This is a genomic window from Nocardiopsis ganjiahuensis DSM 45031, assembly GCF_000341085.1.
Taxonomy (GTDB): domain Bacteria; phylum Actinomycetota; class Actinomycetes; order Streptosporangiales; family Streptosporangiaceae; genus Nocardiopsis; species Nocardiopsis ganjiahuensis.
In genome coordinates this window covers 230,686-288,185 of record NZ_ANBA01000009.1, presented here as the reverse complement: position 1 = coordinate 288,185, position 57,500 = coordinate 230,686, and the positions used below count along the sequence as shown (strand labels likewise).

The 57,500-nt window shown below is 71.3% G+C and carries 49 protein-coding genes and 1 CRISPR repeat array (1 of these 50 running past the window's edge); of the genes, 33 read left to right on the top strand and 16 right to left on the bottom strand.

Annotation, left to right across the window (positions count from 1 at the left end; genetic code table 11):
- The 8 genes from D458_RS0112445 to cas2e all read left to right on the top strand — a co-directional run.
- Positions 1–1,791: the 3' portion of a CRISPR-associated helicase/endonuclease Cas3 gene (locus D458_RS0112445; protein ID WP_017587082.1), read on the top strand. 1,128 nt of this gene lie to the left of the window's left edge; only the last 1,791 of its 2,919 coding nucleotides appear in the window; its start codon lies beyond the left edge, outside the window; it ends in the stop codon at positions 1,789–1,791.
- Positions 1,792–1,879: 88 nt separating this feature from the next.
- Positions 1,880–3,595, top strand: a complete 1,716-nt coding sequence (gene casA / locus D458_RS0112440) for a type I-E CRISPR-associated protein Cse1/CasA (RefSeq protein WP_017587081.1) — start codon at positions 1,880–1,882, stop codon at positions 3,593–3,595.
- On the top strand, positions 3,592–4,251 hold the full coding sequence (casB, locus tag D458_RS0112435) for a type I-E CRISPR-associated protein Cse2/CasB (protein WP_017587080.1): 660 nt from the start codon (positions 3,592–3,594) through the stop codon (positions 4,249–4,251). Before casA ends, casB begins: the two co-directional genes overlap by 4 nt.
- A 191-nt stretch (positions 4,252–4,442) precedes the next feature.
- Entirely contained in the window at positions 4,443–5,630 is a 1,188-nt protein-coding gene (cas7e, locus tag D458_RS0112430) for a type I-E CRISPR-associated protein Cas7/Cse4/CasC (RefSeq protein ID WP_017587079.1), read from the top strand.
- Positions 5,627–6,364: a type I-E CRISPR-associated protein Cas5/CasD gene (gene cas5e / locus D458_RS0112425; protein ID WP_017587078.1), complete on the top strand. Its 738-nt coding sequence runs from the start codon at positions 5,627–5,629 to the stop codon at positions 6,362–6,364. The genes cas7e and cas5e overlap by 4 nt, the downstream gene beginning before the upstream one ends.
- Entirely contained in the window at positions 6,364–7,101 is a 738-nt protein-coding gene (gene cas6e, locus D458_RS0112420) for a type I-E CRISPR-associated protein Cas6/Cse3/CasE (RefSeq protein WP_017587077.1), read from the top strand. The genes cas5e and cas6e overlap by 1 nt, the downstream gene beginning before the upstream one ends.
- Entirely contained in the window at positions 7,101–8,045 is a 945-nt protein-coding gene (cas1e, locus tag D458_RS0112415) for a type I-E CRISPR-associated endonuclease Cas1e (RefSeq protein WP_017587076.1), read from the top strand. Before cas6e ends, cas1e begins: the two co-directional genes overlap by 1 nt.
- A complete protein-coding gene (cas2e, locus tag D458_RS0112410; RefSeq protein ID WP_026119235.1) occupies positions 8,042–8,392 on the top strand; it encodes a type I-E CRISPR-associated endoribonuclease Cas2e in 351 nt (116 codons plus the stop codon). Before cas1e ends, cas2e begins: the two co-directional genes overlap by 4 nt.
- Before the next feature lie 98 nt (positions 8,393–8,490).
- Positions 8,491–12,365: direct repeats of the CRISPR family, unit length 29 nt; unit sequence CTGCTCCCCGCGCACGCGGGGATGGACCC.
- Between the two features lie 298 nt (positions 12,366–12,663).
- Here the strand turns inward: cas2e and D458_RS36355 are convergent.
- Together D458_RS36355 and D458_RS0112400 are read right to left on the bottom strand one after the other, a co-directional pair.
- Complete coding sequence (locus tag D458_RS36355) at positions 12,664–13,308, bottom strand: hypothetical protein (protein ID WP_152521122.1); 645 nt, start codon at positions 13,306–13,308, stop codon at positions 12,664–12,666.
- A gap of 211 nt (positions 13,309–13,519) precedes the next feature.
- The gene (locus D458_RS0112400; protein ID WP_026119234.1) at positions 13,520–14,272 is read right to left on the bottom strand and encodes a potassium channel family protein; all 753 of its coding nucleotides are present in this window, start codon (positions 14,270–14,272) and stop codon (positions 13,520–13,522) included.
- Positions 14,273–14,661: 389 nt separating this feature from the next.
- Between D458_RS0112400 and D458_RS0112395 the strand changes: the two genes are divergently transcribed.
- Together D458_RS0112395 and D458_RS0112390 are read left to right on the top strand one after the other, a co-directional pair.
- Positions 14,662–15,498: an endo alpha-1,4 polygalactosaminidase gene (locus D458_RS0112395; RefSeq protein ID WP_026119233.1), complete on the top strand. Its 837-nt coding sequence runs from the start codon at positions 14,662–14,664 to the stop codon at positions 15,496–15,498.
- Between the two features lie 95 nt (positions 15,499–15,593).
- Entirely contained in the window at positions 15,594–16,055 is a 462-nt protein-coding gene (locus tag D458_RS0112390; RefSeq protein WP_017587071.1) for a PPOX class F420-dependent oxidoreductase, read from the top strand.
- On the opposite strand, the gene D458_RS0112385 is transcribed toward D458_RS0112390, so the two are convergent.
- The 3 genes from D458_RS0112385 to D458_RS33430 are packed head-to-tail and all read right to left on the bottom strand — an operon-like array spanning position 16,056 to position 19,287.
- The gene (locus D458_RS0112385) at positions 16,056–16,364 is read right to left on the bottom strand and encodes a DUF6506 family protein (protein ID WP_017587070.1); all 309 of its coding nucleotides are present in this window, start codon (positions 16,362–16,364) and stop codon (positions 16,056–16,058) included. It abuts the gene before it with no gap.
- A gap of 57 nt (positions 16,365–16,421) precedes the next feature.
- Complete coding sequence (locus tag D458_RS0112380) at positions 16,422–17,921, bottom strand: pyridoxal phosphate-dependent decarboxylase family protein (protein WP_017587069.1); 1,500 nt, start codon at positions 17,919–17,921, stop codon at positions 16,422–16,424.
- Positions 17,911–19,287: an MFS transporter gene (locus D458_RS33430; RefSeq protein WP_017587068.1), complete on the bottom strand. Its 1,377-nt coding sequence runs from the start codon at positions 19,285–19,287 to the stop codon at positions 17,911–17,913. The genes D458_RS0112380 and D458_RS33430 overlap by 11 nt, the downstream gene beginning before the upstream one ends.
- Before the next feature lie 322 nt (positions 19,288–19,609).
- On the opposite strand from D458_RS33430, the gene D458_RS36965 reads away from it, so the two are divergent.
- The 7 genes from D458_RS36965 (at position 19,610) to D458_RS0112345 (ending at position 26,829) form a co-directional block, all read left to right on the top strand.
- Entirely contained in the window at positions 19,610–19,780 is a 171-nt protein-coding gene (locus D458_RS36965) for a hypothetical protein (protein ID WP_017587067.1), read from the top strand.
- A gap of 268 nt (positions 19,781–20,048) precedes the next feature.
- Complete coding sequence (locus tag D458_RS0112365; protein ID WP_017587066.1) at positions 20,049–20,696, top strand: VOC family protein; 648 nt, start codon at positions 20,049–20,051, stop codon at positions 20,694–20,696.
- 149 nt (positions 20,697–20,845) lie between these two features.
- Positions 20,846–22,672 (top strand): PQQ-binding-like beta-propeller repeat protein, encoded by a 1,827-nt coding sequence (locus D458_RS0112360; protein WP_017587065.1) that lies wholly within the window; start codon positions 20,846–20,848, stop codon positions 22,670–22,672.
- Between the two features lie 243 nt (positions 22,673–22,915).
- Positions 22,916–24,091: an SDR family NAD(P)-dependent oxidoreductase gene (locus D458_RS0112355; RefSeq protein WP_017587064.1), complete on the top strand. Its 1,176-nt coding sequence runs from the start codon at positions 22,916–22,918 to the stop codon at positions 24,089–24,091.
- 87 nt (positions 24,092–24,178) lie between these two features.
- Positions 24,179–25,141: a TIGR03557 family F420-dependent LLM class oxidoreductase gene (locus D458_RS0112350; protein ID WP_017587063.1), complete on the top strand. Its 963-nt coding sequence runs from the start codon at positions 24,179–24,181 to the stop codon at positions 25,139–25,141.
- A gap of 146 nt (positions 25,142–25,287) precedes the next feature.
- Positions 25,288–25,473 (top strand): hypothetical protein, encoded by a 186-nt coding sequence (locus tag D458_RS35475; RefSeq protein ID WP_083936293.1) that lies wholly within the window; start codon positions 25,288–25,290, stop codon positions 25,471–25,473.
- Between the two features lie 234 nt (positions 25,474–25,707).
- The gene (locus D458_RS0112345) at positions 25,708–26,829 is read left to right on the top strand and encodes a glycoside hydrolase family 5 protein (protein ID WP_017587062.1); all 1,122 of its coding nucleotides are present in this window, start codon (positions 25,708–25,710) and stop codon (positions 26,827–26,829) included.
- A 96-nt stretch (positions 26,830–26,925) separates the two neighbouring features.
- Here D458_RS0112345 and D458_RS0112340 read toward each other — a convergent pair whose 3' ends face one another.
- Both D458_RS0112340 and D458_RS0112335 read right to left on the bottom strand, forming a co-directional pair.
- Entirely contained in the window at positions 26,926–29,424 is a 2,499-nt protein-coding gene (locus D458_RS0112340) for an ATP-dependent Clp protease ATP-binding subunit (protein WP_017587061.1), read from the bottom strand.
- A 175-nt stretch (positions 29,425–29,599) separates the two neighbouring features.
- The gene (locus D458_RS0112335; protein ID WP_017587060.1) at positions 29,600–30,547 is read right to left on the bottom strand and encodes an aldo/keto reductase; all 948 of its coding nucleotides are present in this window, start codon (positions 30,545–30,547) and stop codon (positions 29,600–29,602) included.
- Between the two features lie 170 nt (positions 30,548–30,717).
- Between D458_RS0112335 and D458_RS0112330 the strand changes: the two genes are divergently transcribed.
- Complete coding sequence (locus D458_RS0112330; RefSeq protein ID WP_017587059.1) at positions 30,718–31,122, top strand: DnaJ family domain-containing protein; 405 nt, start codon at positions 30,718–30,720, stop codon at positions 31,120–31,122.
- A 109-nt stretch (positions 31,123–31,231) separates the two neighbouring features.
- Here the strand turns inward: D458_RS0112330 and xylB are convergent, their stop codons facing one another.
- Positions 31,232–32,623: a xylulokinase gene (xylB, locus tag D458_RS0112325; protein ID WP_026119232.1), complete on the bottom strand. Its 1,392-nt coding sequence runs from the start codon at positions 32,621–32,623 to the stop codon at positions 31,232–31,234.
- Positions 32,624–32,848: 225 nt separating this feature from the next.
- Between xylB and D458_RS0112320 the strand changes: the two genes are divergently transcribed.
- From D458_RS0112320 to D458_RS0112275, 10 genes are all read left to right on the top strand, one after another.
- Positions 32,849–33,583: a FadR/GntR family transcriptional regulator gene (locus tag D458_RS0112320; RefSeq protein ID WP_017587057.1), complete on the top strand. Its 735-nt coding sequence runs from the start codon at positions 32,849–32,851 to the stop codon at positions 33,581–33,583.
- Positions 33,580–34,725, top strand: coding sequence for a galactonate dehydratase (gene dgoD / locus D458_RS0112315; RefSeq protein WP_017587056.1), 1,146 nt, complete (start codon positions 33,580–33,582; stop codon positions 34,723–34,725). Before D458_RS0112320 ends, dgoD begins: the two co-directional genes overlap by 4 nt.
- Before the next feature lie 47 nt (positions 34,726–34,772).
- Positions 34,773–35,633 (top strand): SMP-30/gluconolactonase/LRE family protein, encoded by an 861-nt coding sequence (locus D458_RS0112310; protein ID WP_017587055.1) that lies wholly within the window; start codon positions 34,773–34,775, stop codon positions 35,631–35,633.
- Positions 35,630–36,604 carry a sugar kinase gene (locus D458_RS0112305; RefSeq protein WP_017587054.1) on the top strand — a complete coding sequence of 325 codons (975 nt, stop codon included), beginning with the start codon at positions 35,630–35,632 and terminating at the stop codon, positions 36,602–36,604. The genes D458_RS0112310 and D458_RS0112305 overlap by 4 nt, the downstream gene beginning before the upstream one ends.
- Positions 36,605–36,684: 80 nt before the next feature.
- Positions 36,685–37,236 carry a bifunctional 4-hydroxy-2-oxoglutarate aldolase/2-dehydro-3-deoxy-phosphogluconate aldolase gene (locus D458_RS0112300; protein ID WP_083936316.1) on the top strand — a complete coding sequence of 184 codons (552 nt, stop codon included), beginning with the start codon at positions 36,685–36,687 and terminating at the stop codon, positions 37,234–37,236.
- A gap of 109 nt (positions 37,237–37,345) precedes the next feature.
- A complete protein-coding gene (locus tag D458_RS0112295) occupies positions 37,346–37,771 on the top strand; it encodes a hypothetical protein (RefSeq protein WP_017587052.1) in 426 nt (141 codons plus the stop codon).
- A gap of 340 nt (positions 37,772–38,111) precedes the next feature.
- A complete protein-coding gene (locus tag D458_RS0112290) occupies positions 38,112–38,972 on the top strand; it encodes a MetQ/NlpA family ABC transporter substrate-binding protein (protein ID WP_017587051.1) in 861 nt (286 codons plus the stop codon).
- 445 nt (positions 38,973–39,417) lie between these two features.
- A complete protein-coding gene (locus D458_RS0112285; protein ID WP_017587050.1) occupies positions 39,418–40,464 on the top strand; it encodes an ABC transporter substrate-binding protein in 1,047 nt (348 codons plus the stop codon).
- A 7-nt stretch (positions 40,465–40,471) separates the two neighbouring features.
- Complete coding sequence (locus D458_RS0112280; protein ID WP_017587049.1) at positions 40,472–41,248, top strand: ABC transporter ATP-binding protein; 777 nt, start codon at positions 40,472–40,474, stop codon at positions 41,246–41,248.
- Positions 41,241–42,113: an ABC transporter permease gene (locus D458_RS0112275; protein WP_017587048.1), complete on the top strand. Its 873-nt coding sequence runs from the start codon at positions 41,241–41,243 to the stop codon at positions 42,111–42,113. Before D458_RS0112280 ends, D458_RS0112275 begins: the two co-directional genes overlap by 8 nt.
- A 91-nt stretch (positions 42,114–42,204) precedes the next feature.
- Here D458_RS0112275 and D458_RS0112270 read toward each other — a convergent pair whose 3' ends face one another.
- From D458_RS0112270 to D458_RS0112255, 4 genes are all read right to left on the bottom strand, one after another.
- Positions 42,205–43,365 (bottom strand): iron-containing alcohol dehydrogenase, encoded by a 1,161-nt coding sequence (locus tag D458_RS0112270; RefSeq protein WP_017587047.1) that lies wholly within the window; start codon positions 43,363–43,365, stop codon positions 42,205–42,207.
- Positions 43,366–43,556: 191 nt separating this feature from the next.
- Positions 43,557–44,153 carry a Dps family protein gene (locus D458_RS0112265; RefSeq protein ID WP_017587046.1) on the bottom strand — a complete coding sequence of 199 codons (597 nt, stop codon included), beginning with the start codon at positions 44,151–44,153 and terminating at the stop codon, positions 43,557–43,559.
- Between the two features lie 114 nt (positions 44,154–44,267).
- Positions 44,268–45,482 (bottom strand): cytochrome P450 family protein, encoded by a 1,215-nt coding sequence (locus D458_RS0112260; RefSeq protein WP_017587045.1) that lies wholly within the window; start codon positions 45,480–45,482, stop codon positions 44,268–44,270.
- An 86-nt stretch (positions 45,483–45,568) separates the two neighbouring features.
- On the bottom strand, positions 45,569–46,759 hold the full coding sequence (locus D458_RS0112255) for a PucR family transcriptional regulator (RefSeq protein WP_017587044.1): 1,191 nt from the start codon (positions 46,757–46,759) through the stop codon (positions 45,569–45,571).
- 194 nt (positions 46,760–46,953) lie between these two features.
- Between D458_RS0112255 and D458_RS0112250 the strand changes: the two genes are divergently transcribed.
- Positions 46,954–47,781, top strand: a complete 828-nt coding sequence (locus D458_RS0112250; RefSeq protein ID WP_017587043.1) for an aldo/keto reductase — start codon at positions 46,954–46,956, stop codon at positions 47,779–47,781.
- A 10-nt stretch (positions 47,782–47,791) separates the two neighbouring features.
- Here the strand turns inward: D458_RS0112250 and D458_RS36960 are convergent, their stop codons facing one another.
- Positions 47,792–47,947, bottom strand: a complete 156-nt coding sequence (locus tag D458_RS36960; protein WP_017587042.1) for a hypothetical protein — start codon at positions 47,945–47,947, stop codon at positions 47,792–47,794.
- Between the two features lie 80 nt (positions 47,948–48,027).
- Here D458_RS36960 and D458_RS0112240 point away from each other — a divergent pair, with 80 nt between their 5' ends.
- Positions 48,028–48,561: a RidA family protein gene (locus D458_RS0112240; protein ID WP_017587041.1), complete on the top strand. Its 534-nt coding sequence runs from the start codon at positions 48,028–48,030 to the stop codon at positions 48,559–48,561.
- Between the two features lie 4 nt (positions 48,562–48,565).
- Here D458_RS0112240 and D458_RS0112235 read toward each other — a convergent pair whose 3' ends face one another.
- Positions 48,566–49,477 (bottom strand): DMT family transporter, encoded by a 912-nt coding sequence (locus D458_RS0112235; RefSeq protein WP_017587040.1) that lies wholly within the window; start codon positions 49,475–49,477, stop codon positions 48,566–48,568.
- Positions 49,478–49,542: 65 nt separating this feature from the next.
- Here D458_RS0112235 and D458_RS0112230 point away from each other — a divergent pair, with 65 nt between their 5' ends.
- A complete protein-coding gene (locus tag D458_RS0112230) occupies positions 49,543–50,133 on the top strand; it encodes a TetR/AcrR family transcriptional regulator (protein WP_017587039.1) in 591 nt (196 codons plus the stop codon).
- A gap of 4 nt (positions 50,134–50,137) precedes the next feature.
- Here D458_RS0112230 and D458_RS0112225 read toward each other — a convergent pair whose 3' ends face one another.
- Positions 50,138–51,028, bottom strand: coding sequence for a sulfotransferase family protein (locus D458_RS0112225; protein ID WP_017587038.1), 891 nt, complete (start codon positions 51,026–51,028; stop codon positions 50,138–50,140).
- 165 nt (positions 51,029–51,193) lie between these two features.
- Between D458_RS0112225 and D458_RS0112220 the strand changes: the two genes are divergently transcribed.
- Positions 51,194–51,991 carry an SIR2 family NAD-dependent protein deacylase gene (locus tag D458_RS0112220; protein ID WP_017587037.1) on the top strand — a complete coding sequence of 266 codons (798 nt, stop codon included), beginning with the start codon at positions 51,194–51,196 and terminating at the stop codon, positions 51,989–51,991.
- On the opposite strand, the gene D458_RS0112215 is transcribed toward D458_RS0112220, so the two are convergent.
- Positions 51,969–55,280, bottom strand: a complete 3,312-nt coding sequence (locus tag D458_RS0112215) for an NACHT domain-containing protein (RefSeq protein WP_152521121.1) — start codon at positions 55,278–55,280, stop codon at positions 51,969–51,971. The two genes, D458_RS0112220 and D458_RS0112215, sit on opposite strands and share 23 nt — an antisense overlap.
- Before the next feature lie 346 nt (positions 55,281–55,626).
- Between D458_RS0112215 and D458_RS33425 the strand changes: the two genes are divergently transcribed.
- Positions 55,627–57,108 (top strand): HNH endonuclease signature motif containing protein, encoded by a 1,482-nt coding sequence (locus D458_RS33425; protein WP_017587035.1) that lies wholly within the window; start codon positions 55,627–55,629, stop codon positions 57,106–57,108.
- The last annotated feature ends 392 nt before the right edge of the window (positions 57,109–57,500 follow it).

Sequence of the window (57,500 nt, the reverse complement as noted above, 5' to 3'; positions counted from 1 at the left end):
GCAGCCTCCATCTTCCTCGCGCACTCCAAGGCCCACCTGAACAAGGAGTTCTCCCGCTACCTCGGGGGCGGCCCCCGCCTGGCCACGGACACCGACCGGGACTCCGAGGGCACACCCGGCGCCGCGGCACTGGTCGCCCACCGCTGGCTGCGCGGCCGCAAGAAGGGCATGCTCTCCTCCTTCTCCGTCGGCACCGTCGACCAGCTCCTCTTCACCGGCCTCAAGAGCAAACACCTGACCCTGCGCCACCTCGCCCTAGCGGGAAAGGTCGTCGTGATCGACGAGGCGCACGCCTACGACACCTACATGAACACCTACCTCGACCGCGCCCTGGCCTGGCTCGGCAGGTACGGCGTGCCCGTCATCGTGCTCTCCGCGACACTTCCGGCCCGGCGCAGGCGCGAACTCGCCCAGGCGTACACGGGGGCCTCACCCCGCACGGGCGACGAGCAGGGGTACGCGGAGGTCGGCCGGGCCGACGCCTACCCGCTGATCACCACCGCCGAACCCGGCACCGTACCGCGCCTGTACACCCCCGCCGCTTCCGGTCGGGCCACGGACGTTCTGGTGGAACCCCTGGACGACGACCCCGGAACCCTCACCGACCGCCTGGAGCGGGAACTGGCAGATGGCGGCTGTGCCCTCGTCATCCGCAACACCGTCGCCCGGGTCCACGAGACCGCCGCGCACCTGCGCGACCACTTCGGCGACGCCTCGGTGACCGTCGCCCACTCACGCTTCCTGGACCTGGACCGCGCTGCCCGGGACGAACAGCTCCTGCGCGAGTACGGCCCGCCGGCCAAGGTCGCCGAATCCGGCGGGACCCGCCCCGCCCGGCACATCGTGGTGGCCAGCCAGGTCGTGGAGCAGTCCCTGGACGTGGACTTCGACCTGCTCGTCACCGACCTCGCCCCGCTCGACCTGGTCCTGCAGCGCATGGGCCGACTGCACCGCCACCCCAGGGGAGAGGGGCAGGGTCAGCGCCCGCCGCGCCTGCGCACGGCTCGCTGCCTGATCACCGGAGTGGACTGGACCGAGACCCCGCCCCGGCCGGTGCGCGGCTCGCGCACCGTCTACGGCGAGTACCCGCTCCTGCGGGCCCTCGCCGTGCTCCGCCCGCACCTCGAAGCGCAGACCGACAGTGCCCGCACCCTTCGGCTGCCCGAACACATCAGTCCGCTCGTCCAGGCCGCCTACCGCGACGCCGGAGACCACGCCGGCACCGCACCGGCCGGTTGGACCCAGGCCCTGGACAGGGCCCGCATCACCCAGGAGGCCGAACAGGCCGACAAGGCCACCCGCGCCCGCACCTTCCTCCTCGACCCGGCGGCCCGCGACGGCAGGGCGATCATCGGCTGGGTGGATGCAGGGATCGGTGAGGCCGACGACAGCCAGAGCGGAAAGGCACAGGTCCGCGACACCGGCGAGAGCCTGGAGGTGCTGGTCGCCCGCCGCTGCGCCGACGGCACCGCCACCACCGTCCCGTGGCTGAGCGGGCAGCGCGGCGGGTTGCCGCTGCCCACTGAGTCCGTTCCCGCGCCCGAGGCCGCCCGCGCCCTCGCGGCCAGCGGGCTCCGCCTGCCCTACCAGTTCACCCTCACCGGCCAGATGATCGAACGCACCATCGCCGAGCTGGAATCCGACCTGGTCGATGCCTGGCAGACCAAGGAGGCCCACTGGATCGCCGGGGAACTGGTCCTGTTCCTGGACGAGGACGACCGGGCCGAGCTGGCCGGACACCGGCTCCACTACACCGAATCCGACGGCCTGGAGGTCACCCGTGCCGAGTGAGACACCCCCATCCGGATCTGCGTCCACCACCGCACCCCCGACCGAGCACACACCCGGGCCCGCGGCCCCCGGACCCGCATCCGAACCCGTGCCCGGGTCCGACCACACGGCCACGCCCACCTTCGACCTCACCCGCAGTCCCTGGGTCCCGGTGCTGCGCAATGACGGCACCGAAGCCGAACTGTCCCTGACCGAGGTCTTCGAGCAGGCCGCGGACGTGCGCCGCCTGGTCGGCGACGTGCCCACCCAGGACTTCGCGCTCCTGCGCCTGCTCCTGGCCGTCCTGCACGACGCGCTCGACGGCCCCCAGGAGATCGAGGACTGGGGAGACCTGTGGGAAGAGGGCCTGCCCCTGGAAGAGCTGCGCGCCTACCTGGACACCCACCGCGAGCGCTTCGACCTCCTGCATCCGCGCATTCCCTTCCTCCAGGTCGCGGACCTGCACACCGGCAAGGGCGAGTACTCGGCGCTGGACAGGATGGTCGCCGACGTGCCCAACGGGGCCCGGTTCTTCACCATGCGCGCCCACGGAGCGCGGCGCCTCGGACACGCCGAGGCCGCCCGCTGGGTGGTGCACGCTCACGCCTACGACCCCTCGGGCATCAAGTCCGGGGCCGAGGGCGACCCCCGGGTGAAGGGCGGTAAGGGCTACCCCCAGGGCGTCGGCTGGGCGGGCAACCTCGGCGGGGTGTACGCGGAGGGCGACGACCTGTGCCAGACCCTCCTGCTCAACCTCATCGCCTTCGACACCCCCAACCTCGAGACCGCCACCGAACCCGGCCGGGACCGCCCCGCCTGGGCCCACCCGCCCACCACCGCCGCACCCCTGGAACCCGTAGAGGCGGCCTCCCGGCCCCACGGGCTGCGTGACCTCTACACCTGGCAGAGCCGCCGCCTGCGCCTGCACCACGACACCGAGGGGGTGCACGGCGTCCTGCTCGCCTACGGCGACCCGCTCACCCCCCGCAACATGCATCCGCGCGAACCCATGTCCGCCTGGCGGCGCAGCCCCGCCCAGGAGAAGAAGCTCCGCGAGACCACCGTCTACCTGCCCCGGGAGCACGACCCGACCCGCGCCGCCTGGCGCGGCCTGGGCGCCCTCGTCACCGGGAAGGTGCGGGGCGCCGACCAGCGCCAGGAAGCGGCCGAGAAGGTGCGCCCCCGCGTCCTGGAATGGATCGCCCGTCTCACCGTGGACGGCTACCTGCCCCGCGGGTACCTCCTGCGGGCCCGGCTGGTCGGAGCGGTCTACGGCACCCAGCAGTCCGTCATCGACGAGATCGTCGACGACGCGGTCGCCATGCCCGTGGTCCTGCTGCACGAACGCAACCGCGAACTGGCCCGGGAGGCCGTCGACGCGGTCACCGACGCCGAGGACGCCGTCACCGCCCTGGGCGACCTGGCCACCGGCCTGGCCCAGGCCGCCGGGGCCGAGAGCGACGGGCCGCGCGCCACCGCCCGCGACCGCGCCTTCGGCGACCTCGACGCCCCCTTCCGCAATTGGCTGAGCGAACTGGTGCCCGCCGCCGGGACCGCCGACGGAGCGGAGGACCCCCTGGACGATCCCCGCTACCCGACCGAACAGCGCCGGGAATGGCAGCTCACCGTGCGTGCCACCGTCGCGCGGCTGGGCGACGAACTCATCGAGTCCGCCAGCGAGGCCTCCTGGGAGGGGCGCGTCCTGCAGACGAAGAGCGGCGCGTTCTGGCTCAACACCTCCAGCGCCGACCTGCGCTTCCGCAGAGCTCTGCGCGCGAGCCTCCCCCTGACCGTCTCCGACCACACCACGGAGGAATCCACGTGACCACAACGAGCCCCACCCGGTTCATCCACGAGCTCGGGGACGTCGGGACGGCGGTGGACGAGCGGGTCCGCCAGCTCCAGACCGGATACCTCAAGGACCTCTCGGAGTCCGTGGCCACCCTGGCCAAACTGCGCCGGGGCGCGGGCAAGACCATCGAAGAGGCGCCGGAGCTGGTCGGCCTCACCACCCACCCCGACTTCTACGAGCACTTCCCCCTCGACCACCCCCGGATCGGCGACGCCGAGGCCGCCGTGCACGAGGCCCTCACCCTCTACGCGCTCCACCAGCAGTCCAAACGTGAGAAGGGCATGCACCGGCGCGGACACGAACTCGGCGCGGCGGTCCGCCGCCTCATGCCCTCCGGCGACATCGACGAACCCCTGCGCAAACGCTTCGTGCAGGCCCAGACGGCGAACAGCCCTGCCACCCGCATCGACCGTCTGCGCGCCATCGTCACCCTCCTGCGCGCCGACGACATCCCGCTGGACTACGGGCTCCTCGCCGACCAGCTCTACGACGCCAGGACCCGGGCCGGCGCCGAGCGGGTGCGCCGCTCCTGGGGGCGCGGCTTCCAGGCGTACCGGCCCAGCAGAACCGAACGGGAACAGGACCCGGACAAGGGCCGGGAGGAGGACGGCACCGAGCCCGTCGAGTAGGCCCTCGGGTCCGAACGCGTCCCAGGCCAACGCGCGTCCCGAGTGAACACGCGCCCCGGACGGACGCGCCCCACCGCTGCGCATCCCGCCGTCACCGGGCGCATCCGGGGCCCTTGGGCCCGCCGAACCACCCCGCACCCGCAGCACCGCATCGAACACTGAACCGCACCGACCAGACGAGGACACTCCCCATGAGCCGCACCATTCTCGACGTGCACGTGCTGCAGACCGTGCCGCCCAGCAACCTCAACCGCGACGACACCGGCGCCCCCAAGACCGCCGTCTACGGCGGCGCCCGTCGCTCCCGGGTCTCCAGCCAGGCCTGGAAGCGCGCCACCCGCCTGGCCTTCGACGCCCTGGTCGACCCCCAGGACCTGGGCACCCGTACCAAGCGCGTCGCCGAGCTCATCGCGGCGAGCATCCGGAAGCTGGACGCCTCCATCGAGGAGGCCGAGGCGCTCGCCCTCGCCGCCGAGACGGTGCAGACGGCGACCGGCTCCAAGATCGAGCCGCCCAAGCGCAAGGCCGACGCCGCCAAGAAGAACGGCGATCCCGCTCCCGCGCCCGAGTCCGCCTACCTCATGTTCCTCAGTGCCCGCCAGCGCGACGGGCTCGCCGAGCTCGCCGTGGAGGGCCGCGAGGACATCAAGGCCTTCCTCAAGGACAAGGACAACAAGGCGCGCGCCAAGTCCATCGCGGACACCCGCCACTCCGTCGACATCGCCCTGTTCGGCCGCATGGTCGCCGACGGGGCCGACATCAACGTCGACGCCGCCGCGCAGGTGGCACACGCCCTCAGCGTGCACGCGGTGGAGAACGAGTCGGACTACTACACGGCGGTCGACGACCGCAATCCCGAGGACGAGACCGGGGCGGGCATGATCGGCACCGTCGAGTTCAACAGCGCCACCCTCTACCGTTACGCGGCCGTGGACGTGGACCTGCTGCGCAAGAACCTGGGGGAGGGGCTGCGCGAGGACGAGCCCGTCACCGAACCGCTGCGTCGTGCCGTGGAGGCGTTCGTGCGCGGGTTCGTGGAGTCGCTGCCCACCGGCAAGATCAACACCTTCGGCAACCACACCCTGCCCGACGCGGTCATCGTCAAGCTGCGGAACTCGCGCCCGATCAGTTTCGTCGGGGCCTTCGAGGAGCCGGTCGAGGCCGAGGCCGGGCACGTCGCCCAGGCCAGCGCACGGCTCGCCGAGTACGTGCCGCAGGTGGAGCGGGCCTTCGGGGCCGCCGACGACGTCGACACCTGGGTGGTCCGGGTGGGGGAGCGCACCGCCAAGCTCTCCGGGCTCGGCGCCGACGTCACCCTGCCCGAACTGGTCGAGCAGGTCGGCGCGGCCGTCGCCCGGCGTCAGGCGCCGCAGGCATGAGCGGGTCCGCCACACTCGCCCTGCCCCTGGTTCTGGCGGGCCCCCTCCAGGCGTGGGGTTCGGCCTCCCGGTTCGCCCGCCGGGGCACCGAGAACGCCCCCACCAAGAGCGGAGTGGTCGGGTTGCTCGCCGCGGCCCTGGGCCGGGACCGCACCGCCGACCTGTCCGACCTGGCGGCGCTCCGCTACGGGGTGCGCGCGGATCAGCCGGGAACACGGGTGCGCGACTACCAGACCGCCCACCACCTGGTCACCGGTACTTCCATGCCGGTCTCCGAGCGCTTCTACCTGTCCGACGCGGTGTTCGTCGCCGCGGTGGAGGGTGACCCCGAGCTGGTCCGGGAGCTGTACGAGGCGGTGCGCGGCCCCGTCTACCTGCCTTACCTGGGCAGGCGTTCCTGCCCGCCGTCCCGCCCCCTCGACCTGGGTGAGCCGGTCGCGAGCCCGGTCGAGGACGTCCTGCGCGACCAGCCGTGGCAGGCCTCGGCCTGGTACCAGCGTCGTGTCGGGCGCCGCCAGGGGCCGGAGATCGAACTGGGCACGCTGGTGGACGCCGACCCCGGGGACGGCAGGGCCGACTCCCTGCGCGATCTCCCGATCAGCTTCGATCCGCGTCACCGCCGCTACGGCCTGCGCGCGGTGCGGTCCGGTTCGGTCACCGTGCCCAACCCCTTCCCGCGCCGCGTGAAGACGGCGCCCGACCACGAGCCCCTGTCCGCGCTGGGAGGCCACTGATGCACCTCACCCGATTCCGTTTCAACACCCACCGGCCCGGAGCCCGGAAGCTGCTGTCCTCCCCGCAGGCCATGCACGCGGCCGTGATGGGCGGGTTCCCCGACCTGTTGCCCGCAGACCCCGGCGGCGGCCCGGGACAGGCCCGGGTGCTGTGGCGGGTGGACCGCAACGCCAGGGCGGAAGTGTTCCTGTACGTCGTCAGTCCCGACCGGCCCGAACTGACCCACCTGGTCGAGCAGGCGGGTTGGCCCCACGCCGAAGCGGGTTCGGGATGGCAGACCCACGAGTACGGCGGTTTCCTTTCCAGGCTCGAGGCGGGGCAGACCTGGGCGTTCCGGCTGACGGCTAACCCCGTGCACAGCATCCGGCACAAGGACGGTGAGGACACCAAACCGACCGCGCACGTCACCCCGCGCCACCAGGCGGGGTGGCTGTTGAAGAAGCAGGAGCAGTGCGGGTTCGAGGTGGTGCGTGCCAAGGATCCGGACCCGGCCCTGCCGGAGGTCGACGGCTACGAGCTGCTGGTGCACGACCGCAACAGCGCCGGCTTCGACAAGCCCGATCCCCGACCCGAGCGGAAGGGAAAACGGATGCGGGTTCCGGTGGTCACCGCGACCTTCGACGGGAGGTTGACCGTCACTGACCCCGAGGCGCTGCGCCGGGCCCTGAGCGCGGGGATCGGCCGGGCGAAGGCGTACGGCTGCGGGCTGATGACCCTGGCTCCGGTGAGCGGGTGATGACGACGGTCGGTAGGAGACGGACCCTGTCGCCGCGGGAGCTGACCCGGATGAAGGATCGGGTGTCGTTCGTCTACCTGGAACGGTGCGTGGTGCACCGGGAGGACAACGCCATCACTGCCGAGGACGGTGACGGGACCCGGTACATCCCCGGAGCGACCATCGGCACGCTTCTCCTGGGCCCGGGGACGACCGTGACCCAGGCCGCGATGAAAGTCCTGGGGGAGTGTGGTGCCAGCGTCGTCTGGGTGGGCGAGCACGGGGTCCGCTTCTACGCAGCGGGGCGGGGCCTGACGAGCTCCTCCCGGATGGTGGAGGCGCAGGCGACGGCATGGGCCAACCGGCAACGGAGGCTGGACGTGGCCCGGACCATGTACAAGCTGCGTTTCCCGGACCTGGACGTCGAGCGGTTCAGCCGACAGCAGCTTCTGGGCAAGGAGAGCGCCCGGGTCAAAGCTAGTTACCGGGACGAGTCCGAACGGACCGGGGTGCCCTGGCACGGGCGGAAATACATACCCGGCCAGCACGACATGTCTGACGCGCCGAACAAGGGCATCACCTCCGCGGCGCAGTGCCTTTACGGGGTGGCGCACACGGTGACGGTCGCCCTGGGGTGCAGTCCGGGGTTGGGCTTCGTGCACTCGGGACATGACCGGGGGTTTGTCATGGACATCGCGGATCTGTACAAAGTGGAGATCGGCATCCCGGTGGCCTTCGACGCGGCCGCTCAGGGCGACGAGGATGTCGACGGTGTGACCCGCAGATTGCTCCGGGACCGGATCAACACCGAGGGTCTGCTCGAGCGGTGTGTGGGGGACGTCCGGAAACTGCTTCTCGGCGAGGGGGCCGAAGAGGGAACGGAAGAGGACAAGGTCGGCCTGGTCGGTGACGGAGACCAGTTGCTGGAGGCTGGACGGCACCACCCGGACGAGGTGGTGTGGTGACCGTCATCGTGCTTGCCAAGTGCCCCAAGGGGCTGAGGGGATTTCTCAGCCGCTGGCTGATGGAGATCTCGACGGGGGTTTTCATCGGGAACCCCTCCCGAAGGGTCAGGGAGGCGTTGTGGGCCGAGGTCCAGGAGTACGCGAACAACGGTCGCGCCCTGCTGGTGTACGGAAACGATTCAGAGCAGGGATTCGCCTTCGAGACCTTCGAGCACGACTGGGAACCGAAGGACCACGAAGGATTGGTTCTGATGCATCGTCCCAAGAAGCCCGCCAGCAGGCGCTCGAGTGTTGCCAAGACCGGTTGGAGCAAGGCTTCCAAACGGCGCAGGTTTGGAAAGCGGTGAGCGATATGGTGCCTATGGGTTGCATGTGTCTAATGTCCAACTTTCGAGAAGTTGGAAAAATCGCTGCTTGCCACTGGTAAGTTGCCAGGTCAAAAAGTCTGCTCCCCGCGCACGCGGGGATGGACCCAGCGCCAGCCCGCGCGCGACCTCCGCCCATGCCTGCTCCCCGCGCACGCGGGGATGGACCCGTCATGGCGGTCACTGGGCGCCCTCGGTGGGGCTGCTCCCCGCGCACGCGGGGATGGACCCATCCCCGACGACGCCACGACGTGCCCCGACTGCTGCTCCCCGCGCACGCGGGGATGGACCCGGCCGGATGGGGTCAGCGCTGACCCAGAGCTGCTGCTCCCCGCGCACGCGGGGATGGACCCGTCCAGGGCGACGCTCTGGCTCGACTCAGGGCCTGCTCCCCGCGCACGCGGGGATGGACCCCTGGCCGTGGTCTGGTCGAAGCCGCTGTTCTCCTGCTCCCCGCGCACGCGGGGATGGACCCGCGAAGGTCTACCGTCGCCTGTGCGAGGAGCTCTGCTCCCCGCGCACGCGGGGATGGACCCGTTGGTGTGGAGCGGAAGGCGGGGGGTGTTGGCTGCTCCCCGCGCACGCGGGGATGGACCATGGCGTTGTACAGGTCGTCGATGCCGCGGAAGCTGCTCCCCGCGCACGCGGGGATGGACCCCTCGCCTACGACTTCACCGTCCTTGACCGCAACTGCTCCCCGCGCACGCGGGGATGGACCCATCCGCCCGGCATAGGGGTTGATGACGTTGGACTGCTCCCCGCGCACGCGGGGATGGACCCCTTGGCCGTTTTCGACCGGTCGGTCTGACCTGCTGCTCCCCGCGCACGCGGGGATGGACCCCATCGCTTGTACTTCGCGAAGCTTCGCGAAGACTGCTCCCCGCGCACGCGGGGATGGACCCACGGCCGAGAAGGACCGGCACGGCATGACACCCTGCTCCCCGCGCACGCGGGGATGGACCCGCCTACATCTGGCAGGCCGCCCTCATCTCCGGCTGCTCCCCGCGCACGCGGGGATGGACCCTCGACGGCCAGGACCTCGGTGCCGAGCAGGCACTGCTCCCCGCGCACGCGGGGATGGACCTCGCGGGGACGGCCGCTGTCCTAGCCGCCCTCGCTGCTCCCCGCGCACGCGGGGATGGACCCCGACGCGCCGTCCAACTCCGGCATAGGGGCCTCTGCTCCCCGCGCACGCGGGGATGGACCCCGCGTAAATCACCCGCGTCCCCCTGCACTGCTCTGCTCCCCGCGCACGCGGGGATGGACCCGAGGTTGTCCGCGTGCTGGATCACCAACCACTCTGCTCCCCGCGCACGCGGGGATGGACCCAGAGCAACCGAGCGGGCCGAGTCATCACACAGCTGCTCCCCGCGCACGCGGGGATGGACCCCGGGCGTCGGCGTAGACGTAGAACTCGTCTTCCTGCTCCCCGCGCACGCGGGGATGGACCCCGGGCCACACACCGGTCTCCATGCAGCGCTTGCTGCTCCCCGCGCACGCGGGGATGGACCCCTGCGGGACGCCCTGCTGGTCCTGGACGGCCGCTGCTCCCCGCGCACGCGGGGATGGACCCCGCTCAGCGCTGAGAGTCCCCAGCTTGCGGGCACTGCTCCCCGCGCACGCGGGGATGGACCCTCCCAGGCGATCTCTCCACCGGGGGTGGTGGTCTGCTCCCCGCGCACGCGGGGATGGACCCAAGCCCAAAAGCAGCAGCGAGAAGAGCAGCAGCTGCTCCCCGCGCACGCGGGGATGGACCCGGGTCTCTGAGCCAGCCGTGGGTGGACGTCTGCTGCTCCCCGCGCACGCGGGGATGGACCCGTGTACCTGGTCGTGGGGCTGGTGGCGGCTGCCTGCTCCCCGCGCACGCGGGGATGGACCCTCGGCGAAAAGCACCGTATCCAACGTAGTCAACTGCTCCCCGCGCACGCGGGGATGGACCCGTGGGCGAGTTGGTCGCGACGTTGGATGTCGACTGCTCCCCGCGCACGCGGGGATGGACCCCGGACCGGTGGGAGCTGATCCGGGACCGGTTGCTGCTCCCCGCGCACGCGGGGATGGACCCAGTCCCGGAACCTGGCCCGGGACGCCCGTGTGCTGCTCCCCGCGCACGCGGGGATGGACCCCCGAACGGCGCGTGCACGTGCCGTTGGCCGGCCTGCTCCCCGCGCACGCGGGGATGGACCCAGGCCCGGCTCGACGGGTGGCGCGCCCCGAACCTGCTCCCCGCGCACGCGGGGATGGACCCAGGCCCGGCTCGACGGGTGGCGCGCCCCGAACCTGCTCCCCGCGCACGCGGGGATGGACCCGTCGCCCGGGTCCGGTCTTCGGGAGATCGTCACTGCTCCCCGCGCACGCGGGGATGGACCCGGGATGGCAGGCCAGTACGCCGACAGGAACGCCTGCTCCCCGCGCACGCGGGGATGGACCCCGGGCTGAGGAAGTCTCGGCCGCGCTGGTCCGCTGCTCCCCGCGCACGCGGGGATGGACCCCCGGAGGCGGGCCCCGACGCTGCACGCGGAGTCTGCTCCCCGCGCACGCGGGGATGGACCCGCACCCGAAGCAGCCAGTCCTGGACGGTGGCCCTGCTCCCCGCGCACGCGGGGATGGACCCGAGGCGCGGGCGCAGGCCCGCAAGGACTCCCACTGCTCCCCGCGCACGCGGGGATGGACCCCTCACAGACACGCTGGTCGGTGACGTAGGCGACTGCTCCCCGCGCACGCGGGGATGGACCCGCGCTCCTCGCGTCTCTGCGGGCGGCCGGGTACCTGCTCCCCGCGCACGCGGGGACGGACCCTACCCGCAGGTCGCCATGTGGCTCGCCGAGCACTGCTCCCCGCGCACGCGGGGATGGACCCACCAGCCGGTAGCTGGCGACCTCGTGATCCTCCTGCTCCCCGCGCACGCGGGGATGGACCCACCACCCATGGCGGGCCGGGGCACCGGGTCACCTGCTCCCCGCGCACGCGGGGATGGACCCTGCTGAAACGCCGTGTCCGCGCGGGTGATGTCCTGCTCCCCGCGCACGCGGGGATGGACCCAGCGCCATGGGAGCGAAGGCGGCCGCGATGATCTGCTCCCCGCGCACGCGGGGATGGACCCCTCGACGCCGAGTGCAGCGGCTTCCCTTTCGTCTGCTCCCCGCGCACGCGGGGATGGACCCCACCAGTGGCTCCAGGCGGTGAACCCCAGCGCCTGCTCCCCGCGCACGCGGGGATGGACCCCAGCAATTGACCGACTCCCCCGGAGGACTCATCTGCTCCCCGCGCACGCGGGGTTGGACCCTCACGGCCGCCGTCCTGCCACCGCTTGAGGGCCTGCTCCCCGCGCACGCGGGGTTGGACCCGGTCTCGGCCTGGACGACCTGGCCGCCGTGGTCTGCTCCCCGCGCACGCGGGGTTGGACCCAGGCAGAGGGGATCTCGGGTCGTGATCTGCGGCTGCTCCCCGCGCACGCGGGGTTGGACCCACGGAACCGGTCTGGGACGCGTTCGTGTTCCGCTGCTCCCCGCGCACGCGGGGTTGGACCCGCCTATGTCCCGTGTGGACCAGGGTAAACGGGCTGCTCCCCGCGCACGCGGGGTTGGACCCAGCTGGCGCCGCTGGGCGCCCCTGTCCACGGACTGCTCCCCGCGCACGCGGGGTTGGACCCCGCACGTCCACGCTCCGGCCGGACTGGTCGGACTGCTCCCCGCGCACGCGGGGTTGGACCCCGGACGTCCACCTCCTGGGGCAAGGGCCCGACCTGCTCCCCGCGCACGCGGGGTTGGACCCGCCACGACGAAGCCATCCGCCCCACCCGACACCTGACTCCCCGCGCACGCGGGGATGGACCCAGGCCACCGAACACTTCCAGGCCGAGCGCACCCTGTTCCCCGCGCACGCGGGGATGGACCCGGCCGAATCAAGAGCGACGAGGAAAGCCCCGACTACTCCCCGCGCACGCGGGGATGGACCGGATCCCTGCCCGAGGCGAGGCTGGTCGGGCTGCCTCTTCCCCGGCCGTTCCCTGCACCCCCGCAGCCTCGCTCGCAGGCTCACCGCGTTGGGTATCGAGGTTCGGTCGGCGCGTAACAGTGCTCTGCTGGATTACGTACGCCAGCTCCCACCCACGGTGATCGGCCAACTACTCGGATTCTCCCCAACAACGATGGAGCGATGGGCGACGCTGTCCGGGGGTAAGTGGGCACGCTACAGCCCTTCCCTTCCCGCCCCCTTGGCCCACCGTTCTCCATCCTGAAGCAGGTTCATGCTCGTCAGTAGGTCACGGTGAGCGGTTCGGGCTCCCCCTGATGGATCTCCCAAGAGTCTCGGGTCATCTCGATGATCAGACCGGATCCGGTCGGGTCTGCCTCGGGTACCCCAGCTAGGTATCCCGGCATGACCGCCTGTTCGCCCGGCTGCCATGCCAGCGAGACATACGACTCCATGTCGGGCTGGTCGGTGCATGTGGTGCCCGCTTTGGGCGCCCACCGCACCGGGCCTGCCTCTCCAACCGCCTCGACCTTCATGTGTCGGGGGGTGTACACCCGAATCGGCTCCCCGTCGGGCCCGGTCTCCTCAACGGTCAGCGCCGCGTGAGCGGTCTCGTGGGTGTGCACCAAGGTCATGGTGAACGGCACGATGACCTCGTCCTCGAATGTGGCCAGATCACACCCGAACACTCCCGGCGCCAGAGGTTCACCCATCTCAACCCGCACCTCATAGTCGAGAGCATTGGGCCCACTTCCGAAAGCCGAGTAGACCACGCCGACTTGCTGAGAGGCCGACGGTGGTCCCGCCTCTTCAGGTTCAGTCACTACTTCTGGCTCGGCCACGTCTTCGGCCTCCGAAGCAGAACATCCGACCACGCTGACTACGACAAGCGATCCCACGACCCACTGCCACACCAAGTTCCTCATGGCGACACAACGTAGCGGAGGTGGTCGCTCTCAGTTCATAGAGGTAACCAGATCTGCGAGCATTGGCGTACTTTGAAAAAGAACCTCCACCACTATGCTCCCCGCGCACGCGGGGATGGACCCGAGGTAGACGCGATCATCCGCGCCGCCGAGCACTGCTCCCCGCGCACGCGGGGATGGTCTTCCGTCAGCGGTGATGTACGCGGTCGGGCTATTCAGCCCTCGGGGCACTGCCGCTGCGCGGGGCGGCGCCTTCACCCTCGTCTTCCGTTTGGCCGGGCTCCGGAGCGGCCTGCGCTTCTGCGTCGGCGCTCTCACTCAGGTTCGCGTTCCTGATGAACCAGGAGGCCACGGCTGCCGTGAGCACCCCCACGAGGGCGATGCCGATGACCATCAGGCCCACCGCCACCAGTCTGCCCTCGAACGTGACGGGGTAGTAGTCGCCGTAACCGACCGTCGTCACCGTCACCACGGCCCACCACAGGGCGTCCCCGAACTCGGTGATGTTGGCCCCGGGCGCGTTCTGTTCCGCGTCCAGCACGGTGATGGCGCTCACGAAGACGGTCAGTGCCGAGGTGATGGCCACGTAGAGGGAGATGCGTCCGGCCAGTGCCCCGGCCATCGAACGGTTCAGCATGCGGATGAGGGCGAGCATGCGCAGCAGCCGGAGCGTACGGAACATGGGGAGGAGCACCAGCACGACGTCGTACCACCGGCGTAGCGCGTAGAGGGGGCGGTTCTCGGCCAGCCAGAGCCGGATCCCGAAGTCGACCGCGAACGCGGCCCACACCGTCCACGACAGGATCTGCAGACGGGTCTCCATGCTGTGTCCCATGTCCGATTCGATGACCGGCCAGGCGTAGGCGACCAGGAACGCGCTCGCGAGGAGCAGCATGGGCACCTCCAGGCGTCGTTCCCAACGGGCGACGCGCTCCCCGTGCTCGGATTCTTCGGGCGTTGCCATGAGCGGGCGGGCTCCAATCCTCAGTGCGGCCACAGGGCCCGGGTGACGCCATTTCCTGGTGTGAGGGGTGAACAGGGTGACTTCGGCCTGCGGTGATACGTACTGGTCAAAGGTTTTTACAGGTCACGGGCACTCTACGGAACCCGGTGAGCCGAACTGTCACCGGCTCGTGCCGGAACAGGAACAGCCGGTTCCGGTGGGCCTTCCGGGTCGCGGCTCCGATGGTTCGGCGTCGCCCGCCGACCGGCTCCCGCGGTCGCCCTCCGTGGCACGGGGACGCCCGGGTGGTGCTTGACTGGGCTCCGGTGCGGTGGCCGGGGCGCGTCGCGGGCCCGGTTCTCCTCCGTGCCGCGGAATCTGTCCTGTCGCCGGGAAACTGGGAGGCCGTCGTGGGTCCTCGAACCGTAGGTCTCGCCGGGGGCGCGCTCGTGTTGGCCGCGCTTCTCGCCGGCTGCGCGGTCGGCACGACAGCCACCGGGGACCCGGAGGGGCTTCTGCCCGAGGGCGGGTTCGACTACCAGTTGGGCGCTTCGTATCCGCCGCCGGAGGGGGTCACCACCGTGGTGCGGGACTCGTCCGCCGAGCCCGAGCCGGGGACCTACTCGGTCTGTTACGTCAATGGGTTCCAGACCCAGCCCGGGGAGCTCGAACGCTGGCTGGACGAGGCCCCTGGCCTGCTGCTGCGGGACGAAGCGGGGGAGTTGGTCGAGGACCCCGGGTGGCCCGGTGAAATGCTGCTCGACACCTCCACGCGGGAGGGGCGGGAGCGGATCGCCGAGGTTCTCACCGCAACCCTCGACCGGTGCGCCGACGCGGGGTTCGACGCGGTGGAGTTCGACAACCTCGACTCCCACCTGCGCTCCGGTGGGTTGCTGAGCATCGACGACAACCTGGATCTGGCCGAGGAACTCGTCGCCTCGGCCCATGACCGGGGGCTGGCCGCCGCCCAGAAGAACGCGGCGGAGGAGGCTGAACGCGGCAGGGACGGGGCCGGGTTCGATTTCGCCGTCACCGAGTCCTGCGCGGCCTGGGCGGAGTGCGACCTGTACACCGAGGCCTACGGCGCTGGGAACGTGCTGGCCGTGGAGTACCCGGAGGACCTGGAGGGCGCCGGTCTCACCTTCGACGAGGTGTGCGCCGACGCCTCCGTGCCGGACGGGGTCGTCCTGCGGGACCTCGAACTGGTGGCCCCCGACGACCCCGGATACGTGTACGACACGTGTTGACGCGGCTCGGCCGCGCCCGGGGCGAGTGGCTTCCTCGGCGGCCCGGGTCTGGATAGCCTGGCGCCGCAGCGAAACCTCTTCTGGGAAGCGGACACATGGCACCGAACATCGCCACCAACACCGAGGTCGACCTCGAGGGACTCCTGGAGTTCGCGCGGCCCCGGCACAAGGCGCTCCTTCTGACCAGGCGGGCCGACGGTTCCCCGCAGGCCTCGCCGGTCACCTGCGGCGTCGACACCCGGGGCCGGATCGTGGTCTCCACCTACCCCGAGCGGGCCAAGGCGCGCAACGCCCGCAAGGACGCGCGGGTCAGCGTCGTCATCCTCTCCGAGGACTTCGACGGGCCCTGGGTGCAGGTGGACGGCTCCGCGGAGGTCATCGACGGCGAGGACGCGGTCGAGCCCCTGGTGGAGTACTTCCGGGTGATCGCGGGCGAGCACCCGGACTGGGACGAGTACCGCGAGGCGATGCGCCGCCAGGGCAAGGCCCTGGTGCGCGTCACCCCCGAGAGGTGGGGGCCGGTCGCCACGGGAGGGTTCCCCGCGGACCGGGTCTGATCAGGACGACGCCGCCTCACTGTAGGCCGCCGCTGCCCGGACCGACTCCGCGGAGAAGACCACGTGTCCGATCGCGACGTGGGCGGGTGCCGCCGCGCGCACCGCGGCGGCGGCCTCCAGGCTGAAACCTCCGCACAGCTCGATGAGGGCGGCCCCCTCCTCGGCCAGGCCGGCGGCGATCCCGGGCGCGGCAGCGGAGTCCGCGACCGGGACCAGGATCGTCCGCTGTCCGGCGCGGTCGATCTCGGTCCGGTCGGCCACGGGGTCGGTGTCGGGGTGCTCGTACAGGTAGGCCCAGGTGACGCTCATGTGTTCCCCTCTCGGGCTGGTGGTGCCGCAAGAGTAGGAACTCGACCGGGGTTCAGGTCAACCTGTGGCGTGCGGGGAGTTGAGGGCGGACAGGAAGCGCACGAGCAGGGCCTCGCGGGTCGCGGGGGCCAGGCCGTCGAGGACCGTGTTGACCACGGACATCCCCGAACCCGCGGGGCCGCCGAGCTCCACACCCACGGATCCCAGCAGTTCCACGAAGGTCCGGTCGTCGAGGGCGGACAGGTCCAGGCCCTCGATCACCTCGGCCAGGCCTTCGGGGACGTCGGGGCGGATGCCCTCCGCTTCCTCTGCGGCCTTCGCCAGCACGTCCAGGAGCGCGTCCACACCGGCGAGGGACACGCCGGTCAGGGTCAGGTGCAGGTTAGGCGGGATGCCCGCGTACGACAGCTGCGGTTGGAGGAACCAGCCGTGCGCGGCCACCTTGTCGGCGAGGACGAAGACGTCCAGGTCGTCGGTGGCGGAGGCCAGCGCCACCAGGGGAGCGTCCGGTTCACCCAGGACCCGCAGCTGAGGGATGTGCCGGACACCCTCGCGCAGGCGCCGGGAGGCGGCCATCGCGTCGGCGGCGAGCTCCCGGTAACCGGACGCGCCGAGGGCCATCAGGGTCGCCCAGGCCCCGGCCAGGGGACCGGCGCCCTTGCTGCTCTGCACGGTCGAGTTGATGACGGTGTACCCGGGCCAGTCCGCGCTCGCGTAGTACGCGCCGCGGCGCAGCTCCTCGTCGGCGAACAGCACCACGGAGGCGCCCTTGGGCGCGTACCCGTACTTGTGCAGGTCGCAGGAGATGGACGTGACCCCGGGGACGGACAGGTCGAACGGCGGCACCCCCTCCAGCCAGGGCAGCACCCAGCCACCGACACAGGCGTCCACGTGGCAGAGCACCCCGTGTTCGGCGGCCAGCGCCGCGATCTCCTCGACCGGGTCCATCACCCCGTGCGGGTACGACGGCGCCGAGGCCACCACCAGGACGGTGTCCGGGCCGATCGCCTCGGCCACGGCCGAGGGTTCGGCGCGCAGTGTCCGGGGGTGCACGGGCACGCTCACCGTGTCCAGGCCGAGGTAGTGCGCGGCCTTGTGGAAGGCGGGGTGCGCGGTCACGGGGAGGACGATCCGTCCGCGCCCGGAGCCGGGGGCCGTTGCCGCCGGCCCTCGGGTGTCCCGGGCGGCCTTGACGGCGAGCATGATCGACTCGGTCCCGCCGCTGGTGAAGATCCCGGGGGTCGACGCGTCCCCGCCCAGCGCACCGGCGACCGCCCCCACCACCTGCCGCTCCAGAGCGACGGTGCTGGGGAAGGCGGTCGGGTCCAGCCCGTTGACCTCCAGCATCTCCATGTAGGCGCGGTGCCCGGCCTCGCGGACCTCGGGCCGGCCCGGATCGTAGACGTAGGCGGCCACCTTGCCCTCGCGGACGGGGAGGTCGCCCTCCTTGAGCCGGGAGAGCTCGGCGAGCAGGTCGTCGGTGGACCGGCCCGCCTCGGGGAGCCCGCCGCTCGGCGGAACGGGGTTCGGCGGGCCCGGGTTCGGCTCAGGCGACATGGTGGTTCTCCTCCTCTGTGGCGGCCCCGGGCCGCGGGTTCACCCGGCGGCGGAAGGCCAGCAGGAACGGCAGGCTCAGCAGGAACAACACCGCCGGGAGCAGGGTGAACCCGGCGGACATCCCGGTCAGGGCGCCGGCCGGCTGGGTCACCGCGGTCTCGGCGTCCGAGGCGCGGAAGGCGACCGCGGTCAGCACCACGGAGAACACCCCCGGCCCCAGGGCCATCGCGGTGGTCTCCGCGGACGACCACAGCCCGGTGAACGTGGCGGGCTGGGCCTGGCCGCTGCGTTCGGCGTCGTCGCGCACGGTCTCGGGCAGCAGGGACAGCGGCAGCAGCTGCAGCGCGGTGTAGAAGACCCCCACCATGCCGGTCACCGCCAGCACGAGCGGTACGGACTCGGTGTCGACCACGGGGAACAGGACCACGGCGGTGGCGGCCATGCCGATCGTGGCGATCAGGAAGCACCGCACCGTGCCGAACCTCCGTGCGGCCGCGGCCCAGGCCGGGACCGCGATCAGGCTGGGGCCGACCATGCACACGAACATCACCGAGGTGAGCGCGTAGTCGTCCAGCCGGTAGGCGGCGATGTAGGGGGCGCCCGCGAGCATCACGGCGATGCCCAGTGACTGGACCGAGAAGGTCAGGGCCAGCAGGAAGAAGACCCGGTTGCCGCGTGCGGCGCGGAAGGCCGCGCGCAGCCCGAGCGGGTCGGGCCCCGGTCTGCTGGGGATCCAGCGGGTGCTCAGGGTGGCCCCGCCCATGGCCAGGAGCAGGACCGCGCCGATGGTCGCACCCATGAGCAGGTGTCCGGTGCGTCCGTCGCCGCCCGCCTCGACCACAGCGGGGGCGAGCCCGCCCGCGGCGAGGATGCCCAGGGTCAGGCAGACCACCCGCCAGGACATGGCGCGCGAACGCTGGTCCCGCAGGGGCGAGATCTCGGCGGGCAGCGCGATGTAGGGCACCTGGAACAGGGAGAAGGCGGTGGTGGCCAGGACGAACGCCAGCAGCACCCACAGCGCGGAGGCGGCCGGTTCAGCGGTGGGGGCCGCGAACATCGCGGCGAACAGCGCGGGCAGCAGGAGCGCCCCGGCGAACATCAGCCGTGAACGCCCTCCGGTGCGCACCGCCTCGCGGTCACTGGCGGCGCCGATGACGGGGCTGATCACCACGTCCCAGAACTTGGGCAGGACCAGCACGAGCCCGGCGAGCCAGGCGACCACCCCGAGGACGTCGGTGAGGTAGTAGAGGAGCAGCAGGCCGGGCAGGGCGGAGAAGACACCCGTGCCGACCGAACCCACGCCGAAGCCGAGGAGGCGCGGCCGGCTCAGCGGCGCGCTCGGCGGCGTACCGGGCGGCGCGTTCACCGCGGGTCCCCGGGGTGAAGGAAGGGCGGCCGACGGACGAGCGGTCGGCAGGAGGGCGGGAGGGTCCGCCGGGGGCAGGGGGCGCCGTGGCTGCGCACCGGGGTGCGGACGGCTGACTGGGGGGTCGTCACCCGGTGAACGCTACTCCCGGGTACACGGACGTATCAACCGTTGTTCCCGGCGGCCGTCCGCCGCTGTCAGGGCGTCTGTCCGGACCGAACGGGAATCCTGCCGGGCTCCGGGCGCCATGGCGTGTGGCCGCGGGTGCCCCCGGGTAGGGGAGGAACTCCGGAATCAGCTGTCTACTAGGGGGAGACCGCAGATGAGTGTCCCGGAAGAGTCCAGGCCCAAGACGCACGACACCGACCAGGTCGTACAGGAAGACCACAGCGACGATCCCCGCAAGCCGGACACGCGGCGGGAGATGGAAGCCGAGCTCCAGGACAGCATGGACGAGGAGTCCGTCAGCCGCGAGGATTTCAAGGAGAGCTGACGTGTGAGGGCGCCGGGGGCCGTGACGGCCTCCGGCGCACCCGTTCCCGGGCCGGTGCCGGTCCGGGGTGCCCCGGCAGGCCGCCTCCCGGTACAGGCCCTCTCCCGGGACCGGGTGCGGAACCGCGGGCCGGAGCGGCCCGGTGCCCCTGGCGGCTTTCCTTCGGGGAAGCGGTCCTGTGAGTCCTCGGCACGGAGGCCGCTGTTCCTGAGCAGAGCGCCCGGGAACAGTGAGAGGCTCGGGAACCGATCGACAAGGAGAGGGTTCGATGAGTTTCCCGAGCACGCTCGACCACCTGGTGTACGCCGTACCCGACCTCGAGGCCGGTGCGGCCGCCTTCGCCGAACGCACCGGGGTGGCTCCCGTACGGGGCGGCGCGCACCCGGTGGGCTCGGCCAACTTCCTGGTGGCGCTGACCGTGGGCGGCCGACGCGCGCCCTACTACCTGGAGATCGTCGGCCCCGACCCCGACCGGGAGGACCCGGGCCCGGTGCGGGTGTTCGGCCTCGCCGACCTGGACCGGCCCCGCCTGGCGACCTTCGCGGTGCGGGTCGAGGACGACCTCTCCACCGTCGTCGAGCGGGCCCGGGCGGTGGGCCACGACCCCGGCGACGTCGACCCGTGGTCCCGGACCACCCCCGACGGCACCGTGTTGCGCTGGCTGCTGGCCAAACGCGAACCGGACGTCTACCCGGCGCCGGTCCCGTTCCTCATCGACTGGGGCCGGACGCCGCAGCCCGGCCTGGGCGACCTGCCCGCGCTCGAACTCCTCGCCGTGCGCGCCGAGCACCCCGACCCCGACTCCCTGGCCCCGGCCCTGGCAGCGCTCGGTGTGGACCTGGACCTGCGCAAGGGCCCCGAACCGCTGCTGGAGGCCGACCTGCGCGGCCCCGGGGGTGAGTTCGTCCTGCGCTGACCGACGGGCCCGAGCCCTCGCCCTCTTGAACCCCGCACCCTCCGAGCCCCCCACCCGCAGTGAACCCCGTACCCGCGGTGAACTCCGGCCCGACACACCTCTAGGATGCGGCGCGACAACAGGGGCGCGACAGGACAAGAGGTGCGGGTGTGGGCGGGCGGCTCGGAGGGGTGTTCGGTTGGGCCGGGCTGGCCGTGCTGGTCGGCGGCGGGGTCCTGGCGCTGGAACCGCTGGCGGGGCTCAGCTCGCACAGTCCCCGTTCCACGGAACTCACCTGGCCGCTGGGCGCGGCCGTGCTGATCGCCCTGCTGACCGTGTTCGCCCTGCTGCTGAGTGCGGCCAACCCCGAGGCCCGTCCCGAGGAGCGCCCCCAACGCGGGCAGTTCCTGTTCCGGGTGTGCGTGGCCGCTGTGGGACTGTTCCTGGCCTGGATCGTCCTTCCCACCCGGCACCTGGACTCCGAGGCCCGGCATGCTGCCGGCGGAGCCCCTCCCGCAGCGGCCGTGGAGCTGTCGGTCGCGGTCTGCCTGGTCGCCCTGGGCCTGGTCCTCCTGCTCGGTGCTTCCTCGGCTCTGCAGATCAGACGGTGGCCGGGAGCGCTGCTCGGAGTGGGTGCCGGGGCACTCGTGGTGGTGCTGGTCATGGCCCTGACCCCGGCTCTGTCCCGGCTGCTGCTGGTCGAGCACACCGTGACGAACGCGGGCCGTGAACCCGCGCCGGTGCCCGCCGACGTCACCCGGGTGGGATGGATCTGGCAGCCCGAGCACCCGGTCGTCGACATGGGGCGCGGGCCGCAGGGGCCGATCGTGCGCTATGAGGACGGGTTCGTCGGCCTGGACGGGGAGACCGGAGAGGAGCTCTGGAGCTACCGGCTGCCGTACGCCCGCAACGGTGAGACCGGGTTCTTCGCCGGTGACGAGGGATACGTCCACCTCTTCCACCAGGCACGGCCTGACGAGGACCAGACCCTGGTCGTGTTGGACGCCGCCACCGGCGAGGTCGTGCGGGACGCCGTCATGCCCGGCCTCGGAGAGGACGGGCCCGAGCATGGCAGCCACCTGACCCCGGAGGGGCGCTTCTTTCTCGAACACGGCACCGGCGGGGCCGTGGTGACCGCCTACGCCACCGACTCCACCGAACGGCTGTGGGAGTTCCCGCTGGAGGATTCCCCGGAGGGGCGGGTCTGCCTCACAGCCGGTGGTGATGGGATCCGCGGACACGGCGACCGGTTGCTGGTGGCCCGCATCTGTCTGGACGAGGGCCACATCTCCGACGGGGAGCCGGCTTTCGGAGCCGGTGACAGCGACGTTCCCGACGACGCCCTGGAAACACTGATCGTGCTGGACACCGCCACCGGCGAGGAGCTGTGGCGGCAGGAGTGGGCGCCGAGGCAGCCGATGACGGTCAACGCCCCCGGGGTCCGGCAGGGGAGGGAGTGGCTGGGTTGCGAAGCCGTGGTCGTGACAGGGCACGGACTCCACGGCCTGGAGACCGGGGAACCGGTGGAGGCTCGTGGAGAGGGGGCCGAGGACGCCGCGTCGCGGTCGGGCGAGGTCCTCGCAGCCGACACCGGTGGAACCGTGGTCCTCAGGGACGCTGACGAAGAGGAACGGACCGCGCTCGTGCTGGAGACCGATGCCGGCGGCGAGGTCACCAGGGAGACCGGGGTCGCGGCGCCCGGGTCCTACTTCCAACTGAGTGGGGCCCTCCCGCTCGCCGAGGCCCTGGTCTCCACCCGTGCGGTGCGCCACCTGACTGCTGAGGCCAGGAGCGAACGTGCCCTGCTGGTCGTGCCTCTGGGAGGTGAGGCCGAAGAGGAGGACCTCCGGTGGATCCGGTTCGACGGTGAGGAGGTCCCGGAGGCCGACGGTGTCGAACACCGTGTCCTCGCCGTACCGGGTGCCGTCGTCTCCTATGTCCACGCTCCCGACAACACCGCCGACCGACCCCACGCCGTCCACGGGCTGGTTCCCTGACCTGGTCGGGGCCCGCTCCAGGGCTCGCTCCGGAATGCCGGCCCGGGCCTTCGTGACACCGGGGCCATTCCAACACCGACACCCGGGTTTCCCCATCTCTTCCCAGTTGCTGTTTTCGGCCGATCCGTGCCGGGTACCGGAGCACCCACATCCCCCAGCCGCTCGCATCCGACGAACAGGGGAGCACATGCAGCAGGTCCAGCGCACACCCTCGGCCCGCACCGCCGCGGAACGGGGTGACCGGTGATCAGCTGGAAGGCGCCGCTCGCACTGGCCGGGGCCCGCTGGGCGTGGTCCCGCGCCCGCCGCAGGTACGGGTCCGCGCCGACACCCGAACCCGCTCGCGGACGCAACCTCGAACTCCTCGCCTGGGGCGCGGCCGGAGCCGTCATCGGCGTCGGCGCCTCCGCACTGTCCGAACGCCGCCGCTCGGGGCTCATGTCCGGCAAGGTCGTGTTGATCACCGGTGGCTCCCGCGGGCTCGGCCTCCAGCTGGCCCGCGAGTTCGGGGCCTCGGGTGCCTCCGTGGTCATCTGCGCCCGCGGGCAGGAGAACCTGGACCGGGCGGTCGCCGAACTCACCGGCCGCGGCGTGGACGCCCACGGCGTGGTCTGCGACGTCACCGACCCGGAGCAGGTGGAGACGCTGCTCGACGAGGCCGAACAGCGCTTCGGCCGTCTCGACGTGCTGGTCAACTCCGCAGGGACCATGCTGGTCGGTCCGCAGGATGCACTCACCGACGAGCACTTCCGGCAGGCCATGGACATCATGTTCTGGGGCCCCTTCCACCTGTCCCGGGCCGCCGTCGACCGGCTGCGCGCCACCCGGGGGAGCATCGTCAACATCACCTCGATCGGCGCCTACCTGTCGGTGCCGCACATGCTGCCCTACTCCACGGCCAAACACGCCTGGGCGGCGCTGTCCGAGGGCATGGCCGCCGAGACCGCGGGCACCGGGGTGCGCGTCACCACCGTCGTGCCCGGGCTGATGCGCACCGGCTCGCACCGGGGCGTGCTCTTCCGGGGCGACCCCGAACGCGAGTACGCGTGGTTCGCGCTGGCCGCCGGGCTGCCGCTGCTCAGTGTGAGCGTCGAACGCGCCGCCCGCCACATCGTGCACGCCACGGCCAGACGCAAGGGGTTCCTCGTGATCACCCCGACCGCCCGGCTCGGCCTGGTCGCACGCGGAATCGCGCCGGGGCTCACCCAGGAGGCGATGCGGCTGGTCGGGTGGCTGTTGCCGGACACCCCGGGGCAGGTGGAGGAACGCCTCGGCTCGGAGGCGGGTGACAGCAGGCTGGGCCGTGTGGTCAACACCGTCGCCGTCCTCAACGAACGGGCGGGCCGTCAGATGAACCAGCGCTCGCGCGCCGAGGAACAACGCGAGGACCGGCGCACCGGGGAACGGAGCTCCGAGTGACCCGGTGACCCGCGCATCGGACAGGCCCGTGCACCGAACGGCCCAGGCGCCGCGCACCGCGCGCCACGGCAGAGAGGATTCGGGGGAATGACGCGTTTCGGATACTTCCTCGCCAGCGAGGAGCACGGTCCGCGGGAACTGGTCCGCCAGGCCCGTGCGGCGGAGGAGGCCTCCTTCGACGCCCTGTGGATCTCCGACCACTACCACCCCTGGCTGGGCGCCCAGGGAGAGGCGTCGTTCGTGTGGTCGGTGGTCGGGGCGATCGGGCAGGTCACCTCCCTGCCCGTCACCACCGCGGTGACCTGCCCGACCACGCGGATCCATCCGGCGATCATCGCCCAGGCCGCCGCCACCGCCGCGATCATGACCAACGGCGGCTTCACCCTCGGGGTGGGCACCGGGGAGGCGCTCAACGAACACATCCTCGGCGACGCCTGGCCGCCCGCGGCACGGCGCATCGCGCAGCTGGAGGAAGCCGTCGAGGTGATGCGCAAGCTCTGGGGCGGCAAGCTGGTCAGCCACCGGGGCGAGTTCTTCACGGTCGACACCGCGCGCCTGTACACGCTGCCCGAGGAACCGCCGCAGGTGTACATGTCGGCCTTCGGGCCCAAGGCCACCGAGTTGGCCGCGCGCGCGACCGACGGTCTCATCCAGGTGGCGCCCAGCACCGAGACCATCGAGAACTTCCGCGCCTGGGGAGGCGAGGGCAAACCGGTTCAGGGCGGTCTGAAGGTCTGCTGGGCCGCCACCGAGGAGGAAGCGGTGCGGACGGCGCACGAGCGCTGGCCCACCGACGCGCTGCCGGGGGAGTCCGTGCAGCTGCTGCCGCTGCCGCGCCACTTCGAGCAGCTCACCGGCTCCCTGATTACCCCGGACATGGTGGCGGAGGAGATCACCTGCGGACCGGACCCGCAGACCCACGTCGACGCGATCACGCCCTACCTGGAGGCGGGTGTGGACGAGGTGTACGTCTGCCAGGTCGGTGACGACCAGGACGGTTTCTTCGAGTTCTACGCCACCGAGGTCCTGCCCCGGCTCCGCAAGCTCTAGCGCCGGACAGGTCGCCCGGCCGGAACGGGGAACCCGGAACCAACACGGAACTTAGGTCGACCGGAAAGGACACGTACTCCCACCGAGGGGCGAGTTGCCGATCAACCCCTTCAGCAGGGACACAGCGCCGAGAGGAGGAAGCCCTCATGAGCGTACGCAGCACGTCGGGCCGGACGCTGCGCCAGCCCGACCCGATGCCGCCGGATCCGTTCCCGCCGGCACCGATGCCGCCCGATCCGATTCCGCCGGAGCCGAGCCCGGTCCCCGAACCGCCGGAGCCCGTCCCGCACCCCGAACCGCCGGGGCCCAAGCCCCAGCCCGAGCCCGCCTGAACCGGGGCGCCCGGTTCAGGGCGTCCGAGTCAGGGGCCGACGGGGAACCTGTCCTGGGGCACACCGGTACGGCTGTGCCCCACGGGGAGGTTCGGGAACGTGTGATCACCTTGGGTAGCCGCCCTTGACGTTTGAGCAACCGGAACCTAGCTTCTTCAGGAAACACTCCTTCCGGATCAGGGCCGCGCGAACCCCTTCGCGCAGGCCGGTCCGCACCCCGCTGGAGGTTCCTCCTTGGCGCACCACCGCACCACCCCCGCCCCCGACCCCACCCCCGGTTCCTCCTTCGCCCCCGCCCGCGGAAGACTCCTGCGCACCCTCGGCCCCGCCGTTGTGGGAGCGCTCCTCCTGGGAGCCGCCCTGTTCACCGGTGAGCCCGCCGACCGCGGCGAAGCCGTCCCCGTCTCCGACGAGACCGCTCTGAGCGCCGTCGACGCACACGGGCAGCTCCAGGTGTGCGGGCTCAAACTCTGCGACGAGAACGGCCAGCCGGTCCAACTCACCGGGATGAGTTCGCACGGCCTCCAGTGGTTCGACGACTGCCTCACCGACGCCTCGCTCGACGCCCTCGCCGGTGACTGGAACGCCGACGTCCTCCGGGTGTCCATGTACATCCAGGAGGGCGGCTACGAGACCGACCCGCGCGGCTTCACCGACCGGGTGCACGAGCTCGTCGAGGAGGGCACCCGGCGCGGCCTCTACGTGATCGTGGACTGGCACATGCTCACGCCCGGCGACCCGAACCACAACACCGATCTCGCCCTGGACTTCTTCGCGGAGATGGCCGCCGCGCACTCCGACAAGGACAACGTCCTCTACGAGATCGCCAACGAGCCCAACGGGGTCTCCTGGGACGCCGTCAAGGGGTACTCCGAACAGGTCATCCCGGTGATCCGCGAGCAGGACCCCGAGGCGGTCGTGCTGGTCGGCACCCGCGCCTGGTCCTCGCTGGGGGTGTCCGAGGGCTCGGACCACTCCGAGATCGTCGCCGACCCGGTCGACGCCGACAACATCATGTACGTGTACCACTTCTACGCGGCCTCGCACGGCGGTCCCCACTTCGACGTCTTCCGCCAGGCGGCCCAGGAGCTGCCCCTGTTCGTGACCGAGTTCGGCACCCAGGAGCACACCGGTGACGGGCCCGACGACTTCGCCTCGGCCCAGGCCTACCTCGACTTCATGGCCGAGGAACAGATCAGCTGGGTGAACTGGAACTTCTCGGACGACTTCCGCTCCGGGGCGGTCTTCGAGCCGGGCACCTGCGCCGCCGGCGGCCCCTTCGGGGGGACCGGAGCGCTCAAGCCCGCGGGGGAGTGGATCCGCGAGCAGATCCGCACCAGCGGCACCGGCGCCTGACAGCGATGCCTGACACCGGCGCCTGAGATCGGCGCCTGACACACACGGGGGCGCCGGAGGAAGAACCTCCGGCGCCCCTCGGCGTTTTCCCAGGCCCTAGAAGGACGGCACCGTGGCGATGGTGAGCTGGTCGTCCCCGTCGGCGTCCACCACCACGTGGTCACCGGCGACCACCTGCCGGTCGAGCACCATCCTCGACAGCCGGTTGCCCACGTTGCGCTGGATGGTCCTGGCCAGCGGGCGGGCGCCGAACTCGGGCTGGTAGCCGCGCTGCGACAGCCACTTGACCGCCTCGTCGGTGAACCGCACCTGGATGTCCTGGGCCCGCAGGCGCTCCTCGGTCCGCGCCAGCATCAGGCGGGTGATCTGGCCGATCTCCTTCTCGTCCAACTGGTCGAAGACGATGACCTCGTCGATGCGGTTGATGAATTCGGGGCGGAACTCCTCCTTCAACCGGCGCATGACACGGCGCTCGGTGTCGGGGTCCATCTGCCCGTCGGCGCTGAAGCCCATCGGGCCGCCGCCGGTGATCACCTCCGAGCCCAGGTTGCTCGTCATGATGACCACCGTGTTCCGGAAGTCCACGGTGCGGCCCTGGCCGTCGGTGAGCCGACCGTCGTCCAACAACTGCAACAGCAGGTTGAACACGTCCGGGTGGGCCTTCTCGACCTCGTCGAGCAGCAGCACCGAGTACGGGTGCCGCCGCACCGCTTCGGTGAGCTGACCGGCCTCCTCGTAGCCCACGAAACCGGGGGGAGCCCCGGTCAGGCGGCTCGTGGTGTGCCGTTCCTGGAACTCGCTCATGTCGATCCGGACCATGGCGTCCTCGGAACCGAACAGCGCCGCCGCGAGCGCCCGGGCCAGCTCCGTCTTGCCCACACCGGTGGGCCCCAGGAACAGGAAACTGCCCACCGGCCGGTCCGGGTCGCCCAGCCCGGCACGGTTGCGGCGGATCGCCTCGGAGACGGCGGTGACCGCCTCGTCCTGGCCGATCACCCGGGCGTGCAGCACCTCCTCCAGGTTGACCAGCCGCTCCCTCTCCTCCTGGGTCAGCTGGGTCACCGGGATACCGGTGCTGCGCGAGACCACCTCGGCGATGTCGGCCGGGCCCACCTCGGGCACCGCCGAACCGGTGCCGCGTGCCTGGTGCATGCTGCCCTTGGCCGCGTTGATCTCGTCGCGCAGCGCGGAGGCCTTCTCGTAGTCCTCCTCCTGGACGGCCTTCTCCTTGCGCTCCTCCAGGTCCTTGAGCTTCTTCTCCAGATCGCGCAGGGTCGTGCTGGAGGTCTTCAACCGCAGCCGCACCCGGGCCCCGGCCTGGTCGACGAGGTCGATGGCCTTGTCCGGCAGGAAGCGGTCGGTGACGTAGCGGTCGGAGAGCTCGGCCGCGGCGACCAGGCTCTCGTCGCTGAACCGCACCTGGTGGTGGGCCTCGTAGCGGTCCCGCAGGCCGCGCAGGATGTCGACGGTGTCCTCCACCGACGGCTCGGGCACCTGGATCGGCTGGAACCGGCGCTCCAGGGCGGCGTCCTTCTCGATGTTCTTGCGGTACTCGTCGACGGTGGTCGCGCCGACGATGTGCAGCTCACCGCGGGCCAGCGCGGGTTTGAGCATGTTCCCGGCGCTGGTCGACCCCTCGGACGCACCGGCCCCGACCAGGGTGTGGATCTCGTCGATGAAGATGAGCAGCTGGTCCGACTGCGCGCGGATCTCGTCCACGATCGCGTTGAGCCGCTCCTCGAAGTCGCCCCGGTACCGGGTGCCCGCCACGATGCCGGACAGGTCCAGCTGGACCAGGCGCCGTCCGCGCAGGGTCTCGGGGACGTCGTCGTCGAAGATGCGCTGGGCGATGCCCTCCACGATCGCGGTCTTGCCCACACCCGGGTCACCGATGAGCACCGGGTTGTTCTTGCGCCGCCGGGCCAGCACCTCGATGCACTGTTCGACCTCGTCCTCGCGGCCGACCACCGGGTCCAGGCGGCCCTCGCGGGCGAGCGCGGTCATGTCGGTGCCGAACTCGTCCAGCTGCGGTGTGTTGGACGGTGCCGTCTCGGTCTGCTCCGCGGCGGGCACCGGCCCGGCCGCCTTCTGGAGGGACTGAGGGGTGACCCCGGAGTCGCGCAGCAGCTGGCCGACCGGGGCGTCGGGGTTGACCGCCAGCGCGAACAGCAGGTGTTCGGGTGTGATGCTGGCGCTTCCGGTCGCGCGGGCGATCTGGAGGGAGTCGAGGAAGGTGCGTTTGGCCGCGGGCGTGAGCCGGGCCGCGCCGCCGCGCACCGCGCGCGGCGCCTGGGCGACGGCCTGGCCGACCACGTTCTCCAGGGTCGGCAGATCGGCGTCGGTGCGGTCCAGGAGTTCGCGGATGGGCGGGTAGCGCAGCAGCGACCACAGCAGGTGGACCGAGTCGACGTCGGTCCCGCCGCTCTCCAGGGTGCGCCGGACGGCGGCGTCGGCCACGGTGCGCGCTTCGGGGCTCATCAGCTTGGAGAGGTCCACCCGGCGGACGGGCCCGCGTGATCCGCCGAGGAACCGCGCCAGGAACTCGTCGAAGGACCCGGGGTCGCCGCCCGGGCCGTCAGGAAAGTCGGTGCTCATGTCGTGTCGTCCTCCGTGATGGTGATGGACAGGCGCAAAGGCCCATCGGAGTCGCAGGATCACCCTATGTGAATGCGCCTGAAGCAGGCGGTACCACCCGCCCCGGCGCCGGTGGCGCGGGGGCGCGGGCCCGGCGGGGGACGGTCCCCGCCGGATCCTCACCGGTGCACGGGGTTCAGGCGGAGGCCTCGTCGAGGAGAGCGGTCTCCTCGGCGGTCAGGCGCAGGTGGTTCAGGGCCAGCAGACCCGCCAGCTGCTCCGTGTCACGGGCGCTGGAGAGCACCGAGGTCACGCCGGGGCGCTCGACCAGCCAGGCCAGGGCGACCGTGGACACCGCCGCGGAGCGCTCGGCCGCGATCGTGTCCAGGGCCGCCAGAACCCGTTCCCCGCGCGGCTCGTCCAGGTAGGCGCGGGCCTTGCCGGAGCGGGGGCTGTGGTCGTTGTCGGCCCCCGGCCGGTACTTGCCGGTCAGGAAGCCGCGGGCCAGCCCGAAGTAGGGCAGCAGAGCCAGGCCCTCCGCCTGGGCCAGCGGCACCAGGTCGTGCTCGATGCCGCGCTCGACCAGGTTGTACTGGGGCTGTACGCACACCGGGCGGTGCCAGCCGTTCTCGTCGCAGGCCGCCAGCCACTCGCGGATGCGGTCCGGGCTGTGGTTGGACAGGCCCACGTACCGGACCTTTCCCTCGTCGACCAGCGAGGAGAAGGCCTCGGCGCTCTCGGCGACCGGGGTGTCGGGGTCGTCGAAGTGGGCGTAGTAGAGGTCGACGGTCTCCAGGCCGAGCCGTCCCAGGGAGGCCTCGGCGGCCGCCTTGACGTTCTTGGCGGACAGCCCTCGGAAGTCCGGGTGCTGGCTGACCTTCGTGGCGATCACCATGTCGCCGTGGCCGCGCTGGGCCAGCCAGCCGCCGATGACCCGTTCGGACTCCCCGCCGGTGTGCCCCTCGGCCCAGGCCGAGTAGGAGTCGGCGGTGTCGACGAAGTTGCCGCCGGAGTCGCGGAAGGCGTCCAGGATCGCGAAGGACGTGGTCTCGTCCGCGGTCCACCCGAAGACGTTGCCGCCCAGGTTCAACGGGGAGACACGCAGGTCGGAGGTGCCCAACCGGCGCAGAGAGGTGTCGTTCATAGTCACCGTTCCGTGTACTCCCGCAGGGGGAGGAAAGTGGTTCGGCCCCCACGCTAGAACACCCTGGTTCAGGGGGCCACGCGGGCTTTCGCGGGGAGTGTCGCATGATGGAAGCAGGCCCTGAACCCGTCCGCGTACGCTCCGCGGCCGGACCTCGAGGAGGCGGTTCGATGACAGAACGCAAACCCACCGGGATGGACTTCGAGTCCTGGATCGACACCCAGGTCAGGCAGGCCCGCGAGCGGGGGGAGTTCGACGACCTCCCCGGTGCGGGCAAGCCGATCCCGGACATCGACCGGCCCTACGACGAGAACTGGTGGATCAAGAGGAAGCTCAGGAGCGAGAACGTGTCGATGCTCCCGCCCACCCTCAGGCTCCGCAAGGAAGCCGAGGACACCGTGGCGGAGGCCCGCACCGCCGGCACCGAGAAGCGGGTGCGGGACCTCCTCGAGGGCCTCAACAAGAAGATCCGCGAGATGAACGCGAGCGTCGTCCCCGGGCCGCCGCTCAACCTCATGCCCTACGACGTCGACGAGTTTCTCCGTGACAAGTGGCAGGGCGGCGCACAGCCCTGACCCCGGGGTTCCTCACGGGGAACCTTCCGGACGGGCTGCCCCTGCTCCCGCCAGCCACCGGACCCCTGCCCCGCCAGCCACCGGACCCGCGCCCCGGCAGGGCTCCGGGTCAGACACCGTGGGCGGCGCGGCGCTGCTCGGCGTAGCGTTCACGGATCCGGAGTCCGACGTCGGAGGTGTGGGCCGACTCCTCCTCCGGGGCGCCCAGCGTCCAGGTGGGCGGCTCGGAGGTTCCGGCGAGGGTCCAGGCGGCCTGGCGGGCGGCGCCGATGGCCACGTACTCGGCGGCGGGCGGAACCACGGTGGGCGTGCCCAGGACCAGTGGGGCCACGGCGCGCACGGCGGCCGAGCGGGCACCGCCGCCGACGAGCAGGACGCGTTCGACCGGGACCCCGTTCCCGGTCAGGGCGGCCAGACCGTCGGCCAGTCCGCACAGCATGCCCTCCACGGCCGCGCGGGCCACGTTCTCCGGGCGCATGTTGTCGCGGCGCAGGCCGTGCAGGGAGCCTGAGGCGTGCGGTAGCTCCGGGGTGCGCTCGCCGTCGAGGTAGGGCAGCAGGACGAGCCCGTCCGCGCCGGGGTCGGCGGTCATGGCGAGTGTGTCCAGCCCGGCCAGCCCGGTGCCGAGCATGGAGGCGGTGGCGCTGAGCACGCGCGCCGCGTTCAGGGTGCACACGAGCGGGAGGAAGCGGCCGGTGGCGTCGGCGAAGCCGGAGATGGTCCCGGTGGGGTCGTGTGTGGCCCGGTCGTGCGCGGCGAACACGGTGCCGCTGGTGCCGAGGGAGACGACGGCGTCGCCGGGGCGCAGGCCCAGGCCGAGCGCCGCCCCCATGTTGTCGCCGGTTCCGGGGGCGATCACGGCACCTTCGGGGGTGTGGCCCACGGGTTCCGAGGGTGCGGCCACGCGCGGCAGGTCGAGTTCGCGACCGAAGGCCCTGACCATCAGGTCGGGGCGGTAGGAGCCTTCGGCGGGCGACCAGTAGCCGGTGCCGGAGGCGTCGCCCCGGTCGGTGGTGGGTTCGGCGCGGGTGCCGCCCAGCCGCCAGGTCAGCCAGTCGTGGGGGAGCATGACCCCGCGTGCGCGGGCGGCGTTGCCGGGTTCGTGTTCGGCGAGCCAGCGGAGCTTGCTGACGGTCAGGCTGGCCACGGGCACGTTGCCCACGGCGTCGGCCCAGGCCTTGGGGCCGCCGAGTTCGGCGACGAGGTCGTGCGCGGCCCCGGCGGAGCGGGCGTCGTTCCACAGCAGGGCGGGGCGGATGACCTCGCCGTCCTCGTCGACCACGACCATGCCGTGCTGCTGGCCGGCGACGGACACGGCCGAGACGTCGTCGAGCAGGCCGGAGGAGGCCGTGGTCAGCGCCGTCCACCAGTGTGCGGGGTCGGTCTCGGTGCCGTCGGGGTGTGGCGCGCGGCCTTCGCGCACCACCTTTCCGGTGGTGGCGTCACAGACCACGATCTTGCAGGACTGGGTGGAACTGTCGATTCCGGCGACCAATGCCATGTCTGCTCCGTGGGGTCGGGGGCGAAGCTGTCGTCGCGTCGCGGGTGGGCCGGTGACGCCAGTCACAACCTAAGTGATCGGGTGGTCCGCACACGAGGGCAGGTGGCGTCGGAATCAAGCCTGCCCAGGGATGAAATCATTAATTAGTATTTATTATTGACGTTACCCAGGTCTCACTGACATGCTCGCGTCGAGTCCTGGAGGGCATCCGGAACGGAGGAACCGATGGCGGCCTACTCGGGGCGCGGTGTGCACGGCCAGACGGTCGGACTGCTGGGGAAGCGCGTCCTCTCCGGTCGGTTCGGCGAGGGCGAGACCATCGACCTCGCCGCGCTCAGCGAGGAACTCGACCTGAGCCTGACCGCGATCCGTGAGGCGATCAAGGTGCTGGCGGCCAAGGGCCTGGTGGGATCCCGGCAGAAGAAGGGCACGTTCGTGCGCCCCCGCGCCGACTGGAACCTGCTCGACCCGGACGTGGTGGGCTGGCAGATCGCGGCGGGGGCCGGGCAGGACTTCTTCCGCGATCTGGCCGAGCTGCGCGGCGCCCTCGAACCGGTCGCGGCCCGGCTGGCCGCCGCTCGCCGAACCGACCAGGACGTGGCCGACCTGCGCGCGGCGCTGGCCGCCATCGCCGCCGCCCGCGGGGGGACACCCGAGGAGGAGGCCGAGGCCGACCTGCGCTGGCACCGCGCCCTGCTCGCGGCCACCCACAACGAGCTGTTCACCCGCACGGACGTCTTCTTCGCCGCCGGCCTGTCCGAACGGGACCGGCTCGTGCACAGCGGCGACCACGGCGACCCGGTTCCCAGCCACGGCGCGGTCACCGACGCGGTGGCCGCCGCCGATCCGCGGGCGGCCGAGGAGGCCATGAGCGCGCTGCTGCGGCAGGCCGAGGAGGACCTCCTCCGCGCCATCGGGGCCGGTGGCGCGGCACACGACGAGCTGGAAGAGCCGAAATGAAGATCTCCCGCATCGAGACGTTCCTGGTCCCCCCGCGGTGGCTGTTCTGCCGCGTGGAGACCGACGAGGGCGTGGTCGGCTGGGGCGAACCGGTCGTCGAGGGCCGGGCGGAGACCGTGCGCGCCGCGGTCGACGAGCTCTCCGACCTGCTGCTGGGCGAGGACCCCGGCGCGATCGAGTACCACTGGCAGCGCCTCACCAAAGCCGCCTTCTACCGGGGCGGCCCGGTGCTCTCCAGCGCCGTGGCCGGACTCGACCAGGCGCTGTGGGACATCGCGGGCAAGCGCCTCGGCGTCCCCGTGCACCAGCTCCTGGGCGGCCCGGTGCGCGACAGGGTCCGCGTGTACGGGTGGGTCGGGGGCGACGACCCCTCCGAGCTGGCCGAGGCGGTGGCCGCTCGGGTGGAGGCGGGTCTGACCGCGGTGAAGATGAACGGCTCCGGTGTGATGGGGCGATCGGCCACGGCGCGCGAGATCGACGCGGTGGTGGACCGGCTGGCCGGGGTACGCGAGGTGCTGGGCCCGGACCGGGACGTGGCGGTGGACTTCCACGGCAGGTTCAACGCCGCCACCGCCCGCAGGGTCCTGCCGCTCCTGGAACCGCTGCGCCCCATGTTCGTGGAGGAACCCCTGCTGCCCGAGTACGGCCACCTGCTGGAGAGCGTGGTCCGGGCCAGCCCGGTCCCGATCGCCACCGGGGAGCGCCTGTACTCCCGGACCGACTTCCTGCCCGCCCTCCAGGCCGGGATCGCGGTCGCCCAGCCGGACCTCTCCCACGCGGGAGGGATCTCCGAGGTGCGCCGTATCGCGGCCCTCGCCGAGACCTACGACGTCCTGCTCGCGCCGCACTGCCCGCTCGGGCCCATCGCGCTGGCCGCCAGTCTGCAGGTCGCCTTCGCCACCCCCAACTTCCTCATCCAGGAACAGAGCATCGGGATCCACTACAACAAGGACGCCGAACTGCTCGACTACGTCCGCGACCCGGCGGTGTTCGCCTTCCCGGACGGCCACATCCGCCCCGCTCGGGCCCCGGGGCTCGGCGTGGACATCGACGAGGCGGCGGTACGCAGAGCCGATCGGGTGGGCCACCGCTGGCGTCCGCCGGTGTGGAGCCACGCCGACGGATCGTTCGCCGAGTGGTAGCCGCCGAAGACCCGCGGACGACGCGGGAAAACACGTCAGGAGTGGAGATGGGAGACGTACCCGAACCGTGGAGCACGGACCGGTTCGAACTGGGCGAGGGGTTGCGCTGGGTCGGGGACGACCTGCTCATGGTGGACATCCTGAGCGGGCGACTGCTCCGACTGGACCCGCGCCGCCCGGGCCCCGCGCGTGAGCTGCGCCGACTGCAGGTGCCCTTGGGCGCCGCGGCACCTTTCGCGGGACCTCCCGGACGGTACATCGCCGCGGCCGGCACCGGTGTCGCCCTCCTGGGTGAGGGGACCGACTGGATCGGTCAGCCGGAGGAGGGCGCCGCCACGCCCATGCGGATGAACGACGGCTGCTGTGATCCGTCGGGCCGCTTCTGGGCCGGGTCCATGGCCTACGACGCCACCCCGGGCGCGGGCTCGCTCTACCGGACCGACCCCGACAGGACACTCACCCGGGTCCTGGGCGGCTACACCGTCCCCAACGGCCCCGCCTTCACCCCCGACGGCACACGCATGTACCTCGCCGACAGCCACGCCGGACGCATCGACACCTGCGAGATCGGCCCGGGCGGAGACGTCCGGGACCTTCGGTGCTTCACCGAGGCGGACGGGGGCGCCCCGGACGGGATGCAGGTCGACTCCGCCGGGTACCTGTGGGTCGCGGTCTGGGGAGCCGGGCGGGTCCACCGGTACGCCCCGGACGCGACCCTGGACCGGGTCCTGGAACTACCCGCGGTCCAACCCACCAGCGTGTGCGTGGTCGGCGAGGCGGAACCGACGCTGTTCGTCACTTCCGCCACCGTCGGCCTGTCCGCACCCGGCCCGTACGACGGAGCGGTCTTCGCCGTCCCCGTGGACGTCCCCGCCCCGCCCGCCCGGGCCTTCGGAGACGACTCGTGAACCCTCTGGTCACCTGTGTGGGGGAGACCATGCTCCTGCTCGCCCCAGCACCGGGCACACCGCTGGACCGGGCCGGGACCCTGCGTACGGGCGTGGCCGGCGCGGAGTCCAACGTCGCGTGCGGGGTCGCCGCCCTGGGCCACCGCGCGGCCTGGCTCAGCCGGGTGGGGGGCGACCCCTTCGGACGCCTCCTCACCCGAACCCTGCGCGAGCGCGGGGTCGACGTCTCGGGGGTCGAGTCGGATCCCCGGCGCCCCACCGGCCTGCTGGCCAAGGACCCGGATCCGTCCGGGAGCAGGGTGCACTACTACCGCTCAGGTTCGGCAGCCTCCGCCCTGGGGCCCGAACTCGTCGGCCACTCCCTGGTCCGGAACGCCCGCATCGTCCACCTGACCGGTATCACGGCGGCCCTGTCGCCTTCGGCCGACGCCCTCTCCGAGCGACTCCTCCTCGGCCCGGGGACCGTCGTCAGCTTCGACGTCAACCACCGGCCGGGGCTGTGGGAACCAGGGGCGGCAGCGCCCCGCCTGCTCGACCTGGCTCGCTCGGCCGACATCGTTTTCGTCGGCCGCGACGAGGCGGAGGCACTGTGGGGCACAGCGACCGCGGAGGACGTCCGCGTGCTGCTCCCCGGGGTGCCGCGCCTGGTGGTCAAGGACGCCGAGCACGGCGCCACCGAGTTCGTGGGCGACCGGGTGGCGCACGTTCCCGCCCCGGTCGTGGACGTGGTCGAGCCGGTGGGTGCGGGTGACGCCTTCGCAGCCGGATACCTGTCCGGCGAGCTCCGGGGCCTGGGCTCCCGCGGCCGCCTGCGGCTGGGACACCTGTGCGCGGGTGCGGTCCTGCGCGTGGTCGGCGACCTCGCGGACCCGCCTGGCCGGGAGGCGTTGGCCGCCCTCCTCGACCTCCCCGACGAACAGTGGCGCGCGTCGGCCAGCAGGGCCCTCGCGACGACAGAGCAGCGCCAGTGAAGGAGACGGCAGTGAGCAACGGCAACGACGACAGCACTTCGGGCGGCGGCCTGGACGGCCTGTTCGGGGGACAGCGGGTGATGGCCATCCTGCGCGGCATGCCGGCCGCCACCACGGTCGGGCTCGCCACCCGTGCCTGGGACCTGGGTGTCACGGCGGTCGAGATACCCGCGAGGGATCCGGGGTCCATGGCGGTCCTGCGCGCCGCGGTCGCGGCGGGGGCCGAACGCGGCCTGCCCGTCGGCGCCGGAACGGTCATCACCACCGAGCAGGTGCGCGCGGTCGCCGAGGCGGGGGCCGCCTTCACGGTGGCCCCCGGGTTCGACCCGGAGGTGATGGCGGCCTCCGAAGCGGCGGGGATGCCCCACCTGCCCGGGGTGGCGACCCCCACCGACGTACAGGCGGTCCTGAAGGCCGGTGCCCGCTGGGTGAAGGCCTTCCCGGCCTCGGTGCTCGGCGCCGACTGGATCAAGGCCGTCCGCGCCCCGTTCCCGGACCTGCGGATCGTGGCCACGGGAGGTGTCGACGCCCACAACGCGCAGGCCTTCCTCGATGCGGGGGCCAGCATGGTCGCGGTGGGTTCGGCGCTGGCCGATTCCGACCAGATCCCCCGGCTGGCCGAGCTCGTCTGAGTGCGGAGGCGGCTGTCCACGGCGGGGAGGCACCGGCATTCTCCTTGCCCCGGTGGGGGTGCATCAATAAACTTGAGTCCAGACAACTCAAGTCGATGGGAGTGCCTCGATGCGCGTGACGGATGTCTTCGAAGGGGTGGACGAGGCCCTGTGGGCCCAGCTCGCAGCCGAGCCCGTGGCCCGGGTGGACAGCGGCCGCAGCGGGGGAGATCTCGTGGTCCACGTCGAACTCGCCCCGGGGATCGATCCCGGTCGGGTCCTCGTCCTCCAGGAGGGGGACTCTCTCGTGCTCGTGCGGAGCACCGACCGCTCCGTCCTGTACCGGATACCTCTGGACGCCCCCGTCGGGCGGCCCTTCCTGCGCCGCGCCCCGCACGGGCTCACCGTCACCGCGCCGCTCGCCGGACCCGCCCCGGTGGCGGTCCGCCCCGGGCTGCGGGCGGTCCCACGGGCGAGCCGCCTGCGCTCCGCGCTCACCCGGTTCGCCGACCGGGTGCGGGGCCTGTTCGCCGCTCCTGAGACGCCGGTCGCCTGAACCGTCGACCCCGTGTACGGAAAGGGCATCCCTGAGAGGCCAGGGGTGCCCTTCTTCCCCGGCGAGGGAAGGGCCCTGCCAACCCCTCGGACCGCCCGGCCGTGAGCGTCCGCGCTTTCCATCCCGGGAAAGTTGCCGGGTCGGTCGGTCCTCCTTCGTGCTGTGCTGAAGGCCACGTTTGCACCAGGGCGAAACAGATTTTTCCTACCAAGAAGGTAGGATAGGCTCTGGTCAGCTCGTCTTCGCCTCAACAGGGCACTTCGGGCGCCCGGTTCCGGCGTTCGCGCCGTCACCGGACTCCCCCCGCGATCCTCCACCCACGATCACGAAGGAGTGCACCATGCGCACGACCTCGACCCTCATCGGCGCGGCCGTCCTCACTCTGGCCCTCGCCGCCTGCGGTTCCCCCAGCGAGCAGGCCGCCGGGTCCGCCGAGGCAGGGGAAGGACCGCTCCGGGTCGGTGTCAGCCCGGTGCCGCACGGCGACATCCTCGCCTTCATCGACGAGAACCTCGCCGAGGAGGCCGGGCTGGAGCTGGAGATCGAGGAGATCGCCGACTACAACACGCCCAACGCGGCGCTCGTCGACGGTGACCTGGACGCCAACTACTTCCAGCACCGCTCGTTCATGAACGAGTGGCTCGAGAACGGCCCCGACGCGGAACTAACCTACGTCACCGACGTTCACATCGAACGGCTGGGGCTCTACTCCGAGACCTACGAGAGCGCCGACGACCTGCCCGAGGGCGCCAAGGTCGCCGTCCCCAACGACCCGGCCAACCTCAACCGGGCGCTGAGCATCCTGGAGACCGAGGGTCTGATCACCGTGGACCCCGAGGCCGGTGAGACCGCCACCGAGAACGACATCGTCGACAACCCGAACGGCCTGGTCGTCACCCCGCTGGAGGCGGCGCAGCTCCCGCGTTCGATCTCCGACGTCGACGCCGCCGTCATCAACGGCAACTACGCCATCGAGGCGGAGATCGCCGAGAAGGCCAACGTCCTGGCCTGGGAGCCCGAGGGCGACGACTACGTCGAGAAGTACGCCAACGGCCTGGTCGTGCTGGACGAGAACTCCGACGACGAGCGCGTCCAGCTGCTGGCCGAACTGCTCCACGACGAGCGGGTCCTGGAGTACATCAAGGAGACCTGGCAAGGCGTCGTCCTGGCGGTCGACGCCGAGGGCGACATCTCCGAATAGCCATCCGCGGGCGCTGAGACGCCCCTCCCACCCCCCCTGTAGGGCGGTGGAGCCTCCCCGGGCTCCACCGCCCTTCTGTGTCTGCCGGGCCGTACGGCCCGCGCCTGCCGCGGCCGGGAAGGCCTCCGGGCCGTGGCCGAGGGGCGGGGGAGGGCGGCATCCGACACCCCCGGCCCCCTCGTGTGATCCGGGTCGCATCGCGGGGTCCTGCGGTGCGCGAACGGATCCCGGTGTCGCGCAGGGTGGTCGTCCGGCTCTGGGAGGGTTCGGGGCATTCCGGGCTGAACTGCGGGTTCCCACGGGCTGAGACGCACTCCGGGTGAGGGGGAACGGATCCGGGCAGGTCACGGCTGTTCGAAACTCGGGGGGTGGTGCTTCCACAAAACCTACTTATTAAGTAGAGTTTTGTTCGTCCCTCCGACGGCACCCCGAAAAGGACCTCTGAATGCGTGTTTCCGCCACCCCGCTGCGAGTCGCCGCGGCCGCTCTGGCCCTCGGGCTGGGCGTCACCGGGTGCGCGGGTGCGGGGGCCGACGACTCCTCCGTCCTGACCCTCGGCTACTTCCCGAACATCACCCACGCGCCCGCGCTCGTGGGCGTGGAGAACGGGATCATCGACCGGGCGCTGGGCGGGGTCGAGCTCGACACCCAGACCTTCAACGCGGGGCCCGACGCCATCAACGCCGTGTTCTCCGGCGAGGTCGACGCAGCCTTCGTGGGGCCCAACCCCGCCGTCAACGGTTGGGCGCAGTCGGAAGGCGAGGCCCTGCACGTCATCGCCGGAGCCGCCACCCAGGGCGCGGGCCTCGTGGTCCGGGACGGCATCAGGACCGTCGACGACCTTCGGGGAAAGACCCTCTCCACCCCGATGCTCGGCGGCACCCAGGACGTGGCGCTGCGCTGGTTCGCCCAGGAGCAGGGATGGGAGGTCGACACCGCCGGCGGAGGCGACCTGTCGATCGTCCCGCAGGAGAACCCGGAGACCGTCAACGCCTTCAGGGCCGGCGAGATCGACGGCGCCTGGATCCCCGAACCCCACCTCAGCCGCCTCCTGGCCGAGGACGGCGCCCACCTGCTCGTCGACGAGGAGGAGGTGTGGGAGCGGACCGGCGGCCAGTACGTCACCACGCTCCTCATCGTCAACGCCGCCTTCCTGGAACGTGAACCGGAGGCCGTCGAGAACCTGCTCCGCGGCCACGTCGAGTCCGTCGACTGGATCAACGACAACCCCGATGAGGCCGCTGAGGCCTCCCGCGTCCACCTGGAGGAGGTCACCGGCGGTGAACTCGACCCCGAGCTCACCGCCACGGCCTTCCAGAACGTGACGTTCACCGTGGACCCCGCGGCTCAGTCACTGCTCATCAAGGCCGAGCAGGCCGAGGCCATCGGACTGCTGGACCCCGTCGACCTCAACGGAATCTACGCCCTCGACCCGCTCAACGACGTCCTGGCCGAGGCCGGACACGAGCCGGTCGCCGGGTTGGAAGGGTAAGGGCCCCATGACCACCATGACCGAGAGCAGGAACCTCACCGGCACGAGTGCCGTGGAGATCGACGACATCTCCAAGGTCTTCGGCCGGGGCAGGGGCGCGGTGACCGCCATCGACGGTATGACCGTCCATGTCGGCACCGGCGAGTTCCTGGCCGTCGTCGGCGCCTCCGGCTGCGGCAAGAGCACCCTGCTCTCCCTCATCGCCGGGCTGGAGGAGCCCACCACGGGCGCGGTGGACGTCGGCGGCCACCGCGTGGCCATGATGTTCCAGGAGGCCGCGCTCTTCCCGTGGCTGACCGTGGGAGCCAACATCGAGGTGCCCATGAAGGTCAACAAGGTCCCCAAGGCCGAGCGCCGCCGACGCGTGACCGAACTCCTCGCCCTGGTGCGCCTGTCCGGATTCGAGCGCAAACGCCCCCACGAGCTCTCCGGCGGCATGCGCCAGCGGGTGGCCCTGGCCCGAGCCCTGGCCCAGGACGCCGATCTCCTGCTCATGGACGAGCCCTTCGGCGCCCTGGACGCCATGACCCGCGACATCCTCCACGACGAGCTGGAGCGGATCTGGCGGGAGAAGTCGCTGACCGTCGTCTTCGTCACCCACAACGTGCGGGAGGCGGTGCGCCTGGGCGACCGGGTCGTGCTGCTGTCCAGCCGTCCGGGACGGGTCATCAAGGAGTTCACGGTGGAGGGCGAGCGCCCCCGTCGGATCGACTCCGGCCAGATCGCCGAACAGGCCGCCACCATCACCGACCGACTGCGTGAGGAGGTTTCGCGCCATGCCTGAGACCGACGTGCGGGACCGCCAGGTGCAGGGGCTCGACGCCCTCGAACTCCAGCCCGAGCGGGGCGCCGACGAGCGCGGCGCAGGGGACGTCGCCCGCGGGATCTGGGCCTCGACCTGGCCCAAACTGGCCGCCGTGGCCATCGTGCTGCTCGCCTGGCAGGCCGTGGTGTGGTCCGGCTGGCGCACCGAGTTCGTGTTCCCGGGCCCCGACCGGGTGCTGCCCGCCCTGTTCAACGAGATCACCGACCCCGAGTTCTGGACGGCCGTCCAGGTCACCATGCGCCGGGCCTTCGTCGGGTTCGCGCTGGCCCTGGTCGTGGGCGTCGTGGTCGGGCTGGCGGTCTCACAGTTCAAACCGCTGCGCGCGGCGATCGGTTCACTCATCACCGGCCTGCAGACCATGCCGTCGATCGTGTGGTTCCCGTTCGCGATGCTGCTGTACGGCATCAGCGAGTCGGCGATCATGTTCGTGATCGTCCTGGGCGCCGCCCCCTCCATCGCGGGCGGCCTGACCTCGGGTATCGACTACGTGTCGCCGTTGCTGCTGCGTGCCGGGCACGTCATGAACCTGCGCGGGGTCCAGCGGTACACGCTGCTGATCGTCCCGGCCGCGCTGCCGATGTTCGTCAGCGGCCTCAAGCAGGGCTGGGCGTTCGCCTGGCGTTCCCTGATGGCCGGCGAGCTGCTGGTGATCATCAACCAGCAGAACTCGATCGGCTGGGCGCTGAGCCAGGCCCGCCAGCTCAACGACGCCGACCGGCTGCTCAGCTACATCATCATCGTGCTGGTCATCGGCATCATGATCGACGTGTTCTTCAACTGGGCCGACCGCTCCCTGCGCCGCCGTTGGGGCATCACACGCTGATCCGCGGAAGGGGCCGGGCCTCGGGGTCCGTGCGTTCGCGAACGCACGGACCCCGAGGCCCCTCTTCGCTGTCCGCCCGGCCCGTGGGCGGTCAGCCGTACACGTAGTGGTACAGCTCCACGATCTCCTCGGCGGTGGGCACGCGCGGATTGTCGGCGGGGGAGCCGGAGGCCAGGGCCTGCTCCGCCATCAGCGGGGCCAGCTCCCACCAGCGTTCGGCCTCGATCCCGTACCCGCGCGGGGTCGGCACCTCCAGCTCCTGGTACAGGAGGCGCAACTCCCACACCAGCGCACCCGTGGCCTCCCCGTCGGTGCTGTCCGAGGCCGCCAACCCCATCGCGCGGGCGCAGTCGGCGTAGCGAGCGGGCGCGGACGGTACCGAGAACTCCGTGACCGCCGGCAGGAGCATGGCGTTGGCCAGCCCGTGCGCCACTCCGAAGTGCGCACTGACCGGTCGGCTCATCCCGTGCACCAGGGCGACACCGGAGTTGGAGAAGGCCATCCCGGCCTGGGTGGCGCCCACCATCACGGCCTCGCGCGCCTCGCGATCCCCCGGGTCGGCGTACACGGTCCGCAGGTGGGCGAAGATCGTGCGCATGGCCTCGCGGGCCAGCCCGTCGGAGACCGGGTTCGCCCTGGCGCTCACGAACGCCTCGATCGCGTGGGTCAGGGCGTGCACCCCGGTGTCGGCGGTCAACCGCCTCGGCATGCCCATGGTGAGCTCGAAGTCCACCAGAGCGGCACGGGGCAGCATGGCCAGCCCCGTGCAGAACATCTTCTCGCCTGTCTCCGCGTCGGTGACGATGCTGTACCGGGTGCACTCCGAACCGCTGCCCGCGGTGGTCGGCACCGCCACCACCGGCAGGGCGGGCGCGTCGGTGACCACCGGAGCCCGGTAGTCGCGTATCCGTCCGCCGTGCGCACCCAGCAGGGCCACGGCCTTGGCGGTATCGATGGGGCTGCCGCCGCCCACCGCCACCAGGGAGTCGAAACCGCCCTCCCGCAGGGCGCGCAGCGCTTCGTCCACCACCGCGGTCGTGGGGTCGGGAACGGTCTCGGTGAACACCCCGGGGGAGAGGCCGGCCTTCTTCAGGAGGTCCAGGATCTCCTGGAAGAAGGGCTGTCCGGCGACGAAGGGGTCGGTCACCACCAGCGGCCGGGACAGGCCGAAGGAGTCGAGGGTTCCGGCCAGCTCGGCCGAGGCGCCGGAACCCACGCGGATGACATGGGGCAGGGCGATGGAAGCGGTCACGTCGGTACCTCCGGGGGACGGGAGTACGGGTACCGGAACCCGCCCGGGTCGGGGGGCCACGGCTCAACGCCCGTTTATCTACCCGTCTCTCCGGTTCGAAGCCCCGATTCCCGCTGATTTCGGGATCGGGTGCCGTGACCGGACAGACCGGAGGGCCGGGCGCACGGCCCGGCCCTCCGGTGAGCGTTCGGTCAGGTGTGCACGAGCGGTGTGTCCACCAGGTGCTCGGCCACGAACCAGGCCTCGAGCTCGTTGGTGCGGATCACCTCCGAGACGAGCACGTCGTTGGTGCCGTCGTCACCCAGTTCCTGCACGCGTGCGGCCGCGTCGTGGGCGTCCTCCAGGACGGTCTCGTGTGCCTCCAACAGGCGGGAGAGCATCGCCGGGACCTCCTCGACGCCGTCCGGCGGACGGGGGATGTTGGTGATCTCCGCGACGTGCCTCGGATCGCCGACCGCCACACCGCCCAGGGTCTGGACGCGTTCCGCGACGGTGTCGATGAGCGCGGTCTGCTCCTCGGCGTGCTTGTCCATCAGCAGGTGCAGCTGGTAGAAGGTGTGCCCGCGCATCAGCCAGTGGTGCTTCTTGTACAGGTCGTGCAGGATCCGGAGATCGCACAGGACCTGGTTGAGCCGCTGACACGAGTACATCCGCGCATCGTAGGACAGGCCGACGGGGAGCTGCCGGACGGTTCCGAACTGCTGGATCTCCTCGCCCCTCTGGTGGAGCCACGGTTGGCTGCTGCGGGGTTTGGGAGTCTGGCTGGAACGCTGGTCGGCGGTGGTCACTGCTGGTTCCCCCTCCGGGTCGGTGTACTGCGGGGGCCGGAAGAGCCCCGCCAGCCAGTCTTGGTCACGGACCGTTGTCGGAAGAGAAAACGCACGCCATGGCGGGGCAAGGATTCAGGAGACCCTCCGGTCGAAATCGACCGGAAGGGCGAACAGCCCGTGCATGATCATGCTCGGCCACCACCGCAGCTCGCTCTCGTCCACCGCCAGGCGCAGCCCCGGCAGCCGGTCCAGGACCGCGGTGACCGCCACCCGCGCCTCCACTCTGGCCAGCTGGGCGCCCACACAGAAGTGCGCCCCGTGACCGAAGGACAGGTGTGAGGCCCCGCGCCCGGGGTCGAACACGTCCGGGTCCTCGTACTGCTCCGGGTCGCGTCCGGCGGCCAGCAACGACACCAGCACCGGCTCGCCCGCCTCCAGGCGTACGCCGCCCACGGTGGCCGGTTCCGCGGGGAACCGCCAGGTCGCGTTCTGCAGAGGGCTCTCCAACCGCAGCGACTCCTCGATCGCCGCGCCCACGAGGCCGTGGTCCCCCCGGAGCCGCGCCATCTCCCGGGGGTTGCGCAGCAGGGTGAGCAGCATGTTGCCGATCAGCGCGACCGTGGTCTCGTGCCCCGCCACCAACAGGAGGAACGCCGTCGAGGTCACCTCGTCCCGGGACAGCTCGCCCGCGCGGTGGGCCTCCACCAGGTCACCCAGGAGGTCGTCCGAGGGCTCGGCCAGGCGGGCGTCCACGAGGCCGCCCAGGTAGGAGTCGAACCAGTTCGTGGCCCCGGCGATCGCCTCGACCTCGTCGAAGGAGGCGGAGTCGATCACCGCCGCCTGCCGGTGGAACTCCGGCCGGTCGTCCTCGGGCACCCCGAGGATGTCGCAGATGATCGCGATGGGCAGCGGGTAGGCCAGGTCGCGCACCAGATCCGGCGACCGCGCCGTCCGCAGGGCGTCCAGGAGCTCGCCGGTGATCCGCTCGGCACTGGCCTGAAGTGCTCGGACCCGCCGCGGTGTGAAGGCGCCGGCGGTCACCTTCCGGAGCCGGGTGTGGTCCGGGGCGTCCACGTTGACCATGCTCCGCACCAGGCTGGGGCGGTGGTCGAAGGGCAGGCCCAATCCGGCCCTGTACCAGGTCTCGTTGCCTCTGGCCGGGTCCTTGAGCATGTTCGGGTCGGCCAGCACGGCCCGGGCGTCGCCGTAACGTGTCACCAACCAGGCCCATGCTCCGCCGGGCAGGTCCACGCGGTGGACGGGTTCGTGCTCGCGCAACCACCGGTAGGCGGGGTGCGGGTCCGCCTCGAACTCGGGTCCGTGCAGGGCGGGGGGTGTGCGGGTCATTCTCAGCCTTCCGAAGGGGACGGTCCGCAACCTTCCTACCCACCCGGACCCGTGGGGACGAGGCGCGCTCAGGGTTCGTGGGTTGCTCAGGGCGCTATCGCGCAGGCGGTCTCCAGGACGAACCTCGGCCAGGGGCGGTGCGGGTCGTGACCGGTCAGCTCGCGGATCCGCCTCAGCCGGTATCGCAGGGTCTGGGCGTGGACGTGCAGGGACTCCGCGGCCGTGGTCGCCGCGCCCTCACGGAAGTAGGCGCGCAGGGTCTCCAACAGGTGCAGGTTGTCGTGCGCGAGCAGCGGCCCCAACACGACCCCGCGCACCGTGGCCGGGACGATCGCACCGCCGTTGATCAGGGCGAGCACACAGGCGTCGGAGTCCCGCAGCAGGCCGTCCGCCCCGAAGGCGTGCGGGGGAGCGGTCTCCAGTGCCCCGTCGGCCAGCCGGTAGGCGGCGGACATGTCCGTCAGCCCGCGCGGTTCCAGGACGCAGCCGTGCCAGCCGCGTTCGACCAGGGTCCCGGTGACACGCTCGGCGTCCTCCGCCGAGGCGAGCACCACCACCCGCCCCGAACGCGTGGTCACCAACGGGTCCGCCCCGGTGGGCGCCGCCTCCGCCAGCAGTTCCAGACCCACTGACACCGTGACGTTCTCCGCCGGTACGCGTCCCCGCTCGGCCGGGTCCCGCGCCGGTTCGGCGACCACCAGCACCGCCGGGTCGGGCGGGGCGATCCCCAGGGTGCGTGCGCGGTCCCGGACCGCCCCCTGGGAGGCCTGGCGGCCGATGAGCAGATCGTCGAGCAGGGCGCGGCGGGCGCGTTCGCGGTCCGCGTCCAGCTGTTCCGCGGCCTCGGCGTGCCCGGTCGCCAGGTTCTCGGAGATCTGGTCGAGGGAAGCCAGCCAGAGTTCGCTCAGAGCGAACACGTCGTCCGCGTCGAGCCTGTCGCCCGCCTGTTCGCGCACCAGCCGTACCGCCGCGGCCGATCCGACCCGGTGCGCCCGGACCACGGCGCCGATCGAACGCCCGTCGGCGGCCCGGGCCCGCCCGATCCCGCGGAGCCGTTCCACGTCCTCGGGCGGCAGGCGCGAGGCATCGCGTACCCACAGTTCCAGGGACCGGGTGACCAGCCAGCCGGTGATCGCCCGGACCTCCGCCAGCTGGGATCCGTGCAGAGCGCGGTAGGCGGGCACCTCGGCGTAGACCTCGGTGACGATCCGCTCCACCAGCCCGGCCCGGTCCCGCTCCAGCTCGGCGCTGACCCGCACACGCTCCTCGTGCCCCATCCGTCCCCTCCGACCACCCGTGACCGGGCAGCCTACCGCCCGGCCGCACCCCTGGCCGGGATCGGCTATCCGGGTAAAAACCGCGCACATCTGCGGCGCAGCCTCAGGACCCGATCCCCGCCGACATGGCAGTATGCGCACACAGGCCCGGGAGAGTGCCCAGGTCGGACGGGGGATTACGGGGGATGAGAACGATGACGGTTCCCGGCATCACGCTGAACAACGGGCTGCGGATCCCACAGCTGGGTTTCGGTGTGTGGCAGGTGCCCGACGACGCCGTGGTCGAGGCGGTCTCACACGCCCTGGCGGCGGGGTACCGCAGCATCGACACCGCTGCCGCCTACGGCAACGAGGCCGGGGTGGGTGAAGCGCTGCGCAGGTCGGGGCTCGAGCGCGAGGACGTGTTCGTCACCACCAAGCTGGCCAATTCCGACCAGGGGTACGACGCCACCCTGCGGGCCTTCGACGCCAGCCTGGGCCGCCTGGGCCTGGACGTGCTGGACCTGTACCTCATCCACTGGCCGCTGCCCCAGCGCGACCTCTACGTCCCCACCTGGAAGGCGATGGAACGCCTCTACGCGGAGGGCCGGGTGCGCGCCATCGGGGTGTCCAACTTCCAGCGCCCGCACCTGGAGCGGGTCATGGAGGAGGGCGGGATCGCTCCCATGGTCAACCAGATCGAACTGCACCCGCTGCTCACCCAGGAGGAGCTGCGCGCCTTCGGCGCCGAGCGCAACATCGCCACCGAGGCATGGAGTCCTCTGGGTCAGGGCGAGCTCCTGAGCCACCCGCTCATCGCCGAGCTGGCCCGGGCACACGGACGCACACCCGCGCAGATCCTGCTGCGCTGGCACATCCAGCTGGGCAACGTGGTCATCCCCAAGTCGGTGACGCCCGAGCGCATCCGCTCCAACTTCGAGGTCTTCGACTTCGAGCTCCCGGGGGCGGAGGTCGCCCGGATCAGCGCTCTCAACGAGAACCACCGCTTCGGCCCCGACCCGGACAGCTTCGACGGCGGATGAGGGAGCTCCGCTAGCGGAGCTCGCGGACCTTGCGGGCGTTCGCGAGGGTGGCGTCGATCCCGGTGCGGCGCACCCGGGCGGCGTACACGCCGCCGGCGACGAAGATTGCGACGACAAGCCCGACCACTGCGGTCAGGGCCAGGACGGACAGCACAGAAGAGAACATGCGCTCATCGTAACCCCATGCCCGACGACACTTCCACAAGGAGTCCCGGGAGAGCGCCGAGCGACACGGAAGGGCCGTCGATGGACCGGACGCCACACGAGATCATCAATCCGCTCACCCTCTCCGACCCCGTGGGCTACTCCCACGCGCTCGTGGTCACCCCGGGCCGCACCGTGTACGTGGGCGGGCAGGTCGCGCGCCGCTCCGACGGCGTGCTGACCGGGGACTCGGTGGTGCAGCAGTTCGACCAGGCCCTCGCCAACATGGTGGAGGCGCTCCGCGCCGCCGGGGCCGAACCCGTCCACGTGGTGAGCATGCGTGTCTACACCACCGCCGTCGGCGTCTACCGGGTCAACCTCAAGACCCTCGGCTCGGTCTACCGGCGCCACATGGGCCGGTACTACCCGCCGATGGCGGTCGTGGGCGTCACGGAACTGCTGGAGTCCGGTGCCCTGGTCGAGCTGGAGTGCACGGCGGTGGTCCCGGACATGCTCGACAGCGAGGAACTCCACGAGAGCGCGCCCCGCGAGCTGGTGGAGGAGGTCGACGACGCCTTCGCCGACTCCTCCGGGACCGGGGAGCCCGAGGAGGTCCCCGAACAGGCGCGCTCCTGAACGCTCACCGCTCGGCGGAGCGCACCAGCCACACCGCCAGCACGCACACGCCCATCCCGGCCAGGGCGCCCGCGCCCACCGGATCGCCGAACATCAGCCAGGTCCACACGAGTGTGGTCGGCGGGGTCAGGTAGAGCAGCGCCGACACCCGGGCCACACTGGTGCGGGCCAGGTTGGCCCAGTACAGGCCGTACCCGCCCAGGGTGGACAGCACGACCACCCACGCCACGGCGGCCCAGAACCCGGGATCGGCCGGCGGGGCCAGCGTCCCGGTCGCGGCGGCCAGGCCGGTGAACAGCACCGCGCTCACCCCGCACTGCACGGCGAGGGCCTCCACGACGCTTCCGCCGGGGCGGGTCCGCCGCTCCAGCAGGGTGGCGGCCACCAGGGAGAGCATCGCGCCGAACGGCAGCGCGTAGGCCCACCACGGAGCTGCCTCGGGGCGGAGCAGGTCAGAACCCACCACCAGGCCCACCCCCGCCAGCCCCACGGCCAGCCCGACGACCTGGCGGTTGCGCACCCGCTCACCCAGCAGGGGCACGGCGAGGGCGGTGGCCACCATCGGCTGGAGCGCGGCGACGAGCGCGCTGGTCCCCGCTGCCACCCCCGCCTCGGCGGCCGCCACGACCCCGTACAGGTAGCCGCCCTGGGCCAGGGCCCCGAGCACCGCGTGCAGAGCCAGGTCGCGGCCGCTCATCCGCAGCCCCCGCCACAGGCACCAGGCCACCAGCAGTCCGCCCACGACCAGGAACCGCCAGGCCAGCAGCGTGGTCGCCGGGGCCTGCCGGGTGCCCAGCTCGGCCCCGACGAACCCCGAGCTCCACATCACCACCAGCCCCGCGGCCAGCAGGAACGGAACCGCGGTGCCGGTCCCGGAGCGGGTTCGGGTCTCGGAAGAAAGACGTGAGGTATCCATGACCGTGAGGTAAACACACCGGTCGGTATACTCACAATGTAGTCGCCGATCTCGGGAGCACGAACATGGGCAGCACCACCGCCGGAAGAACGCTCACCCCCGCCGCGCGCCGCGTCCTGGACGTGGCCACCGACCTCTTCTACACCCGGGGCATCAACACCGTGGGCATGGAACTGGTCGCCGAACGGGCCGGGGTCACCAAGAAGACCATCTACGACCGCTTCGGCTCCAAGAGCCAACTCGTCGTCGCCTACCTGCGCGCCCGGGACGCCCGCTGGCGCGAGTTCCTCGACGCCCGCCTGGACCCGCACACCACCCCGCGCGACCGGATCGGTGCGACCTTCGAGGCCCTGGACGAATGGATGGGGGAGGAGAACCAGCGCGGCTGCGCCATGGTCAACGCCTACGCCGAACTCTCCGACCCCGAACACCCCGGCCGGGCCGTCGCCGAGGAGCAGAAGCACTGGCTACGGGGCCTGTACGCCGACCTCGTCCGGGCGGCGGGGGCGAGCGAACCCCAGAAGCTCGCCGACGCCCTCGCCATGCTGCACGAGGGCGCGGTGGTCGCCCGCAACGTCTCCGGTGTCACCGACGCCGCGCTCACCGCGCGTACCGCCGCCGACACCCTGCTCACCGCGCACGGCGTACCCGAATGAGCGCCTACAGGTAGCCCAGCCGGGAGAGTTCGTTGCGGGCCACCTCGTGCACGTCACCGTGGTCCTGGCGGCTCAACCGCTCCCGCCACGAACCCACGCCCCACGACCGGTCCGTCAGCAGCTCACTGGCCGAGACCCGGGCGCCGGTGAACTCCAGGAGCCGCTCGGCGGTGTCGACCTCCTGGCCGTGCACGTCCTCGTAGCGCAGGGTCAGCAGCTGCTCCGGACCGATCTCCTGGCGCAGCCGCGCGGACATGCGCACCGCGCCCCGCCAGCGCATCGCGCACTTGGTCGCCACCGAACCGTCGGTGAAGTCAGCCAGATCCGACTGCTCCTCCAACCCGAAGAAGTGGTTGGGGAACTCGTGGTCCAGCTTCATGAAACTGGGCTTGAGCCAGGCCAGCGACCGCTCGTCCTCCATCATGTCCGCGACCACGTCGCGGCCGTCCCGGATGATCTGCACGAACAGGGCGTCGGGGAACGCCGCGTGCAGGGCACTCGCCGAGTACAACAGGTCGGGGCTGGCGTCACCGAAGCGGCGCGCGTCGGCGCTGTGCTCACAGGGTTCGGCCGAAGTGTTGGCGGGCACCCGGGTGCCCGGACCCGGGCTGGGGCACTTCGGGCAGGTCAGAGGGGTGAGGTGCCAGGTCTCGGCGTAGGCCTCCCGGAGCAGGCTCGCGGTTCCCCCCACCTTCTCCAAAGCGAGGGAGGGGCGCCTGGCCACGGCATAGACGGCGTTGAGAACGCCCTGGGAACCCGCTCCCAGATGGAAACCGGGCGCACGGGACAGGGCGCGGGCGATCACCGGGACTCCGGAGTGGGGCGCGCCGAGGACGAACACGGGGCGCTGGACCTTGGTCCCGTTGACCACGAGGATGTAGGAGGGCTGCTTCATGATTGTGTCGATTTTTGCACCCTTTGCCCTTCTCGTGTGCATCGGCCGGGCACTACGGCCGCCCGCCCCAGGCGTTCTCCGAGGTTAAGGCCCCCAACGGTCCGCAGAAGGCCGTGCTGGGCCAAGGCCGGGGAAAGCCGTGCAAAGACGCTGTAAGAATGGGGTATGGCCTCGATGACCGACGACACCGCGCCGTTCGCCGACCCGGAGGGGTTCGAACAGGCTGCTGAGCTGCTGGCGTCCGCGCGACGCATCACCGTCCTGACCGGCGCCGGAGTGTCCACGGACTCCGGCATCCCGGACTTCCGCGGCCCCCAGGGACTGTGGACCACCGACCCCCACGCCCAGGCGATGTCGGACATCGACTGCTACATGGGCGACGTGGACGTGCGGCGCCGGACCTGGCTGGCCCGCCGCGCCCACCAGGTCTGGGAGGCCGCACCCAACGCCGCCCACCGCGCCCTGGCCGACCTCGCCTCCGCCGGACGCCTGCACGCCCTCATCACCCAGAACATCGACGGCCTGCACCAGGCCGCCGGGGTCCCCGACGACGAGGTCATCGAGGTGCACGGCACCATGCTCCGGGTCATGTGCATGTCCTGCGGCCTGCGCACCCCCAGCGCCGCCGTCCTCGCCCGCCTCGACGACGAGTCCGACCCCCGCTGCGTCGAGTGCGGCGGCATCCAGAAGTCCGACACCATCTCCTTCGGTCAGCGCCTGGACCCAGAGGTCATCGAGCGCGCGGCCGAGGCAGCCCGCGAGTGCGATGCCTTCGTGGCGATCGGCACCTCCCTCACGGTCCACCCCGTCGCCGGCCTCTGCGACGTCGCCATGATGGCCCGCGCCTCACTGGTCGTCGTCAACGCCGAGCCCACCCCCTACGACGACTACGCCAGCGCGGTCCTGCACGACCCCATCGGCGACGTCGTCCCGGCACTGGTCAAGAGGGCTCTGGCGGGGTAGCGGAGCGGTCCAGCACGGGCTTGATGTCCACGACGCTGTTCTCCGATCCCGTGAACGTGCCGGAGACGATGGTCTGGTCGGGCACGGATTCACGGTGGTGGACGGTGGCCGTGTGATCGACCAGCTCCAACACCCGCTCCGCCACTCCGGGTGACAGGTGCGGGGCGAGCCGTTCCAGGACCGATTCCGTCTCGCCGCCCCGGATTCGGGCGGGGTCGACCCGGTGGCGCATCTGATCCAGGTACTCCGTCAGCAGAGTGCGCAGATGCCGTTGGAAACCCTCGCCCGTGGTCGGGTTGCGGAAGTCCTCGACCGCCTGCTTGAGGGCGAGCAGTTCGCTTTCCCCCATCTCCCGGTACAGCAGGATCCTTCGGTAGGCGTCGAGTCGGCGCTCGGGTTCCCCGTCGGCGGGGGACAGCCGCAGCAGTAGGAGCTCGTGCGAGTGCGACCACAGCTCGTCGATGCTTCCGTGGCCCTGCCAGATCCCGGTGCTGACCGGATGCGACCGGACGACCGGAAGCAGTTCGACGGCCAGCCGGGCGGCGGTGCCGTTGACCCGCAGTGCCATGGACCGGAACTGCTGACTCGAAGGGCTGGTGAAGGGTATCCGCAGGGAATGCGCGCCCCGCGTGGGAATGGAGCCCATCTCGGGCACCAGGACGCTCTCGGGCACCTCGAACCTGATGCTCTCGACCACGCTGACCGGGAGGCCGTCCTCCAACTCCAGGACGCTCCTTCCCTCCTCCAGGTGGCGCATTCTCAGGGTGTCCATGACGGTGAACCAGTCGGCGGACGGCAGAGTACGCCACAGGGCTGCGACCGAACGCCACTGGTGAAGGGCGGACGGCTCCCCGGCGGTGTCGGTGAACAGTTCGCGGATCTCCACCGGCTCTGCCCGCACGATGAGGAGCAGCGTCAACAGGTTGGCCGTGTAGAAGGCCTGCCTGCTGGTCAGGGGAAGCCTCCGCGGCTGGTAGGCCGTGTGCACGCGGTTCGGCGACGGGTAGGGGGCCTGCCGGAAGATCTCCACGAGGAGTTCACCGTAGAGAGCGCGCCGTTCCCGGTCCTGGCCGATGTCCTTCCCGAGCAGCTCCTTGAGGAAGTCGACGGTCCGTTCCCGGTCCGCGTAACAGGCGAAGGAGGACGTGGCGTACAGGAGGCCGTCATTGGGGGGCTCCCCCCAGGAACCCTCCTCCTCGTTGTTCACGCGCTCCTTGGCCAGGACGCGCAGAGCACCGGCCACCATCCGGGCCACCAGGTACTCACCGAAGGTGGCGTGCAGGAACTCGTACGCGCTGAGGGGCTCCTGTCCGGGACCGCTGACCCTCGCCTCGGACACGTGCACGAAGAAGAACCGTCCCAACAACAGGTCCGCGGCCTGGATCGGGAGACTGCCGCTGACCTCCGCCTGCCGCTGCGGGCCCTCCCTCTTGAGCGCCCCGAGGTCCTGGCCCAGCTCGGCGGAGCCCACGCTCTGCCGCTGGCGGGCGAACATCGCCAGCGCTGCCGCCTCCAGGCGGCGCAACTCGGCCTGGACCTCCTTCTTCAGCTCCCTCTCGCTCAGCGCGCCCCGGTGCTTGCGGACCTGGCGGCGGACGAAGGTCTGCAGCAGCCGCTCGTACAGCTGCCCCAGCGACAGCGAGCGGGGCGCCCGCTGCAGGTCGTTGTCCTGCGCGTCGTAGACCAGCAGCAGCAACAGCAGCAGGGGCTGCCGGCTCAGCTCCGGAAACCTCATCAGCCGGTTCAGCCCCAGTGGCTTGATCCCCGATGAGCGGAACAGCTCCCCATTGGCCTGGTTCCAGGCCTTCAGCACCCGCCCGATCCGCCCCTGGTCGAACGGCTCCAGCCGGATCACCGTGCTGTGCTCGGGGAAACGGGCCCGACTCGCACTCAACGTGCGGCTGGTGACGATCACCGCCACCGGCTGGCCCATGTCCTCCTGATGGACCTGGAAGTCCCGGATCTGCTCGAGGTAGTTGTGCCGCTCCACCCCCGCGGCCTGGAGCAGTTCGTCGAAACCGTCCAGGATGACCACCGGCAGGGCACCCTCCGCCTCGGCCAGCAGCCCGGACCAGCTGATCCGCTCGCGCAGTTCGTGTTCGAGCCCTTCCTCGATCTGGGTGTGCACGGCCGCGTCGGCGCTGACCGACCGCAGCTCCACCCGGACCGCCAGGAAGTCCTCCTCCGGCAGTTGCGCAGCAAGCACCTCCGTGAGCTTGGACTTGCCCGCACCCGGTTCACCCAGGAGCACGGTCGGGTACCTGGTCATGTCCGGATGCGTGAGCCGGGCAGCCAGGAACCGCTGCAGATCAGGCAGGAGTTCCCGCTCCTCCCACCACTCCTCGGCAGAAGGGGTGTCGCCCCGCTGCACTCGCGCCACCCTCGCGCTCGGCGGCACGTAGCAGTCACGCAGGAGCGGGATCACCATCCCCGCGGGCAGGTCCTCGGGAAGGACGTCGTCCATCGGGAGCACCTGCTTGCCCAGCAGAGCCCGGTACTTGCGGGACAGCCGGATCCGCAGATCGCCCACCGACCTGCCCGAGGAGATCCGCGACAGTTCCGTGTGCAGTCCCTTGAAGGCGTCCCCCAGCAGCTTGACCTCGCTCCGGGTCCTCTCGTGCTCGCGCAGCTGCGCCCACATCCCGAATTCGGGAGTCTCGGCGCACAGCCTCAGGTAGTTGTCCCTGTAGACGGCCAGAGCCCGCCGCGGAAGATCATCCTCCAGCGTGCTCGCGAGCCTGCTGCCCCACCCGGTGTCGACCCCTGTCCGCTCGGTCGCCTCCAACTTTCGGACCCACTCGAGCAGTACTGCCGAACCGACAGAGAAAACCGACTCGGCCTGATCGAAGAGGTTCTCCCGATCCCACACGAAGTCCCCCGCGGGAGCGTAGACCTGCTCCGCCCGCAGCGCGTGTTCCAGGAGCACCCGCTGTTCGTCCGCCGTCATCTCCAGGTCCGCGACGCGCAGGCGCAGACCAGCGCCGGTCAGACAGTCGTCCAGGGGATCGAAGAAGGAGACCACCAGCAGCACCTTGTGCGCCGCCTCGATCCGCTGCGTCCGCAGGCGCCTGTCGGTGCCCTTCAGTTTCTTCCCCAGACCCTCCAGAGCCTTGCGCCCCTGGCCGACCGCGAACTCCCGCAGCCCGAACAGGCCGGGGACCCCGACCGAGTCCAGACCTCCATCGGTCATCTTCTCCGCGAGGTTCCACAGATCCTGGTCCTGCCCACTGAGCTCCTTCAATGCGTTCGCGTAGTTGAGCGGCTTCGCCATCGGGGGTGGCCTTTCCATGTCCGCCAGGGGAGGGGTGACTCAAGCATCACGTTACGTGTGATGAGAGGGGGCCGGAAAGAGTTTCCTCGAACCTGTGGACAACTCCGGGAGCCCTTGGCCGAAGGAGATTCGGGGCCGGCTTCCCCAGGCCGGTGTTCGACGTCCGGCCATTCACGGCAGGTCGCGAAAGCAGTGCCAAAGACAAGACGGCATGGCGGCGGTGTGGGCTCTGCTATAACACATGAGTGCGACCATTCTCGAGTTATCCACAGGCCCTTTTCGGGAGAAAGAAACCTGGTATTCCAGGTCCATCTTTCCCTGGACATTCCTTTCCTTTCCCCACTGCCCGACCTACCCTTGAAGTATGAACACTTCCTCTTTCGGGCAGGGCGCAGGGCAGGCCGGGGACCCCCCCGCCGTGGCCCTTGTGCGCCAGGCCTGCGAGAGGGCCTCCCGCACCTTCCAAGGGGAACTCCCGGCCGGCGCACCGGCCGCCACCCTGGAGAGCGTGTGCTCGATGTGGGAGGCCATGGAGCTCCTCAAACTGCAGATACTGCTGCGCCTGGCCCAGATCCGCGCCGAAGGCAATCTCCTGGAAGTGGGCGGGCAGCGCAGCGTGGCCGCCTGGATGATCCACACCCTGGGCACCAACCCCGCCCAGGCCCATGCTCTGGCAACGCTCGCCGAACTCCTCTTTTCCGGAAAACTCCCCCGCACCCTGAAAGCCTTGGGTGAGGGAATGCTGTCGGTGGACGAGGCCGCCACCCTCGCCAAAACAGTTGAGCGTGCGGTCAAGACCCGCGACAAGAACCACTCCGCCTTCGCCGATGCTGATGAATTCCGGCGGATGATCGAAACCCGCATTGTGGAGGCGAAGACACAGCGGCCGGCGATGTCGGCCCAGCAGATGGCCCAACTCGGTGTCCAGCTGGCCCACGAATACCACCCCGGCCTGGCCGAGGAACGCCACCGCAAGGCCCACGCGTCCCGGCGTGCGGATCTGACCCGCGGGTTCGAGGGCACCTGCTACTTCCACGCCCAGGGGCCCGACGCCGACGCCGAGCTCATCGACAAGGCCCTGGCCGCCTTCACCAAACCGCATGAGGCGAGCAAGCCTGAGGTGTCCAGGGCCGAGCGGACCTATGACGCCTTCTTGGCCATGGTCAAGTCCGCCCTGGGCCACCAGGAGTGCACCAAACCGCCGGGGCCGTTGGCGATGGTCAACATCACCGTGCCCTTGGACGTGTTCAACGGCCAGCGCCAAAAGCAGGCCCGGGAGCAGAGCCAGGGCCCGGCCCAGAACGGGCAGAAGCAGGCTGGCAGCCCGCAGAGCGGACCCATGGGGACTTCCCCTGCCCCCGACGGGCAGGGGGCGAGCTATGCCGCCACCCAGGACGGGCAGGTGCTGGCCTTCGAGGCCCTGCAGGACCTGGCCCCCGACAGTGTGCTGCGGCGGGTGATCATCGACCCCGCCTCCGGCAAGCCCTTGGACGTGGGGCGGGGGATGCGCAACGCCCCTGAGCAGGTGCGGGTGGTGGCCCACTACGGCCGTACCACCTGCGCCTGGGAGCAGGGCTGCGATGTGCCCATCAGTGACACCGAGGCCGACCACATCCGCTCCTACTCCCGGGGCGGGACCACCAGCGCCGACAACATCCAGCCACTCTGTTCGACCCACAACCGGCTCAAATGGCGGCGCGAGAACAACCCGCACCGGCAGGTCTACCGGGGCCGCAAAGCCCACCGCACACCCCACCAGCACCCAGACTCCGAATCGGGCACGGACCCACCCCCAGATCCACCTTCGGGGCCAGGCACCGCACCAGATCCGCACCCCCGGGAATGACCCGCGCACCCCACAGCAGCAGGGGCCAGCCCTCTACCCCCGCACGCCCAAAACCCGGAACCCAGACCCCATGCCCCCGGGTCCCCACCCCTCGCTGCCCTTAGAACCCGGATCGCAGAGAAAGGAGACCGATCGTGACCACCACTGCACACATCAGAGAAAGGAGGCCAACCATGAACACGAACGCACCCACCGCCCCGACCCCCCGCCCCGCAGTTCCGCCGGAACGCTTGACCAGCCGCGACACGAGAAACGTTCACCGCCGAGCCGGGAGAGCGCCTCCCTCGCTGCCGCTTTTCGCAGGCAACCTCCACCGCCGCGACACGAGGGGCGTTGGACACCGGCCCCAGCCCACCACCCTCCCTCGCCGCAGTAGTTCCGCTGGAACGCTT

Bases quoted from the DNA above. Each gene is read 5' to 3' on its own strand.
- cas7e (WP_017587079.1), top strand. From the start codon at position 4,443: ATGAGCCGCACCATTCTCGACGTGCACGTGCTGCAGACCGTGCCGCCC.
- cas5e (WP_017587078.1), top strand. From the start codon at position 5,627: ATGAGCGGGTCCGCCACACTCGCCCTGCCCCTGGTTCTGGCGGGCCCC.
- cas6e (WP_017587077.1), top strand. From the start codon at position 6,364: ATGCACCTCACCCGATTCCGTTTCAACACCCACCGGCCCGGAGCCCGG.
- cas1e (WP_017587076.1), top strand. From the start codon at position 7,101: ATGACGACGGTCGGTAGGAGACGGACCCTGTCGCCGCGGGAGCTGACC.
- D458_RS36355 (WP_152521122.1), bottom strand. From the start codon at position 13,308: ATGAGGAACTTGGTGTGGCAGTGGGTCGTGGGATCGCTTGTCGTAGTC.
- D458_RS0112400 (WP_026119234.1), bottom strand. From the start codon at position 14,272: ATGGCAACGCCCGAAGAATCCGAGCACGGGGAGCGCGTCGCCCGTTGG.
- D458_RS0112390 (WP_017587071.1), top strand. From the start codon at position 15,594: ATGGCACCGAACATCGCCACCAACACCGAGGTCGACCTCGAGGGACTC.
- D458_RS0112385 (WP_017587070.1), bottom strand. From the start codon at position 16,364: ATGAGCGTCACCTGGGCCTACCTGTACGAGCACCCCGACACCGACCCC.
- D458_RS0112380 (WP_017587069.1), bottom strand. From the start codon at position 17,921: ATGTCGCCTGAGCCGAACCCGGGCCCGCCGAACCCCGTTCCGCCGAGC.
- D458_RS36965 (WP_017587067.1), top strand. From the start codon at position 19,610: ATGAGTGTCCCGGAAGAGTCCAGGCCCAAGACGCACGACACCGACCAG.
- D458_RS0112365 (WP_017587066.1), top strand. From the start codon at position 20,049: ATGAGTTTCCCGAGCACGCTCGACCACCTGGTGTACGCCGTACCCGAC.
- D458_RS0112350 (WP_017587063.1), top strand. From the start codon at position 24,179: ATGACGCGTTTCGGATACTTCCTCGCCAGCGAGGAGCACGGTCCGCGG.
- D458_RS35475 (WP_083936293.1), top strand. From the start codon at position 25,288: ATGAGCGTACGCAGCACGTCGGGCCGGACGCTGCGCCAGCCCGACCCG.
- D458_RS0112340 (WP_017587061.1), bottom strand. From the start codon at position 29,424: ATGAGCACCGACTTTCCTGACGGCCCGGGCGGCGACCCCGGGTCCTTC.
- D458_RS0112335 (WP_017587060.1), bottom strand. From the start codon at position 30,547: ATGAACGACACCTCTCTGCGCCGGTTGGGCACCTCCGACCTGCGTGTC.
- D458_RS0112330 (WP_017587059.1), top strand. From the start codon at position 30,718: ATGACAGAACGCAAACCCACCGGGATGGACTTCGAGTCCTGGATCGAC.
- xylB (WP_026119232.1), bottom strand. From the start codon at position 32,623: ATGGCATTGGTCGCCGGAATCGACAGTTCCACCCAGTCCTGCAAGATC.
- D458_RS0112320 (WP_017587057.1), top strand. From the start codon at position 32,849: ATGGCGGCCTACTCGGGGCGCGGTGTGCACGGCCAGACGGTCGGACTG.
- dgoD (WP_017587056.1), top strand. From the start codon at position 33,580: ATGAAGATCTCCCGCATCGAGACGTTCCTGGTCCCCCCGCGGTGGCTG.
- D458_RS0112310 (WP_017587055.1), top strand. From the start codon at position 34,773: ATGGGAGACGTACCCGAACCGTGGAGCACGGACCGGTTCGAACTGGGC.
- D458_RS0112300 (WP_083936316.1), top strand. From the start codon at position 36,685: ATGGCCATCCTGCGCGGCATGCCGGCCGCCACCACGGTCGGGCTCGCC.
- D458_RS0112295 (WP_017587052.1), top strand. From the start codon at position 37,346: ATGCGCGTGACGGATGTCTTCGAAGGGGTGGACGAGGCCCTGTGGGCC.
- D458_RS0112290 (WP_017587051.1), top strand. From the start codon at position 38,112: ATGCGCACGACCTCGACCCTCATCGGCGCGGCCGTCCTCACTCTGGCC.
- D458_RS0112285 (WP_017587050.1), top strand. From the start codon at position 39,418: ATGCGTGTTTCCGCCACCCCGCTGCGAGTCGCCGCGGCCGCTCTGGCC.
- D458_RS0112280 (WP_017587049.1), top strand. From the start codon at position 40,472: ATGACCACCATGACCGAGAGCAGGAACCTCACCGGCACGAGTGCCGTG.
- D458_RS0112275 (WP_017587048.1), top strand. From the start codon at position 41,241: ATGCCTGAGACCGACGTGCGGGACCGCCAGGTGCAGGGGCTCGACGCC.
- D458_RS0112260 (WP_017587045.1), bottom strand. From the start codon at position 45,482: ATGACCCGCACACCCCCCGCCCTGCACGGACCCGAGTTCGAGGCGGAC.
- D458_RS0112255 (WP_017587044.1), bottom strand. From the start codon at position 46,759: ATGGGGCACGAGGAGCGTGTGCGGGTCAGCGCCGAGCTGGAGCGGGAC.
- D458_RS0112250 (WP_017587043.1), top strand. From the start codon at position 46,954: ATGACGGTTCCCGGCATCACGCTGAACAACGGGCTGCGGATCCCACAG.
- D458_RS36960 (WP_017587042.1), bottom strand. From the start codon at position 47,947: ATGTTCTCTTCTGTGCTGTCCGTCCTGGCCCTGACCGCAGTGGTCGGG.
- D458_RS0112240 (WP_017587041.1), top strand. From the start codon at position 48,028: ATGGACCGGACGCCACACGAGATCATCAATCCGCTCACCCTCTCCGAC.
- D458_RS0112235 (WP_017587040.1), bottom strand. From the start codon at position 49,477: ATGGATACCTCACGTCTTTCTTCCGAGACCCGAACCCGCTCCGGGACC.
- D458_RS0112230 (WP_017587039.1), top strand. From the start codon at position 49,543: ATGGGCAGCACCACCGCCGGAAGAACGCTCACCCCCGCCGCGCGCCGC.
- D458_RS0112225 (WP_017587038.1), bottom strand. From the start codon at position 51,028: ATGAAGCAGCCCTCCTACATCCTCGTGGTCAACGGGACCAAGGTCCAG.
- D458_RS0112220 (WP_017587037.1), top strand. From the start codon at position 51,194: ATGGCCTCGATGACCGACGACACCGCGCCGTTCGCCGACCCGGAGGGG.
- D458_RS0112215 (WP_152521121.1), bottom strand. From the start codon at position 55,280: ATGGAAAGGCCACCCCCGATGGCGAAGCCGCTCAACTACGCGAACGCA.
- D458_RS33425 (WP_017587035.1), top strand. From the start codon at position 55,627: ATGAACACTTCCTCTTTCGGGCAGGGCGCAGGGCAGGCCGGGGACCCC.